Origin of the sequence: Desulfosporosinus fructosivorans (assembly GCF_004766045.1) — a bacterium.
Taxonomy (GTDB): Bacteria; Bacillota; Desulfitobacteriia; order Desulfitobacteriales; family Desulfitobacteriaceae; genus Desulfosporosinus; species Desulfosporosinus fructosivorans.
Genome location: NZ_SPQQ01000007.1, coordinates 230,686 through 288,356 on the forward strand (window position 1 = coordinate 230,686; position 57,671 = coordinate 288,356).

At 44.6% G+C, this 57,671-nt stretch carries 48 protein-coding genes and 1 other RNA gene (2 of these 49 only partly in view); 47 read left to right on the forward strand and 2 right to left on the reverse strand.

Annotation, left to right across the window (positions count from 1 at the left end; translation table 11 throughout):
* From E4K67_RS19625 to E4K67_RS19705, 17 genes are all read left to right on the forward strand, one after another.
* Window positions 1-1,025 carry the 3' portion of a helicase-related protein gene (locus E4K67_RS19625; RefSeq protein WP_135549809.1) on the forward strand. Its footprint begins 682 nt before the window's first position, so 1,025 of the gene's 1,707 nt are visible here — the last part of the coding sequence; its start codon lies beyond the left edge, outside the window; it ends in the stop codon at window positions 1,023-1,025.
* Between the two features lie 68 nt (window positions 1,026-1,093).
* Entirely contained in the window at window positions 1,094-1,834 is a 741-nt protein-coding gene (locus tag E4K67_RS19630; protein ID WP_135549810.1) for a ComF family protein, read from the forward strand.
* Between the two features lie 64 nt (window positions 1,835-1,898).
* On the forward strand, window positions 1,899-2,201 hold the full coding sequence (locus tag E4K67_RS19635; protein WP_135549813.1) for a zinc-ribbon domain containing protein: 303 nt from the start codon (window positions 1,899-1,901) through the stop codon (window positions 2,199-2,201).
* 477 nt (window positions 2,202-2,678) lie between these two features.
* Window positions 2,679-3,476: a basic amino acid ABC transporter substrate-binding protein gene (locus E4K67_RS19640; protein WP_135549814.1), complete on the forward strand. Its 798-nt coding sequence runs from the start codon at window positions 2,679-2,681 to the stop codon at window positions 3,474-3,476.
* Window positions 3,477-3,787: 311 nt separating this feature from the next.
* On the forward strand, window positions 3,788-4,459 hold the full coding sequence (locus E4K67_RS19645; RefSeq protein WP_420841568.1) for an amino acid ABC transporter permease: 672 nt from the start codon (window positions 3,788-3,790) through the stop codon (window positions 4,457-4,459).
* Window positions 4,446-5,165 (forward strand): amino acid ABC transporter ATP-binding protein, encoded by a 720-nt coding sequence (locus E4K67_RS19650; RefSeq protein WP_135549817.1) that lies wholly within the window; start codon window positions 4,446-4,448, stop codon window positions 5,163-5,165. The genes E4K67_RS19645 and E4K67_RS19650 overlap by 14 nt, the downstream gene beginning before the upstream one ends.
* Before the next feature lie 506 nt (window positions 5,166-5,671).
* Window positions 5,672-5,869, forward strand: a complete 198-nt coding sequence (locus E4K67_RS19655; RefSeq protein WP_135549819.1) for a cold-shock protein — start codon at window positions 5,672-5,674, stop codon at window positions 5,867-5,869.
* Between the two features lie 172 nt (window positions 5,870-6,041).
* Window positions 6,042-6,572 carry a ribosome hibernation-promoting factor, HPF/YfiA family gene (gene hpf / locus E4K67_RS19660; protein ID WP_135549821.1) on the forward strand — a complete coding sequence of 177 codons (531 nt, stop codon included), beginning with the start codon at window positions 6,042-6,044 and terminating at the stop codon, window positions 6,570-6,572.
* A 219-nt stretch (window positions 6,573-6,791) separates the two neighbouring features.
* Window positions 6,792-9,299, forward strand: a complete 2,508-nt coding sequence (gene secA, locus E4K67_RS19665) for a preprotein translocase subunit SecA (protein ID WP_135549823.1) — start codon at window positions 6,792-6,794, stop codon at window positions 9,297-9,299.
* Window positions 9,300-9,373: 74 nt separating this feature from the next.
* Window positions 9,374-10,475, forward strand: a protein-coding gene (prfB, locus tag E4K67_RS19670) for a peptide chain release factor 2 (protein WP_135549825.1) whose coding sequence is annotated in 2 segments (ribosomal slippage) — window positions 9,374-9,442 and window positions 9,444-10,475 — 1,101 coding nt in all. Because the reading frame shifts where the segments join, the coding sequence is not laid out codon by codon here.
* Between the two features lie 124 nt (window positions 10,476-10,599).
* The gene (locus tag E4K67_RS19675; protein ID WP_135549827.1) at window positions 10,600-11,430 is read left to right on the forward strand and encodes a transketolase; all 831 of its coding nucleotides are present in this window, start codon (window positions 10,600-10,602) and stop codon (window positions 11,428-11,430) included.
* On the forward strand, window positions 11,423-12,367 hold the full coding sequence (locus tag E4K67_RS19680) for a transketolase family protein (protein WP_135549829.1): 945 nt from the start codon (window positions 11,423-11,425) through the stop codon (window positions 12,365-12,367). The genes E4K67_RS19675 and E4K67_RS19680 overlap by 8 nt, the downstream gene beginning before the upstream one ends.
* Window positions 12,368-12,622: 255 nt before the next feature.
* Window positions 12,623-13,309, forward strand: coding sequence for a cell division ATP-binding protein FtsE (ftsE, locus tag E4K67_RS19685; RefSeq protein ID WP_135549831.1), 687 nt, complete (start codon window positions 12,623-12,625; stop codon window positions 13,307-13,309).
* Entirely contained in the window at window positions 13,299-14,189 is an 891-nt protein-coding gene (gene ftsX, locus E4K67_RS19690; protein ID WP_199242597.1) for a permease-like cell division protein FtsX, read from the forward strand. The genes ftsE and ftsX overlap by 11 nt, the downstream gene beginning before the upstream one ends.
* A gap of 404 nt (window positions 14,190-14,593) precedes the next feature.
* A complete protein-coding gene (locus tag E4K67_RS19695; protein ID WP_135549833.1) occupies window positions 14,594-15,742 on the forward strand; it encodes a murein hydrolase activator EnvC family protein in 1,149 nt (382 codons plus the stop codon).
* Between the two features lie 73 nt (window positions 15,743-15,815).
* A complete protein-coding gene (locus E4K67_RS19700; RefSeq protein ID WP_135549835.1) occupies window positions 15,816-16,997 on the forward strand; it encodes a S41 family peptidase in 1,182 nt (393 codons plus the stop codon).
* Between the two features lie 268 nt (window positions 16,998-17,265).
* Window positions 17,266-18,294: a hypothetical protein gene (locus E4K67_RS19705; protein WP_135549837.1), complete on the forward strand. Its 1,029-nt coding sequence runs from the start codon at window positions 17,266-17,268 to the stop codon at window positions 18,292-18,294.
* Between the two features lie 78 nt (window positions 18,295-18,372).
* Here E4K67_RS19705 and E4K67_RS19710 read toward each other — a convergent pair whose 3' ends face one another.
* Window positions 18,373-19,215 carry an HDOD domain-containing protein gene (locus tag E4K67_RS19710; RefSeq protein ID WP_135549839.1) on the reverse strand — a complete coding sequence of 281 codons (843 nt, stop codon included), beginning with the start codon at window positions 19,213-19,215 and terminating at the stop codon, window positions 18,373-18,375.
* A gap of 136 nt (window positions 19,216-19,351) precedes the next feature.
* On the opposite strand from E4K67_RS19710, the gene E4K67_RS19715 reads away from it, so the two are divergent.
* From E4K67_RS19715 to E4K67_RS19750, 8 genes are all read left to right on the forward strand, one after another.
* Window positions 19,352-20,713, forward strand: a complete 1,362-nt coding sequence (locus E4K67_RS19715) for a sugar ABC transporter substrate-binding protein (RefSeq protein ID WP_135549841.1) — start codon at window positions 19,352-19,354, stop codon at window positions 20,711-20,713.
* Window positions 20,714-21,055: 342 nt separating this feature from the next.
* Complete coding sequence (uvrB, locus tag E4K67_RS19720; RefSeq protein WP_135549843.1) at window positions 21,056-23,113, forward strand: excinuclease ABC subunit UvrB; 2,058 nt, start codon at window positions 21,056-21,058, stop codon at window positions 23,111-23,113.
* Between the two features lie 88 nt (window positions 23,114-23,201).
* Window positions 23,202-26,018 carry an excinuclease ABC subunit UvrA gene (uvrA, locus tag E4K67_RS19725; RefSeq protein WP_135549845.1) on the forward strand — a complete coding sequence of 939 codons (2,817 nt, stop codon included), beginning with the start codon at window positions 23,202-23,204 and terminating at the stop codon, window positions 26,016-26,018.
* Window positions 26,019-26,194: 176 nt separating this feature from the next.
* A complete protein-coding gene (locus E4K67_RS19730) occupies window positions 26,195-27,007 on the forward strand; it encodes a Cof-type HAD-IIB family hydrolase (RefSeq protein WP_135549847.1) in 813 nt (270 codons plus the stop codon).
* 117 nt (window positions 27,008-27,124) lie between these two features.
* Entirely contained in the window at window positions 27,125-28,123 is a 999-nt protein-coding gene (locus E4K67_RS19735) for an alpha-hydroxy-acid oxidizing protein (protein WP_135549849.1), read from the forward strand.
* Window positions 28,124-28,339: 216 nt separating this feature from the next.
* Window positions 28,340-29,425 carry a polysaccharide deacetylase family protein gene (locus E4K67_RS19740; RefSeq protein ID WP_135549851.1) on the forward strand — a complete coding sequence of 362 codons (1,086 nt, stop codon included), beginning with the start codon at window positions 28,340-28,342 and terminating at the stop codon, window positions 29,423-29,425.
* 171 nt (window positions 29,426-29,596) lie between these two features.
* Complete coding sequence (locus E4K67_RS19745) at window positions 29,597-30,859, forward strand: MFS transporter (protein ID WP_158408524.1); 1,263 nt, start codon at window positions 29,597-29,599, stop codon at window positions 30,857-30,859.
* 228 nt (window positions 30,860-31,087) lie between these two features.
* Complete coding sequence (locus E4K67_RS19750; protein WP_135549855.1) at window positions 31,088-32,836, forward strand: B12-binding domain-containing radical SAM protein; 1,749 nt, start codon at window positions 31,088-31,090, stop codon at window positions 32,834-32,836.
* A gap of 29 nt (window positions 32,837-32,865) precedes the next feature.
* Here E4K67_RS19750 and E4K67_RS29850 read toward each other — a convergent pair whose 3' ends face one another.
* A complete protein-coding gene (locus E4K67_RS29850; RefSeq protein WP_158408525.1) occupies window positions 32,866-33,033 on the reverse strand; it encodes a hypothetical protein in 168 nt (55 codons plus the stop codon).
* Window positions 33,034-33,080: 47 nt separating this feature from the next.
* Between E4K67_RS29850 and E4K67_RS19755 the strand changes: the two genes are divergently transcribed.
* The 22 genes from E4K67_RS19755 to E4K67_RS19865 form a co-directional block, all read left to right on the forward strand.
* The gene (locus tag E4K67_RS19755; RefSeq protein ID WP_135549856.1) at window positions 33,081-34,271 is read left to right on the forward strand and encodes an extracellular solute-binding protein; all 1,191 of its coding nucleotides are present in this window, start codon (window positions 33,081-33,083) and stop codon (window positions 34,269-34,271) included.
* Between the two features lie 34 nt (window positions 34,272-34,305).
* Window positions 34,306-35,229: an RNase adapter RapZ gene (rapZ, locus tag E4K67_RS19760; protein ID WP_135549858.1), complete on the forward strand. Its 924-nt coding sequence runs from the start codon at window positions 34,306-34,308 to the stop codon at window positions 35,227-35,229.
* Window positions 35,226-36,599 carry a gluconeogenesis factor YvcK family protein gene (locus tag E4K67_RS19765; protein WP_135549860.1) on the forward strand — a complete coding sequence of 458 codons (1,374 nt, stop codon included), beginning with the start codon at window positions 35,226-35,228 and terminating at the stop codon, window positions 36,597-36,599. The genes rapZ and E4K67_RS19765 overlap by 4 nt, the downstream gene beginning before the upstream one ends.
* 95 nt (window positions 36,600-36,694) lie before the next feature.
* Complete coding sequence (gene whiA / locus E4K67_RS19770) at window positions 36,695-37,642, forward strand: DNA-binding protein WhiA (protein ID WP_135549862.1); 948 nt, start codon at window positions 36,695-36,697, stop codon at window positions 37,640-37,642.
* Window positions 37,643-37,764: 122 nt separating this feature from the next.
* Window positions 37,765-39,165: an RNA polymerase factor sigma-54 gene (gene rpoN / locus E4K67_RS19775; protein ID WP_135549955.1), complete on the forward strand. Its 1,401-nt coding sequence runs from the start codon at window positions 37,765-37,767 to the stop codon at window positions 39,163-39,165.
* Window positions 39,166-39,926: 761 nt separating this feature from the next.
* Complete coding sequence (locus tag E4K67_RS19780; RefSeq protein WP_135549864.1) at window positions 39,927-40,646, forward strand: MIP/aquaporin family protein; 720 nt, start codon at window positions 39,927-39,929, stop codon at window positions 40,644-40,646.
* A 61-nt stretch (window positions 40,647-40,707) separates the two neighbouring features.
* A complete protein-coding gene (gene glpK, locus E4K67_RS19785) occupies window positions 40,708-42,204 on the forward strand; it encodes a glycerol kinase GlpK (RefSeq protein WP_135549866.1) in 1,497 nt (498 codons plus the stop codon).
* 234 nt (window positions 42,205-42,438) lie between these two features.
* Window positions 42,439-44,058 (forward strand): anaerobic glycerol-3-phosphate dehydrogenase subunit GlpA, encoded by a 1,620-nt coding sequence (gene glpA, locus E4K67_RS19790; RefSeq protein WP_135549868.1) that lies wholly within the window; start codon window positions 42,439-42,441, stop codon window positions 44,056-44,058.
* A complete protein-coding gene (locus E4K67_RS19795) occupies window positions 44,055-45,302 on the forward strand; it encodes an FAD-binding protein (protein ID WP_243454547.1) in 1,248 nt (415 codons plus the stop codon). The genes glpA and E4K67_RS19795 overlap by 4 nt, the downstream gene beginning before the upstream one ends.
* A 38-nt stretch (window positions 45,303-45,340) precedes the next feature.
* The gene (locus E4K67_RS19800) at window positions 45,341-46,585 is read left to right on the forward strand and encodes an anaerobic glycerol-3-phosphate dehydrogenase subunit C (protein WP_135549870.1); all 1,245 of its coding nucleotides are present in this window, start codon (window positions 45,341-45,343) and stop codon (window positions 46,583-46,585) included.
* Window positions 46,586-46,959: 374 nt separating this feature from the next.
* Window positions 46,960-47,550, forward strand: a complete 591-nt coding sequence (locus tag E4K67_RS19810; RefSeq protein ID WP_135549872.1) for a glycerol-3-phosphate responsive antiterminator — start codon at window positions 46,960-46,962, stop codon at window positions 47,548-47,550.
* 305 nt (window positions 47,551-47,855) lie between these two features.
* Window positions 47,856-49,040 (forward strand): phosphoglycerate kinase, encoded by a 1,185-nt coding sequence (locus tag E4K67_RS19815; RefSeq protein WP_135549874.1) that lies wholly within the window; start codon window positions 47,856-47,858, stop codon window positions 49,038-49,040.
* Between the two features lie 227 nt (window positions 49,041-49,267).
* A complete protein-coding gene (gene tpiA, locus E4K67_RS19820) occupies window positions 49,268-50,053 on the forward strand; it encodes a triose-phosphate isomerase (protein WP_135549876.1) in 786 nt (261 codons plus the stop codon).
* A 2-nt stretch (window positions 50,054-50,055) separates the two neighbouring features.
* Window positions 50,056-51,597 carry a 2,3-bisphosphoglycerate-independent phosphoglycerate mutase gene (gene gpmI, locus E4K67_RS19825; protein WP_199242598.1) on the forward strand — a complete coding sequence of 514 codons (1,542 nt, stop codon included), beginning with the start codon at window positions 50,056-50,058 and terminating at the stop codon, window positions 51,595-51,597.
* Between the two features lie 104 nt (window positions 51,598-51,701).
* Entirely contained in the window at window positions 51,702-52,979 is a 1,278-nt protein-coding gene (gene eno, locus E4K67_RS19830) for a phosphopyruvate hydratase (RefSeq protein WP_135549878.1), read from the forward strand.
* Between the two features lie 182 nt (window positions 52,980-53,161).
* Window positions 53,162-53,389, forward strand: coding sequence for a preprotein translocase subunit SecG (gene secG, locus E4K67_RS19835; protein WP_135549880.1), 228 nt, complete (start codon window positions 53,162-53,164; stop codon window positions 53,387-53,389).
* 118 nt (window positions 53,390-53,507) lie between these two features.
* The gene (locus tag E4K67_RS19840) at window positions 53,508-54,275 is read left to right on the forward strand and encodes an alpha/beta hydrolase (protein WP_135549882.1); all 768 of its coding nucleotides are present in this window, start codon (window positions 53,508-53,510) and stop codon (window positions 54,273-54,275) included.
* Between the two features lie 43 nt (window positions 54,276-54,318).
* The gene (locus E4K67_RS19845) at window positions 54,319-54,870 is read left to right on the forward strand and encodes an HDIG domain-containing metalloprotein (RefSeq protein ID WP_199242604.1); all 552 of its coding nucleotides are present in this window, start codon (window positions 54,319-54,321) and stop codon (window positions 54,868-54,870) included.
* A gap of 83 nt (window positions 54,871-54,953) precedes the next feature.
* Entirely contained in the window at window positions 54,954-55,424 is a 471-nt protein-coding gene (smpB, locus tag E4K67_RS19850) for an SsrA-binding protein SmpB (RefSeq protein WP_135549886.1), read from the forward strand.
* A 93-nt stretch (window positions 55,425-55,517) separates the two neighbouring features.
* Window positions 55,518-55,868: a transfer-messenger RNA gene (gene ssrA, locus E4K67_RS19855) on the forward strand.
* 633 nt (window positions 55,869-56,501) lie between these two features.
* Window positions 56,502-57,023 (forward strand): ATP-binding protein, encoded by a 522-nt coding sequence (locus E4K67_RS19860; RefSeq protein ID WP_135549888.1) that lies wholly within the window; start codon window positions 56,502-56,504, stop codon window positions 57,021-57,023.
* Window positions 57,024-57,128: 105 nt separating this feature from the next.
* Window positions 57,129-57,671, forward strand: the 5' portion of a protein-coding gene (locus E4K67_RS19865; RefSeq protein ID WP_206752216.1) for a hypothetical protein. 534 nt of this gene lie beyond the right edge of the window; only the first 543 of its 1,077 coding nucleotides appear in the window; the start codon lies at window positions 57,129-57,131; the stop codon falls past the right edge of the window.

Consider the following 57,671-nt stretch of genomic DNA (forward strand, 5'->3'; position numbering starts at 1 on the left):
CCCAACGTATTGCCAGTGAACAAGTGTTTGAATTTATCAATGACCACTGTGAAGACTCAGCACTTCTCTGGGCAGCATGTGGTGCAGGGAAAACTGAGGTCTGTTTTCCGTCGGCAGCATGGGCATTGAAACAAGGGAAATCCGTGCTTTTTGCCGCGCCGCGTCAAGATGTTATTAATGACATCGCGCCAAGGCTTCAACGAGACTTTCCAGATTATCCATTTCAAGTGTTAACTGGGACATCTACGGCTAAATTCCAGCGAGGAGGCATGGTTCTAGCGACCACGCACCAAGTACTAAGATTTTGGCGAGCTTTTGATCTGATATTTATGGATGAGATCGATGCCTTCCCATATCAGGGAAACCGTGCTTTGGAATGGGGATTGAACCACGCTCTGCGCCAAGGGGGTAAAATACTCTATTTGACGGCAACTCCTTCGTCGGAAAGTTTAAAGGCGGTGAGGCAAGGCAAGATGCGATTGATCAGGCTTCCGGCACGGCACCATCGCACTTCATTGCCGGTACCAATTTGGGAAAAATCCCGTCGCTCTATAAATCCCAACGAGTGGACAGGTGTAGGGGCATCTCTGATTAAGTCATTAAGGATACAGGGACCTGTGTTAGCCTTCGTTCCAAAGATTTCTTGGATTGAACCGTGGATTAAATGCTTCCGACAGAGTTTTCCTGATTGGAATGTTGACGGTAGCTACAGTGCAGACCCAAGTCGTGCCTCTAAAATTGAGCGTTTGCGTCAGGGGGAGGTTGACCTTTTCGTTAGTACTACGATCTTGGAGCGCGGGATCACCTTGCCGGGGATTCAAGTAGTGGTGCTAGAGGCCGATCACCCGGTATTTGATGAGCGCGCTTTAGTGCAAATGGCCGGAAGGGTGGGACGAACCCAAGAAAGCCCAGGGGGAAGGGTCGTATTTATGTCTGTACGCAGCACACCGGCGATGCAGACCGCAGGTCAGTGGATTGAGGCGCAAAATCGACTTGCCATGGAGCTAGGACTTATCGAGGCATAAAATAGATATTTGTGGTTCGTGATTCGAAAAATACGAACCACGAACTACGAGAGCGGGGGGAAGAAGCCTTGAAGGACTGTTGGCAGGGTGCCGTCAAGATCTCTCGAGCCTTGTGGTATGAAGAAGTTCAAGTATGTACGTTCTGTGGCGAAGTGGGCGATTTGGTCTGTCCAACTTGTTCCACAAACTATCTTCATCCAGAGTTGGGGCGCTGTAGGGGGTGTGGAAAGTTAATTCTGAAAGAAAAAACGTGCTGCTTAGATTGTGGCGCTGGTCGTGGTCCGCAACATCTTGATCAGGTTACAGCCTGGGGACATTATTCAGGCGCCTTGAGGGAATTTATCCAAAAGATTAAGTTCGAAGCACACCCGAGGCGTATAATGAAAATCGCTCGTCCCTTCGCCGATTGGGCCATTAGCCAACTTCCAGCGGTTGATGGGGTAGTGGCAGTGCCAATGCATGCATCCCGTCTGGCGGAACGAGGCTTTAATCAGGCCGAGGTGTTGGCATCCGCCATTCACTGGGAATTGGGATTGCCGATTATCGAGGGAGTTGAACGGATAAAACCAACACCGTCTCAAATTCTGCTCTCCCGTCGTGATCGTCTTCATAATCTGAAGGACGCGTTTCTGGTACGGGAACCGAGATTTTTTTCTGGGCGAAGTGTATGGATTGTGGATGATGTAACGACTACAGGAGCAACATTTGAAGCAGTGGCAGAAGTCCTTAGAAGCAGTGGTGTGCAAGAAATTTATGGCTTATGTTTAGCCGCTGGACTTGAAATAAAACTTGTGCCTTTAGGTAATTAGCGTTATAATAATTAGTGGATGGGCACAGCCTATTACATTTTTTTACGTAAGGGGAATATCTTTCATGGCCTTTGAAGACAAAGATCTAGTATGTAAAGACTGCGGAGCTACTTTTATTTTCACTGTTGGAGAACAAGAATTCTACGCTGAAAAGGGATTCGAGAACGAACCACAACGTTGCCGCGAATGCCGCAACATACGCAAAACGAATCGTAATTCCCAAGAGGGAAGATCACGTGAAATGTTTACTGTAGTTTGCGCAGACTGCGGAGTGGAAACACAAGTTCCTTTCCAACCAACTTCTGATCGCCCAGTATATTGCCGTGAGTGCTACCAACACCATCGTCCAGCTCGCGAACAATATTAATTCAAGTTTCTTGAATTAAATTTATTTGAACATCACAAGCATTAGTTGACGACATAGTCAGCTAATGCTTTTTTCTTACGACGAAAACACTTTTTCAACAAGTTTACCCACAGCTATTTCGTGAAAATAAGCGTGTTTTCAGTACTTATCCACATTATCCACAGCCTCCTGTGGGTAACTATTGGGGGATAAAGAATACTTCCTCAACGGATATTGACAAAGCAGCGCACCATATATCTTTGAAATTGAAGTAGCAGGAGGAGGGAAAGTCCGATGTACAGGACCACCGCCAACGGAGTAGGAATGAGCACATAGCGAAATAGTTCCTGGGATTTGCCTTCAAATTAAAAATTAAAGTATTGAATAAATATTTATATGTATGTATAATCTAAAACAATAAGGATGAGCGGACATACTATACTGTCCTATGTCAGATAAGTTGCTTGGCACATCCAAATAGAGAGGGGAAAAATAATTATGTTTAAACCAAAGTTTCGTCTTGTTTTGGCCGGAATGCTAAGCCTAAGCCTCTTAGCGCTTGCTGGATGCGGAAGTTCCAGCACACCAGCCCCTACAAATCCAACGCCCGCCGTTGAAAAGGTTCTGAAGGTTGGGTCTGATATCGCCTATGCGCCGTTTGAATTTATGGATGAAAAGCAACAAGCAACGGGGTTTGATATTGAGCTTATTCAGGCTCTCGGAGCAGATATGGGATATACAAAAGTAGATATTCAGACATCTGCTTTTGATGGATTAATTCTAGCCCTGCAAAATGGAAATTATGATGCAGTAATTTCTGCTATGACAATCACAGAGGAACGTGCCAAGGGTGTGTTATTTAGTGACAAGTATTTTCTAAGTGGTCAGTATATAGCCATGAAAAAAGGATCCAACATTAAATCCTTAGAAGATTTAAAAGGAAAGAAAATTGGCGTCCAACTCAATACAACAGGGCAATATGCAGTCGAGGGAAAAGGGATGGAAACAAAGAAATATGATACAACCCCAGACGCTATGAATTCTCTATTAACCGGTGGAGTGGATGCCGTTGTTGCCGATTCCCCAGTTGTACTTTGGTTCCAAGCGCAAAATCCTTCGGCTCAGATTGAATCGATCGATGCAAAATCTGGCGAAGAATTTTATGGAATAGCCATGAAACTTGGTAATACAGAATTAGCTAATAAAATGAATGCCTCGTTGAAAAAACTCATGGAAAATGGGAAGTACAATGAGATTTATAAGAAATGGTTTAAAGTGGATGCTCCTAAATTCTAATAATGATTATCCATTTTTAGTTACCTCTAAATACTAAAAATAAAAGATAAAGGAAGGCACTTGATGTTTGTGCCAACCTTTATCTTTTTTATATTAAACAACTAGAAACCGAAAATAAAATTAGGGCTTGAATTAACTATTTTCCATGTGTATAATTAATCCTTACTGTGTATGTTGATACATAAACAAAACAAGACAGGGATATACATTTTTCTTGTATAAACTTAAGTTAAATTATATAATTTATTCGGACAAATAGTAGTTCTGTTGGACATGCTAGTTATAATGAAAGAAGGAGGTTTACGGTGGATATAAACTGGAGCGTAGTTAAAGAAAGTTTGCCTATACTAACCAAAGGGGCAATACTCACGATAGAGCTAACCGCTGGCGCGGTGACTATAGGGTTACTCATTGGTCTGTTTATGGCCTTAGCTCGATTATCCAAGCACAAACTAGTTCGGGCAGGGGCGATTGCTTATGTAGATTTCTTTAGAGGGACTCCCTTATTGATACAAATATTTCTGGTGTTTTTCGGAATCCCAGCGCTCCTTCAATGGAAGACTATGCCCGATAACTATGAGTATATTGCAGGGGTATTAGCGATGGGTCTTAATTCGGGGGCTTATATCGCGGAAATATTTAGAGCAGGCATTCAGTCTATAGACCGGGGGCAATCGGAAGCAGCACGGTCCTTAGGGATGACTCAGGTCCAGGCAATGCGTTATGTTATCCTTCCACAAGCGTTTAAACGGGCGATTCCTCCGTTAGGCAACGAATTTATTGCCTTACTTAAAGATTCTTCGCTCTTATCCATCATTGCGATTCAAGAACTTTTTTATACGGGCAAGATTATAGTCGGACGGACGTTTCAGCCCGTTCCTATGTATTTGGCGGTAGCTTTTTACTATCTAGTAATGACCCAGTTGATTGCTCAATGGGTTTCCTATATGGAGAGGAGGCTAGGTAAGAATGATATTCGTTAAAAACTTGCATAAATCTTTCGGTAAACTTGAAGTCCTCAAAGGGATTGATTGCCACATTCGTGAAAAAGAAGTGGTGGTTGTCATCGGTCCGAGTGGTTCAGGAAAGAGTACATTCTTGCGTTGCCTTAATAAACTGGAAGAACCGACGAGTGGAGAAATAATTGTTGATGGAATTCCGCTAAACTCCGAGACGAATGTTAATGCGATACGTCGAGAAGTGGGCATGGTATTTCAACGCTTTAACCTCTTTCCCCATATGACAGCGATCCAAAATGTTGTACTTGCCCCAGAGATTGTCCGCAAAACGAATAAAGAGGAAGCTAGAAAAATTGCTCTAGAGCTTTTAGAAAAAGTTGGTCTTTCTGATAAAGCAAACGAATACCCTGATCGCCTTTCAGGAGGTCAACAACAACGGGTTGCAATCGCACGGGCCTTAGCCATGAGACCGAAGATCATGCTTTTTGACGAGACTACTTCTGCCTTAGATCCCGAAATGGTCGGGGAGGTTCTTGCGGTGATGAAAGACTTAGCGCGTGAAGGGATGACCATGGTTGTCGTGACTCATGAGATGGGATTTGCTCGCGAAGTGGGCGATCGAGTCATTTTCATGGATGAGGGAATAATTATGGAAGAGGGAGAGCCCAACGAAATGTTTGCTAATCCCAAGAACCCTAGGACACAGGCGTTTTTGAGTAAAATACTGTAGCTTTTTGTACACGCGCTCCTTGGGAATAGGCCCGAGGAGCGCTTTTCTGCACGCGTCTGCACGTTGCGCCGCTGACGAGCTGGACGGTTCGCGAGCGCGTCCGAAACCTCTGGGAAAACTGCATGTGAACCTGCGGCGCGCTACGAGGGCGCGAACCGTCGGCGCCCGTCTGGACCGCGGCTCCACTAAAGCAGCCGCTTAGCAGAAAAGCGCTCCTTTGGGGTCTGGGGCTATGGAGAGAACGGAGCTTGGTAGAAAGGCGCTCCTTGGGCTAAGATAGGCCCGAGGAGCGCTTCTCTGCACACGTCTGCACGTTGCGCTGCGGACGAGCTGGACGGTTCGCGAGCGCTATGTAACCAAGTCCCTCTCTGCGTCGTATGCACCGAGCACTGTGCCACCAAGTCTCTAGGTTTAGAGTCCGTTAATGTTGGGTATCCTTCTAAAAGTAGTGCGTAGTCTGGGGATTGATCTTCAGAATTTGAACAATTCAAGGAGGATGCATTTAGGTGCTAGGTAAAGTTAAATGGTTCAACAAACAAAAAGGATACGGATTCATTGAGCAGGTTAATGGAGAAGATGTGTTTGTGCATTTTCAATCTGTGGTCGGAGAGGGATTTCGTACTCTTGAAGAAGGACAAGATGTGGAATTCGATGTCATTCAAGGTCCACGTGGTGAGCAAGCTTCAAACGTAATTGTCCGGTAAGGTTAGCTTGGTATTTTGATAAAACCCCAAGAGAGATTCGTTAAAAATTAGACGATGATTCACTCTTGGGGTTTTAATTTAAAAAATCCAGAGTTAAAACCGTTCAAAAGCAGGATTTTTTATGTAAATCGGGAATATTATATATGTAGCATCTTAGAAGGGGGCTGAATTAATGAATATTATTATTCGTGGTAAACATATCGAACTAACAGACGCACTTAAAGAATATGTTATGAAACGGGTGGGAAAGTTAGCTAAATACTCAGATGAGTTCATGGACGTTCAAGTTACTTTGTTAGTTGAGCGAGATCGGCATCGGGTCGAGGTTACTGCTCCACTTCATGGTATGATCTTGCGTGGGGAAGAAGAAACCGAAGATATGTATTCTTCGATCGACATGGTCGTTGAGAAATTGGAACGCCAAATCGATAAGTATCGTACAAGAATTAATAAACGGATGCGCTCTAAGGTCTTAAAGGATCATGAACCAAAGCAACCTGTTGAAGTTAATGAGGAACCACGTGAGGAAGTCGTCCGGAATAAGAAATTCCCTGCGAAGCCTATGTCTGTAGAGGAAGCGATTATGCAGATGAATCTAGTGGGCCATAATTTCTTCGTATTTACAAATGCGGAAAGCCAAGAGATGAATGTGGTTTACCTTCGTAATAATGGAGACTATGGTCTGCTTCAACCTCAAACTTAAATAAGCGATAAACGTGGTAATTCGTGTGGTGTACCCTCAGATAAAAAATCGCTTAAATTAACCAAGCGAAAGGCCTGCATGTGCGGGCCTTTCGACGTTTTAGACAAAATTTAAACCTTTCGATAATATCTAAATTTCAACGAATCGTCCAGTTCAGTTGCAGTCGGTTCTCAAGGATGTTAAAATTAAAGAATATATGGATTGAGAAAGGTGGACATAATGGGTTTTTTAAATTTGTTCGATGATAATGCGCGGGAAATACGAAAATATCAAAAGCGCGTTGTACTAATTAATAGCTTTGAAACGACGATTCAAACGCTGGGCGATGACGAATTGCGTGGAAAAACTGCTGAATTCCGAGGACGTTTGGATCAGGGAGAAAGTCTAGATTCTCTGTTACCTGAAGCATTTGCTGTGGTTCGTGAAGCTGGCAAAAGGGTAATTAATCAGCGACACTATGATGTGCAGTTGATAGGCGGTATGGTGCTTCATGACGGCCGGATTGCAGAGATGCGCACAGGAGAAGGGAAAACCTTGGTATCCTCCTTGCCCGCATATTTAAATGCTCTAACAGGAAAAGGGGTTCATATCGTAACAGTCAATGATTACTTGGCTCGCCGCGACAGCGAATGGATGGGGAGAATTCATCAATTTCTTGGTCTTTCCGTTGGTTTGGTTGTGCATGGTTTAGACTTTGAAGAACGTAAGAGAAGCTATGGCGCAGATATTACGTATGGGACCAATAATGAATTTGGCTTTGACTATCTCCGGGATAACATGGTTACGCGTCCAGAAGCTGCGGTTCAGCGGGAACTGAATTATGCTGTAGTGGACGAAGTTGACTCTATCCTTATTGACGAAGCTAGGACTCCTCTGATTATTTCCGGTGAGGCAGACAAGCCGACGGAATTATATTTTCGAGTCGCTATGATTATTCCGCGTTTGAAACCCGAAGATGATTACAAAGTCATTGAAAAAGAGCGAGTTGTTACGCTTACGGAACAAGGAGTTCGCCGAGTTGAGAGCATGCTAGGGGTGGATAACCTTTATGAAGATATTCATACTGAGTTAGCCCATCATATTAATCAGGCATTAAAGGCACAAACCCTCTTCAGACGGGACCGCGATTACGTGGTTAAAGACGGAGAAGTTATTATTGTCGATGAATTTACTGGGCGTCTGATGGTAGGTCGTCGTTACAGTGAAGGATTGCACCAAGCGATCGAAGCTAAAGAGGGTGTGAAAATAGAAAAAGAATCACAAACCTTAGCTACTATTACCTTTCAGAATTACTTCCGAATGTACAAAAAGCTCTCAGGGATGACTGGAACGGCCATGACGGAAGAACCAGAATTTCGGAAAATTTATAAACTTGATGTCGTTGAAATCCCTACAAATAGGCCAATGATTCGCAGTGATAGCCCGGATGTGATTTACCGTACGGAAGAAGGCAAGTTCTTGGCAGCTGTAGAAAGCGTGATTGAACGCCATGCTAAAGGGCAACCACTACTTGTTGGAACGGTTTCGGTCGAGAAATCCGAGCATTTAAGTGACCTACTCAGGCAACGCGGTGTTCCACACCAAGTGCTCAATGCCAAATACCACGAAAAAGAAGCGGAAATTGTTGCCAATGCTGGACAGGCTGGTATGGTTACGATTGCCACCAACATGGCGGGGCGTGGAACGGATATTATTTTAGGAGAGGGGGTCTATGAACTAGGGGGGTTACATATCATCGGGACAGAACGACATGAATCCCGGCGAATTGATAACCAATTACGTGGACGTGCTGCACGTCAAGGTGACCCTGGATCAACCCAATTCTTCATTTCAATCGAAGATGACCTGATGCGTATGTTCGGTACCAACATCATGAACGTTATGGACAAGTTGGGGATGGATGACACCATGCCGATTGAGTCCAAGATGGTCTCTCGATCTATTGAAACTGCCCAACGACGGGTTGAGAGTCGCAACTTTGATATTCGTAAGCACGTCCTTGATTATGATGATGTTATGAATCAACAACGGGAAGTTATTTACGGTCAGCGACGCTCTGTACTCATGGGAGAAAATTTACGAGACAACATTATGGACATGTTGGAGAAAGCGGTCAAAGACAGTGTCAGTATGTTTAGTGGGGAAAGCACATTCTCAGAGGAATGGGATTTAGCTGGTTTAGCGGACTATGTTGAAAGCTTTTACCTGCCTGGGACCCATGTAAAGACTGAAGAGTTATCAGACCTCTCGGTAGGAGAAGTCGAAGAAATATTGCTAGAAAAAGCTAAAGCATTCTACGAGAATCGTGAAGAGCAGTTCGGCCCTGAACTGATGAGGGAAATTGAGCGCGCGGTTATGCTTCAGGTTGTGGACAGTAAATGGATGGATCATCTTGATGCTATGGATATGCTTCGTGAAGGGATTGGCCTACGTGCCTATGGCCAGAAAAATCCGTTAGTAGAATACAGGCGAGAAGGCTTTGAAATGTTTCAAGCAATGATTGACTCCATTCAGGACGATATTATTCGCTATGTTATGCGTGTGGCACCACAAGTGCGGAATGAAGTCGCTGAACAGCCACGGAACGTGACGGAGAACCGCTACGAGGGAGAACCCAGTAAACCTGTACACACAGAAGAACAGATTGGTCGTAACGATCCTTGCCCTTGTGGCAGCGGGCTGAAATATAAGAAGTGTTGTGGTGAAAAGGCAAAGAAGAAGTCGTAGATAGATGCGGAACACGCCCTGTGTTCCGCCCGCTTTGCGTATAAGGAAGTGAATTTTGAAAGGGTGATTAATAAGTGCTTTCTGATTGGAAAAAAGAACTGGAAACGTTAAAAATGTGCTTGGCAGATTTGAGGGTTTCCCTTTGACGTTGCTCAGCGTATAGAAAAGATCAGCTCCTTGGAGAGGGAGTTCCAACGCCCTGATTTGTGGGATAATCCTTCGTTGGCTCAAAAAACCATGCAAGAATTAGCTCTTCATCAGACTAAAGTCAAGATCTTCGATGAACTAGAGCTGGAGCTTGAAGAGACCACGACTCTTTGGCAGCTGGCGACTGAGGAAGATGACGTTAGCCTTGAATCCGAGGTTGAGCGAGAAATAAAGGCACTTCAGCAGCGTTTTGAGGCATTAGAATTAGAAATATTGCTGAGTGGGCCATATGATGGGAACAATGCAATACTTACCCTCCATGCAGGAGCTGGGGGGACGGAAGCTCAAGATTGGGTGCAAATGCTTTATCGGCTATATATTCGATGGGGAGAGCGCCATGGCTATAAAGTAGAGACCTTGGACTTTCTAAATGGGGAGGAGGCGGGCATTAAAAGTGCAACGCTGTCCTTCAGTGGAGAAAATGCATACGGGTATGCAAAGTCAGAAAAAGGTGTGCACCGGTTAGTACGGATTTCTCCATTTGACGCGTCAGGACGTCGCCACACTTCGTTCGCCTCTGTGGATGTTATACCGGAAGTATCGGAGGACAACGAGATAACCATTGATTCCGAAGATTTGAGAGTGGATACTTACCGGTCTGGAGGAGCAGGAGGTCAGCACGTTAATAAAACGGATTCCGCCATACGGATTACACACTTGCCATCAGGGGTCGTAGTCCAATGTCAGAGCGAACGCTCCCAGACTCAAAATAAAGCTGCTGCAATGCGTGTTCTGCAGGCGAAGTTACTGGAACTTAAGCGTAAGGAACAAGAAGCCGAAATTTCGGAAATTCGTGGTGAGCAACAAGAAATCGCATGGGGAAGTCAGATCCGTTCGTATGTTTTTCACCCCTATAACATGGTCAAAGACCACCGCACCAATGAAGAGACAGGTAATGTCTCGGCCGTAATGGATGGGGAAATCGATGCGTTCATCGCGGCCTATCTTCAGAAAACTAAAATTGTTTAATAGATTAAACCCTAGATAGGGTAGACAGGGGGACGGTTCTCCTGTCTAGGTAAGAGTTAGACAGGAGAACCGTCCCCTTGTCTAAATGAACCTTGATTAAGGCTGAACTAAAGGAGGAAATCTTTTGACAAACATTGCACTGAAGCGGATTGCGAACACTCTTCGCCAAGACATTATTTCCATGCTCGTAACTTCAAAATCAGGACATCCTGGTGGAAGTTTATCGGCCGCAGAAATCTTAGCCACGTTATTCTTTCGTGAAATGCGAATAAACCCAGAAGACCCTCGATGGGCAGATCGAGACCGTTTTGTTCTTTCTAAAGGACATGCAGCCCCTGTCCTTTACGCTGCTCTTGCAGAGAAGGGCTATTTTCCTAAGGAGGAGCTTCAAGGACTTCGCCAAACTGGTCGTATGCTCCAAGGACATCCCGATATGAAGAAGACTCCCGGCGTTGACATGTCCACGGGCTCCCTGGGGCAAGGTCTTTCTGCGGCCAATGGAATGGCTCTGGCTGGCAAGCTGGATGGCAAAGACTATCGGGTTTTTGCTTTGCTCGGTGACGGTGAGATGGCAGAAGGACAAATTTGGGAAGCCGCGATGGCTTCTGCCCACTATAACCTGGATAATGTTACTGCCGTCTTAGATTTTAACGGCTTACAAATTGACGGTACTACGGATAGTGTTATGTGTTCTAATCCGCTAGCCGAAAAGTGGCGGGCCTTTTGCTGGCACGTGATCGAAGTCGACGGACATGATGTTGATGCTTTGGTTGAAGCCTTCGCCGAAGCTAAGCAGGTCAAAGGAAAACCAACGATAATCATTGCCAAGACGGTGAAGGGTAAAGGAGTTTCCTTTATGGAAGATCAAGCTGGCTGGCATGGCAACGCTCCGAGTGTAGAACAAGGCGAGCAGGCACTGAAAGAATTACGAGAGGAGGCGTTAACCCTTGGCTGATAAAGTAGCGACGCGTGATGCATATGGTAATGCTCTTCTCATTTTAGGGGCTGAAAACCCCAATGTTGTTGTCTTAGATGCAGATCTCTCGAAGTCGACCAAGACTGCTGACTTTGGCAAAAAATATCCTGAACGTTTCTTTAACATGGGGATTGCTGAGGCGAATCTCATAGGGACCGCGGCAGGTTTGGCTGCAGCAGGCAAGATTCCTTTTGCCAGTACGTTTGCTATTTTTGCGGTTGGACGAGCATTTGAACAAATTCGCAACTCCGTTGCCTATCCGAAGTTAAATGTTAAAATTGCAGCCACCCATTCCGGAATTACGGTTGGGGAGGACGGTGGATCACATCAAGCTATTGAAGACGTAGCTATCATGCGGGCAGTGCCCAACATGGTGGTTTTAGTTCCTGCTGATGGGGAGGAAACCCGCCAAGTAATCTTGGCTGCAGCCAAATACATCGGCCCAGTTTATATTCGCATGGGGCGCTTAGCTGTTCCTCTTCTCTTTGGAGAAGATTATCACTTTGAAATCGGAAAGGCGAATGTCCTTAAAGAAGGGACAGACGTCGCCATTATGGCCAACGGCTTAATGGTGTCTATGGCTTTAGAGGCGGCCGTAGAGCTCGCCCTCGAAGGAATTAGCGTGAGTGTCGTCAATGTCGCGTCCGTTAAACCCTTAGATGAAGAAACGATTGTACGAGTGGCCAAGCAAACGAAAGCTGTCGTTACAGCCGAGGAACACAACATCATCGGCGGACTCGGAAGCGCGATTGCAGAGGTTTTGGGAGAAAAATTACCCACACCGATGGTTCGTGTAGGTCTCAAAGACACGTTCGGAGAGTCTGGGCGTCCGCAGGAACTCCTTGAAAAATATGGATTGACCAAGGCTGCCTTAATCGAAGCAGTCCATGAGGTCCTTGTTAAAAAGTTGGGATAATAGGTCTAGATAGAGGTGACAGGATTCGTCAGATTAAGTCGGACGAGCACTCTCGGAAGTGTTCGTCCTTCTTCGTTTTTCAATTAAATCGTCATCTTATTGTTAAACTGGCTGATCTTTAACATCAGAAGTGTGTTTAATTTATGAAGATTTTCGTATGTTTTAATATATTGACAGGAAATCTACAACGAATGTCGAATGCTTAAAAGGTTATGCAGAAAAAGGGCGAGGCGTGCGAAAATCAAGGAGGCCAGTATGATACAATTGACAAATGTGTCCAAGATTTATCAGAACGGTGCCAGAGCTCTTGTTGATGTCAATCTAAAAATTGGCAAAGGGGACTTCGTTTTTTTGGTGGGTCCAAGCGGAGCTGGTAAATCGACGCTGATTAAATTATTTTATCGTGATGAAACTCCAACGCGGGGACAGGTGATGATTAATAGTAAAAATCTAGTGCGCATGAAAGAAAGAGAAGTGCCTTATCTTAGGCGTAGTATTGGGGTAATCTTTCAAGACTTTAAGTTGTTGCCCAATAAAAAAGTACAAGAAAATGTAGCTTTCGCGCTTGAAGTGATTGGAGTGTCGAGAAAAGAGATTCAGACCCGTACGCGCACGACGTTAGAACTTGTCGGGCTTGCGGGTAAAGAAAATGCCTATCCGCATGAATTATCCGGTGGAGAGCAACAGCGTGTCTGTGTAGCACGGGCGATTATTAATAATCCTGCATTATTAGTAGCCGATGAACCTACGGGCAATCTTGATCCAGAAACAGCATGGGGGATCATGGACTTGCTTTACAACATCAACAAACGAGGAACGACGGTTGTCATGGCTACTCATGCCAGAGCAATTGTGGATAAAATGCAAAAACGGGTGATTGCCATAGAAAATGGACGGGTTGCGCGAGATGAAGAGAAGGGGGGATATGGCTATGACGAGTAATTCCACTCGCTATATTCTCCGCGAGACGGTCAACTCTATGAAACGCAATCCAGGACTTAGCATAGCATCGGTTTTAACCGTCATGGTTTCCCTTGTGATCTTAGGATTTTCAGTGTTTTTCCTAGCAAACGCTTCAAATATGGCGAAATCCTTTGAATCCCAGTTAGAGATTGCTGCGTTTGTGCAAATCAGCACAACTCCAAAAGAACTAGACGGGTTAAAAACTCAGATACAAGGTATGGATGGGGTAGCTTCCGTGACAGTGGTTAGCAAAGACCAAGCCCTTACTGATTTCGGAAAAACAATGGGAGGTTCTCAAAGTAATATCTTGGCTGACCTTGGGGGAACTAACCCATTCCCAGATAAATTGACAGTCAAAGCAACGGATCCTCAAAAGGTCATAGCCTTGGCGGACACGGTGTCCGCTCTACCTGGGGTAGATAAAGTGCGCTACGGACAGGGATTTGTGGACAAGCTTTTGAGCTTTACCCAATGGTTAAGATGGATTGGCCTTGGCGTAGTGGCAGCTTTTTCGATCGCAGCCATTGTGTTAATTTCGATAAACGTTAAGATGAATGTCTTTTCTCGTCGCCGAGAAATCCAGATTATGAAATTAGTAGGCGCAAGCAACAGTTTTGTCCGTTGGCCGTTTCTTATTGAGGGAATGGTATTAGGACTTGTAGGAGGAGCTATAGCGGCTGGTATTGTCGGTATGGGCTATAATTGGATAACTATATACGTCCAATCATCCTTAACATTTTTACCAGTTGTTCAAAATGGGATCCTCTTCCGCCAAGTTTGCGTGGGCCTTTTGCTCGCGGGCATGGCAATGGGAGCCATTGGAAGTGGGTTTTCCTTGCAAAAATTCCTTAAAACATAGAGGTGTGCGCTCATTGACGCAATTTCTCTCTATGTGCTCTCTTTGCTAAGACACCTCCTCTGGCTTAGTCCTACGGAGGTTTGGAAATGACCAGTAGCGTCTCTGCGTCATGACGCAGAGACGCTTTGTCGGCACACGTGTAAGTCGAGAACCAATTCTTTGACCTTGTTTGCATGTTCGTGCAAGGTCAAAGACGGTTTCTTTGACTTGCATCTCTGCGGAGAAACTTCCTCTGGCTTGGGTCCCACGGAGGTAGGGGGAAACAGAGAATCATGTAGCGTTGTCTGCGTCATTGAAGCAGAGCCGCTTGCCTCCTCTACATATTTTTGTCGATAATTAAATGAGTACTTTCGACTAAACATAGTTTGTTAAATTTTTAATTTAATACGAACGGAGGGGATCGTTTGTTCAAGCGGAAAGCGATAACGATCGTGATCATTAGTCTTAGTATACTAGGAACCTCGGTTTTACCTACTCGGGCTACCGAATTAGGCGATGCAGTAGGGCAACAGAAAGACCTTATAACTGAGAAAAATCAAGTCAAGGAACAGTTAAATAAATTAAGTTATTCGGCTGATAAACTTAAAACTCAAATGGCTGAGCTAGAGACGAAGATCGCCGCAGCTCAGAAGCTTTTAAGCCAGACGAAGGAGGCTTATTCCCAGGCCCAAAAACAAGTTCTAGCTGCTCAAGAAGAACTAGAACTAAAACAGAAAGAACTTGAAGCCCGTCGCGTGGCCCTTGGAAAACGGGCTAAAGTAATCTATGAGAGTGGGCAGGTTAATTATATGGAACTGCTCTTTCAATCTGCGGACCTCGGTGACCTTATTACGCGTTTTGAGTATTTCAATAAACTAGTCGCCAATGACCGACAGTTATTGTTGGACATTCAAACTCAGAAGGAACAAATCACCAAAAAGACACACGAGTTGCAGGGCAAACGAGACCAAGCCGCACAGCTTAAAACGAAGGCGGCTTCGGTGAGTGCGGACCTAGATCAGTCAAAAACCCAACAAAGTATTGCCTTGAACCAGAATCAGAAGGACCAACAAGCTGCTTTTGATAATATTGCTCGACTGGAAGCTGAGGCAAATGCTTGGAATGAAAAGATTCGAAAGTTGCAGGCGGCACAGGCAGCACGCGTTGGTGGCGTAAGCGGATCAATTACAACCTGGCCAGCGCCGGGTTATTATGAAATCAGTAGCCCCTTTGGCTGGAGGATTCACCCCATAACGAAAAAACGAAGTTTGCATACCGGAACTGATATCGTTGCTCCGTCGGGGACTAAAATTACCGCTGCAGGAACAGGGGTCGTCATAATGGCAGGGTGGAATACGGCTTACGGTAACATGATCATTATTGACCATGGCAAGGGGCTATCCACGCTTTATGGACATGCGTCGTCCTTGGCTGTCAAAGAAGGTCAATCAGTTGAAGCAAATGATGTAATTGGATATGTGGGTTCGACAGGGTGGAGCACAGGTGCACATCTGCATTTCGAAGTCAGGGAAGGCGGAAACCCTACAGATCCTTTGAGGTATTTTCCTAATTAAATGGATAAGCAGTATTTCTACGAATAAATAGGCATATAATAGAGCGAGATACGAGGGAAGGGGTTTGACTTGCTTGCAAGAGTGGAACTGGAAAAGAGTTGCCAAGAACATAGGAGTTGTCCTAGTGATTTTTTCCGTACTAGTGACTACGGCACTGGGAGGAATTGTTCTTGCCAACGTAAATAACGTAGGACGATTAGTCCACGTTATGCAACTAATTAGTAGCGATTACTTGGAAAAGGTCACGACAGATCAGCTTGTAGAAGGTGCAACCAAAGGAATTGTCGAGATATTGGGAGATCCCTATTCGACGTACATGAATGCCAAGGAGAACGAAGAACTTTTTCAAATGCTCGAAGGGAAGTTCGGCGGGGTAGGTATTGTTCTTAGTCTCAAGGATCCAAAGAAGCTCGTGGTATTGCGCCCTATTAAGAACTCTCCAGCTAGTAAGGCCGGCATCCAATCCGGCGACGTCGTCAGCAAGATTAATGATGCTGAGACTTCTGGCATGGAGCAAGAAAAAGCGGTGGGTATGATGCGAGGAGATCCTGGGACGAAAGTAAACTTGGCTCTCTATCGGGAGAGCACAAACAAGACCTTTACGGTTAGTTTGACGAGAGAAAACATCACCGTTCCTACAGTGGATGGAGAAGCATTGCCAGGGAACCCAGATATTGCCTACGTTAGTATTTCTCAGTTTGCTTCAGATACTGGCAAGGAACTTAAGGACACTCTGGACAATATGGACATCAAAAAATTCAAAGGACTTATTCTGGATATGAGGTATAACCACGGCGGAGAGCTCAATGCTGCCGTCCAGGTTGCCAGTTACTTTATCCCGGAGGGACCCGTTGTTTATATTGTAGATAAGCAAGGAAACACTGATATAAAAATGACTACAGGGACTTATTTAGGAATGCCCATGGTTGTTCTCGTCAACGAAGAAAGTGCTTCGGCTGCGGAAATTGTAGCGGGAGCAATTAAGGACAAAGGGACAGCGAGCCTTGTCGGTGTAAAAACGTTTGGCAAAGGGATTGTGCAAACGATATTCCCCTTAGGTGGGGGGACAAGTGTCAAATTAACAACTGCCAAATACTTGACCCCAAATAAAGTGGATATACACAAAAAAGGAATAGAACCAGATGTGAAGGTAGAACTAATCAAAGGGCAACCAGCCACCATTACCCCGACGGACACGAATTTTGACCCGCAACTTCAAAAAGCTCTCCAGACATTACAGGGGAAACTGAAGTGAACTCGACTGTATAAGAGCACGTAAATGATCTTACGCCTTGCTAATCCTGTAGGTCATGATTTTGTAGTTCGAATCACAAAATATCAACATACAGAAGCGAGAACCTTAAATTGGATAAGACATCTGAAAGACATACTCTAAGCAGAGTGTGTCTTTTTTTTCGATTATTCTTGGTTCGAATAACGAACAATGAATATCGAACTACGAACCACAAGCATCGTTGTTGCATAGACTACGCTGACCATAAAAAACGACGGAGGTTGCAAGCATGAGAAATAAGACCGGGGTTCGTCATTATTTCGCAGAGGGAATGACCACTAGGGGCTACATATCTCTTTTGCCCAACATGATGCCGAGTTGGCAACGGGTTTATGTCTTATTGGGAGGACCAGGAACAGGCAAATCGACGTTGATAAAGGTTATCGGTCTCGAATTGTTGGATCGGGGATATGACGTTGATTTTTTTCGTTCTGTGCGGGATCCAGATTCCATGGCCGGTTTTATCATGCCGAAGATGAAATTGGCAATGCTAGACGCCATGGAGGTTTCCCCACTACGTTGGCGGGCCCCAGGAGTTGTTGAAAAGTTTATTGATTTAAGTATTTTCTGTGACGAAATCAAGTTAGATAAGCAACGTTCACAGATCTATAAAATTGAAAATCGGCTGCAAGAGCTTCAAACGACCTTGGAGGAAGAACTTGCTGCAGAACTTGGATCGTTGATTGAGAATAGAGCACTAAAACATAAGATGGAAAAAGAAGACATCTCTTGGATCCTGGGAAATTCTGCTCGTGTAAAGGTTAAGAAAGAACATAGTGGCCCTTGGCCTCTCGCTGAAAATGCTCTCAAACTATTGCAAAAAAGTGTTATTATTCCATATTTCTTACACGGTTTAACAGTGGACGGATGGCTTAACCTTGCACCGCATTTTCTGACGGACTTCGATCAAATTCGACTTGAAGGAGATGAAACCCTGGATGCCTTGGATTGGGTTTTACGAGAAGCGCAACAGTTAGGACAAATGATTGAGATCATATTGCATCCACTCAATCCGGATGAGGTGATTGGGATTGTTTTCCCAGAAAGGCATTTGGCGATCTGGCAGGGAAATCCTGAAAATTTAGGAGATCAAGGATTAGATCGGCCTTTTAGTGAAACGTTAAAAGAGACCTTAATAGCTTGGCAAAAAAACAGGTCTCAGCTTAAAGGGATCTATATGGATGCAATTAATTTTGATCAATTGGATGCTTATAGAGAAACTGTGCTCAACAATATTTTGTGTGATTTAACAAAGTAAGAGCACGATGTGTCGTGCCCTTACTTTCCCTCGTATCGTAGAACTAGCACGACGATCATGCCCTTAAGAATTAGAGAATTAGTTAAATATGGTGGGATCCAAAAGAAACTCTCCGAGGTCTGACATGATAAGTTCCAGATCGGACTCTTTGAGGGATAGGCGGTCGAGAGCTTCTTTTTGAATAGGGTTTAAAAAGCTGTCCACACCTCCACCTATTCCAAGCATGCTAGCCAGTCCATTGGCAACATGGATTACGCTAGCCAGTTCTTCGTAAATTTGAGCATGAGTGGGGTCATGGTGATAAGAAATGGCCGCCACAAGATCGTCCGGTAAATTCCAACCTTTGGCCAGAAATCCTCCAACGGTTGCATGATTGTAGCCAATTACTTTCTGTTCAAGTTCAACATAAGAAAGTTTAGCAACGGCTACTTTTTCTATAAGGTAAGTGCCCACTTCCTGGACATATATAGCGATGACTAATTTCCCGATATCGTGAAGTAAGCCGGCGGTAAAGGCTACATCTCCATAGGGAAGCTTCAGTTTCTTACATAAATTCTGCGACGCCATGGCGGTGAGCATTGAGTGTTTCCAGAGCCCATCTTGTTCAATCTGATAACCCACTAATTGGGTTTTGAGTAACGGTGCGACAGCAGAGGCCATAGCTAATCCTTGTGCCGCCTGAAAGCCGAGTACTACTATAGCTTCCTGAAGAGAAGAGATGCGCCTCGCATATCCATAATAAGCAGAATTGGCTTGTCTAAGCATGCTAGCAGCCAGAGCTGGATCTTGTGCAATAACATTTTCAAGTTCACTTGCAGAGGTGGCAGGGTTTTTAGTTAACGCAATTACCCGAGTTGCAGAGGTAGGCAGAGGTGGAAGTGTTTGTATTCGTTTTAACACATGTTCTAATTTAACAGGCAAATGAAAAACCTCCTTATAACTATCCGGAAAACTATTAAATCATAAAGTTGATCTCGTAACTCACTGCATTTTTTTAGCCAACAAGGGAAAACTAACCTAAATAATTATGGATGGAGCTTCGAAAGGAGCGTGTCCCATGTCAAAAAGAGTACGTTCCCTTTTAGTAATTCTTTCTTTATGTCTTAGTTTAACAATAACTGGCTGTGGTCTACAAGCCCTTTTGGGAAACAAGAATAAAACTTCTTCAACAAAAGGGGGGACTGAGACAGTTATCGCGGTTTCTTTAGATGAGGAAGATCCCAATAAACTACTTATTACTAAAGGGATCGATGATCTGGCGAAGAAAGAAGACGTGCAAGTAAAGTATTTGGACAAAAGTGCAGCGGCAAAAGAATCTCCCTTGAAAGGGGCAAAGGTCCTTATTTATCAAGGGGGAGATGAGAAGCTTCTAAAGAGTGCAGAAACCGAAAAAATCCCCGTGTTAGCGTTAAGTCAGCTTCCTGTAGGCGCAAAGCTCGTAGGGATAATCACTCCAGATCAGGAAAAGGCTGGGGAACTTATGGCGCAAACGTTAGTAAGTAAGGTTGCCGAGGGTCAAGTGATAATTTTGCAGGGAGATCCTAGTGAGACTGGATTTCAAGAACGATTAGCGGGAAACAAAGCGGTACTAAGTAAATATCCTAAAATAATAGTTCAAAACATCGTGAGTTCTCCAGATTCTGAATCGGTCGCCAAACAGGGACTAGTGGATTTTCTTCAGAAGAATCCTGACAAGGTCCAAGGCATCTTAGCGCACACCGAAAAATTAGCAGTATTAGCAAACGAAGTTTTGAAACAGGCTCAATTAGATAAAAAAATAATTTTAGTTGGAGGACAAGCCAGTGTTTCCTCCTTGGAACGAATGTCAAAAGGAGCACAGGTCGGCGATGTTGATACTTCCCCATATCTGCAAGGTGTCAATGCCTATCAATGGGCTCAAAAAGTAATAAAGAAAGAATCGCTAGATGTCAATAATTCTATCACAAGTGAGCAAGGAGAAATACCCGCTAAAATCATTCAGGTTAAGGCGGTAACGTCAGATAATCTCGCGGTGATCCAGAAGAGTTACACTAAAACGTTGGAAAGTGCAGAACAAGAGAAAAAGCAGACAGAGGAAAAGGATAAGGGAAAAAAAGGAGACCAAGCTTCACAAGATCAAGGAGACTCGAAAAAGGAAGAGAGTCAAGCTGGAGATAAGCAAGGGTCAAGTAACGGAGGAGAAAAACAGGCCGAAGGTAAGAGCGGCGATATCCCTCCGGGTGTTCAAAAGGTAACGGAACGTATAAAGACCGAAACAACGCGGGAGTATTTTGATGAGCAAGGTAAAGTTATCGGCACTGAGAAAACGGAAAATGAACAAGTAAAAACAGTACCCCCAGAAATGTTAAAGCAACAGTCCGAGCAATCAAAACAATCGTCGTCAGATCAGGGGAGTGAGTCAGGGAAAGAAAAGAAATAATAGTAAGGAGAACTCAAATATACTGTGTAAGCCGAAGAATTTTCGGCTTTTTCTTTTTCCATTGCATAGCCAGAAGCCCCTTCTCTTGTGGAGAGTTTGAAGTGGGCTGGTCGTTCATAAAAAAAGAATAAAATAGAACACATGTACTATAAGACGTGATATAATGGGGTGAATCAAAAAGGTGTTGAAGTAGGCATAGTGTGTAAGCCACAACTTGTTTAAGTCTCGCCTTAGATGTACAATAAACTAAGAAGAATTACAAATTATCAAGTGAAAATTAATAGATTACAATGATCTATCGTAATATATGAATAATTTATTAAAAGAAAAGGAGACTGGAGTATGGAATTCCAGTTACATGCCCCCTATGAAGCAGCAGGGGATCAACCTCAAGCCATAGATGCTCTGGTCGCTGGGGTGAATGAAGGGAAGCGTCATCAGACATTATTGGGGGTCACAGGATCAGGAAAGACCTTTACGATGGCGAATATAATTACGAAGGTGCAGAGACCGACTCTTATACTTGCGCATAACAAAACTTTGGCGGCCCAACTTTATAGCGAGTTTAAGGAGTACTTTCCTGACAATGCAGTTGAGTATTTCGTGAGTTACTATGATTATTACCAACCCGAGGCTTACGTGCCCTCTAGTGATACGTTTATTGAAAAAGACGCCTCAATTAATGATGAAATTGAGAAATTGCGTCACTCAGCGACTGCTGCGCTGCTGGAGCGGCGTGATGTGATCGTCGTAGCTAGCGTCTCCTGTATCTACGGTTTAGGTTCTCCAGAAGATTACCGTGACCTCGTTCTTTCGCTACGGCAGGGACAAGTTGTGGATCGCAATGAGATTTTGCGTAAGCTGATTTCGATACAATACGATCGTAATGATATCGCCTTTGGCCGAGGTACTTTTCGTGTAAGAGGGGATGTCGTAGAGATCTATCCGGCTGCTGCCAGTGAACAAGTAATTAGGGTGGAGATGTTCGGGGACGAAATCGAGCATATGTACGAGATCAATGTATTGACGGGGGAAATCTTAGGGGAACGGCAACATGTCTCGATTTTCCCGAACTCTCACTATGTAACTGCCCGTGACAAAGTCATGGAGGCTGCGGAAAATATTGAAAAAGAGCTGGAGGAGCGAATTAAGGTCTTAGAAGCGGAGAACAAACTTATAGAAGTTCAGCGACTTGAGCAGCGGACACGCTATGATTTGGAAATGCTTAGGGAAATGGGCTTCTGTAATGGAATCGAAAATTATTCTCGCCATTTGACATTCCGCGAGGCAGGGGAGACTCCGTATACCCTGATCCATTATTTCCCCGAGGATTTTCTCCTTTTTGTGGACGAATCCCACGTTTCACTTCCTCAGGTGAGGGGGATGTATGAAGGAGACCGTTCAAGGAAAACTACCCTGGTAAACTATGGCTTTCGTCTTCCTTCTGCCTTAGATAATCGACCGCTGACGTTTGCCGAGTTTGAACGAACGATTAAACAAAGCGTCTATGTCACGGCAACACCTGGACCGTACGAATTGGCGCACTGTCCTACGCTTGTGGAGCAAATTATTCGCCCAACAGGGTTGTTGGATCCTGAGGTTATTGTTCGCCAGACTAAAGGGCAGATTGATGATTTACTTGGGGAAATCAGAGCACGGATCGCTAAGGATGAACGGGTCCTTGTTACAACGTTAACCAAGAAAATGGCTGAAGATCTCACAGATTACTTTAAAAACCTAGAAATTAAGGTAAAGTACCTTCATTCAGATATTAAGACACTTGAACGTGTGGAGATCCTTCGGGAGCTTCGCCTAGGAGCAATTGACGTAGTTGTTGGGATTAACCTCTTGAGGGAAGGACTGGATTTACCAGAAGTTTCCCTAGTCGCCATTCTCGACGCAGATAAAGAAGGGTTCCTTAGGTCAGACCGCTCTCTCATCCAGACCATAGGGCGTGCAGCACGCCATGCCCAAGGCAAGGTCATTATGTATGGAGATAAGATCACAAGATCGATGCAAATTGCCCTCGACGAAACAAATAGACGCCGGGCCATACAAATGGCTCATAACGAGAAACTGGGGATTACTCCTGAAACGATTCATAAAGCGGTCCATGCTGCTCCAGAGGCAACTAAAGTTGCGGAACTGAAAAAGGCTTATGGTTCAAAATTACCGCCTGAAGAGCTTGCCGCGCTCATTAAGAATCTGGAACAAGAAATGCGCCTAGCAGCTCGAGATCTCGACTTCGAACGAGCCGCTGAGCTTAGAGATGCTATGATTGAGTTAAAAGGGGAAAATAATAAATATAAAATGACGACTCAACAACGTGGGAGCAAAAGTAAAAAATATGACCATAAAGCACAGCAAAAAGAGGTGTCATACCGAAGAGGAAAGAAGTAAGGGAACGAAAAAAATTTAATGACGTTCACCAAAGCTCTCCCTTGTGTAGGTACGTCCCCAACTAAAGACTTAGGAGGCCATACCAATTATGACTCAGGACTACTTACGCGTGCGGGGCGCACGCGCTCATAATTTAAAGAACATCGACATTGACATTCCACGAGATAAACTAGTAGTAATCACCGGATTGTCTGGCTCGGGAAAATCATCTCTAGCTTTCGATACTATTTATGCTGAGGGACAGCGGCGTTACGTGGAATCTCTGTCTGCCTATGCACGCCAATTCTTAGGACAAATGGACAAGCCAGATGTCGATTCCATTGAGGGGCTTTCCCCAGCAATTTCTATTGATCAGAAGACAACTAATCGCAACCCTAGGTCTACCGTGGGCACAGCGACAGAGGTTTCAGATTACCTTCGCCTGCTTTTTGCTCGAATCGGGCACCCGCATTGTCCAAAGTGTGGTCGTGGAATTTCCCAACAAACTATTCAGCAAATGGTTGACCAGTTGATGAGTCTACCAGAGCGAACAAAACTACAAATATTGGCACCACTCGTTAAAGGGAAAAAGGGAGAACATCATAAGGTCTTTGAGGAAGCACGTAAGTCAGGCTATGTCAGGGTGCGCGTCGATGGGGAGGCAAGAGATCTCAGTGAGGATATAGATCTGGCCAAGAACAAAAAACACTCAGTTGAAGTTGTGATCGACCGCATTTCCCTAAAACCTGAGAGTGCTGAACGTTTGGCGGATTCTCTGGAGACAGCACTCAAACTCGGCGAAGGGAATGTCATCGTGGATGTCACCGACGGGAGTGAGTTGCGCTTTAGCGAAAATTTCGCATGTCCGGATTGTGGAATTGCTCTTGAAGAAATATCTCCGCGTCTTTTTTCCTTTAACAGTCCTTACGGAGCTTGCCCAGCGTGTACTGGGTTGGGAGCAAATCTCGTCGTCGATATCGACCTTCTCCTCCCTGACCGTTCCCTGTCTTTGGCGACAGGGGCGATTGCACCTTGGGCCAAATCATCTTCAAGTTATTATCCTAAGATGATGGAGGCTGTGGCTATAAACTTGGGGTTCGAGATGGATACCCCTTTGCAAGAACTCAATGAGAGTCAATGGATGGGGTTACTCTATGGAACAAAGACACCTATTTCTTTTCAATACCAAAATATATTTGATCAAGAAAAAACGTATAATACTAATTTTGAGGGGCTGGTTCCCTTCTTTGGACGTCGACACCGGGAGTCAACCTCGGACATGGTGCGTGTTGAAATAGAAGGGTATATGAGCGAACACCCTTGTCCAGAGTGTCAAGGGAAACGCCTTAAACCGGAAGCGCTAGCTGTTAAGGTCGGTGGAATCTCTATCGATGATTTGTCTCGTTTGCCAATAACAGAATCCTTAAGCTTTCTGGATTCTTTGCCCCTTACATTAAAAGAACAAACGATTGGCCACCAAATCCTTAAGGAAATCAAGGAAAGACTAGGATTTTTGCTAAATGTTGGACTGGATTACTTGACACTGGCCCGTGCGGCAGGCTCGCTCTCTGGTGGAGAGGCTCAGAGAATCCGGCTGGCGACTCAGATTGGATCAAGCCTGATGGGCGTACTATATGTTTTGGATGAGCCAAGCATTGGGCTTCACCAGCGGGATAATGCCCGTCTTCTTTCAACGTTACAACATTTACGCGACCTTGGTAATACTTTGATTGTGGTTGAACATGATGAGGATACGATGATTGTTGCAGACCATATCATCGATATTGGTCCTGGCGCAGGGGCACACGGAGGGCGAGTAGTTGCTGAGGGTACGATTGAGGAAATCAAGGCCAATAAGGAATCAATCACGGGGCAGTATTTGTGCGGTACCAAACAGATCGCAGTGCCTGAGAAACGCCGGCAGACGAACGGCAAATGGCTTGAGGTCGTTGGTGCTCGAGAAAACAACCTGAAGAATTTTACAGTGCGCGTTCCCTTAGGCTTGTTTACCTGTGTTACCGGGGTCTCGGGTTCTGGTAAGAGTACCTTGGTCAATGAGATCATATATAAAGGATTATCCGCCAAATTGAGTCGTGCGCGCCGCCGTGCTGGTGCACACGACCGCTTGGAAGGGTTAGAGCATCTAGACAAGGTTATTGATATTGACCAGTCCCCGATTGGACGCACTCCTCGTTCAAATCCAGCGACGTATACCGGAGTGTTTGATTTTATCCGCGAACTCTTTTCTATAACCCCAGAAGCAAAGATGAGGGGCTATAAGGCAGGACGATTTAGTTTTAATGTTAAAGGCGGACGGTGCGAGGCTTGCCGTGGAGATGGAATCATCAAGATTGAGATGCATTTCCTCCCGGACGTTTACGTTCCCTGTGAAATTTGCGAGGGTAAACGGTATAACCGAGAGACCTTGGAAGTACGTTACAAAGGGAAAAACATTGCTCAAGTGTTAGAGATGACGGTCGATGAAGCGGTGGAGTTCTTTCAAGTGGTCCAGAAAATTGCTAGAAAATTTCAGACGATGCAGGATGTGGGGCTTGGCTATATTCGATTAGGTCAACCCGCAACCACCTTATCCGGGGGAGAAGCACAGCGAATTAAGCTGGCCACGGAGTTGAGCCGAAGAAGTACCGGTAAAACTATTTATATCCTCGATGAACCAACCACTGGTTTGCACACAGCAGATATCGATAAACTTCTTGACGTGCTCCATCGTTTGGTAGAGGCAGGGGATACTGTGCTTGTCATTGAGCATAACCTTGATGTCATCAAAACGGCAGACTGGCTCATTGATCTTGGTCCTGAAGGGGGAAACCGGGGTGGAGAAGTAGTTATATCAGGGACACCTGAGGAGATTGCTGCTTGCCCAGCCTCTTATACTGGGCAGTATTTAAAGCGCTATTTAGAGTAGGAACATATTCGGTATTCGAATTACGAACTACAAAACTACCAAAGATGAACGAAGAACTACCAAAGAAGAACAAAGAACAAAGAACAAAGAACTGCAAAGCTGTCTCAAAGGGGAAGGAATGTCCTTTTCTCTGACGAATAGAGTTGAATAAACGAACTTAAGGGGTGGAAAAGATTTTGACAATTCGTTTAGTAGCTATGGATCTCGATGACACATTGCTAAGGGATGATTGGACGATGTCCCCGCGTGTTATAAAGGCGATACAAAAGGCCCAAGCACAAGGGGTTAAAATGACGATTGCAACTGGACGCATGACAATCTCTGCGCGTCCCTATGCAGAGCAACTAGGGTTAGATATCCCGGTGATCACATACCATGGGGCAATGATTCAACAGGTTTTAAGCGGGGACATTTTATTTCGGTGTGTTATCCCCAGCGCGTTGGCCACAGAGATCGTCGAGGATGTTGCGAGTCGAGGTGTTCATGCTCAAATCTATCTGAAAGACCGAGTCATTACTCCAAAACTCAATGATTGGTCAGCTGAATATGCGCGGATCGCGAGTGTCCGTATTGAGGAAGATGATCTGTCAATCGTACTTTCTCAGGAACCAGAAGGAGTAGAAAAAATTCTCCTCATGGGAGAGGAAGTTGACCTAGATCAATTGGCCCCCTTGTTAAGGCAATGCTATGGGGAAAAGATACACATTACAAAATCTAAGCCCTGTTTCCTTGAAATAACGGATGGCTCGGTAAATAAAGGAGTGGCTTTGGCCGCTCTGGCAGAGCACTTTGGAATTGACCAATCAGAAGTTATGGCAATCGGGGACAGCTTTAATGATTTAGAAATGATTAAATACGCAGGACTTGGTGTGGCTGTGGGAAATGCCCGCTTGGAAATTCAAGATCAAGCGGATATTATTACCGCCTCGAATGAGGAAGACGGGGTAGCAGAAGCCATAGAACGTTATGTGTTGAATGCAAATTTGTAAGTATAGACAGGAGAACCGTCCCCCTGTCTAACTTGCAGATACCCGTGTGTGGCTGCGATAAAAGATTTGTAGGTGCGCGATGTCTCGTGCTCGAAAGAAAGAGTGGAGGTAGATTTAATGAATATGAAAACAGTTCGCCAAACTGCGCGAGAAAAGCTCAAGGGCTTTTGCAGGGTTTGTCCCGAATGTAATGGTAAGGTCTGTGCTGGGGAAGTTCCAGGCATGGGAGGAGCGGGTACAGGGGCATCGTTTAAAAACAATGTAGTAGCCTTAGCCGCCTTTCGCCTAAATATGAGGACAATTCACGGAGCTAAACAACCTGATACAGAGTATGAACTATTTGGTCAAAAACTTTCGACCCCGATTCTAGGTGCACCAATTACGGGTAATAACTTTAATATGGGTGGAGCCCTAAATGAAGAAGAATGGGCAGAGGCCATAGTTCAGGGCTGCCTTACATCAGGGTCTCTAGGGTGTACAGGTGACGCCCCTGACCCCACAATGTATATTACTGGAGTAGATGTTGTCACCAAAGCAGGAGGCCGTGGCATTCCGGTAATGAAACCGCGGGAATTGGAAGAAGTCTTCAAATTCCTACGTCACGCTGAGGAGGCAGGAGCACTTGCGGTAGGCATGGACATAGATGCAGCGGGCCTAGTTTCCATGGCCGTTGGACCAAAAACCAAAGAAGAAATGAAAGCGATCATTTCCAACACGTCTTTACCGTTTATCATTAAAGGCGTCATGACGGTCGACGAAGCCGAAATAGCACTTGAAGTGGGCGCTGCAGCAATTGTGGTATCTAATCATGGTGGTCGAATGCTCGATCATACACCAGGGACAGCTGAAGTTCTTTCAAAAATTGCCAAGGCAGTAGATGGTCGAATTCCGGTGATTGTGGACGGCGGAATCCGAACTGGTGTAGACGTATTGAAAATGTTAGCCTTAGGCGCTGATGCAGTGATGATTGGCAGGCCGCTCATCACTGCCGCTTACGGCGGAGGTGCAGAGGGGGTCGCCTTAGCAATTAGGCGGATGACAAATGAACTGAAGCAAGCCATGACACTGACAGGATGTGCAACGCTAAACGATATTACCAGTAATGTATTGCTCTAAAGTATTGCAAGAAAAGTGGTACAGGCAATAATCGCCAATGATGGAATATAACTTATTAGGATACTTACTCAAAGGGGTTTGTCCGCATTTGAATTTGCTCCAATTAATTAGGACGTATTCATGAATGCGATATTCGATGTACGAAGTACGATGTTTTATTCCGGATTTCGGATATTGGATCACAAACCACTAACATCGAAATCGGGGGCAGACTTAATGTTGACAAAATATTGGCGAACATGGCGAGTAATCCTTGTAATACTGACACTTCTGACAAGTGTATATTTAAGTGGATGTCAAACGGTTACGCCAACCAAAGCGGTAGTATCTCCGCCGGAGACGAGTGGGTCTTCCCAAAAGCCTGAGTTAGCCAGTGACGGGAAAGATACTGAAATCCCGCCTTCTTCAGAGACGCCTCAGGAACCAACTGGTGAAAAGAAAGATGAAACCATACCTGAACAAAAGACTGAAACCGACTCTCAGCAAGAGACTGAAGCAGTACCTGAACAAAAAACTGAAACCATCCCTGTGGTTCCCGCAGATGAAAGTGATAAGAATCCTTCCCCTACTCCCCCACCTGCTCTGCCTCAAACACCAGTTCATCCTTATTATGGCTTAGATGGCACTCCGCCAAGTGCCCCTGGGCTGGCTATGCGTATAAGGGCTTTTAGCAAAGAGCCACAAAAAATTGCCTATTTAACGTTTGATGATGGACCCTATCCTAACACGACGCCGCGCATCCTTAAAGTTCTTCGGGATGAAGACGTGAGAGCGACATTCTTTGTATTAGGGAAGCAAGTGGAGCGCTACCCAGAACTCTTGAAAGCCGAATATGAACAAGGGGAGGGAATAGGAAATCACAGCTATTCCCATGACTATCTTTCGATTTATCGCAGTCCAGAGACCTTTTTAGCAGAAATAAAACAAACGGAGGACCTGATTTTTAAAGCAATCGGGACCCGTCCGCGAATTGTCCGAGCGCCCGGTGGAACTCAGGGGCATTTTCATATCAATTATTACAACGCCCTAGATGCTGCGAATTATTTAATTTATGATTGGAATGTCAGCGCCGGAGATGCCTCAGCCCCTCTCGTATCGGCGGACCTACTTGTTCATAATATTGAAAGTCAAGTATCAGGTAAGTCGAGAGTTATTATCCTGATGCATGACGCTGGGGATAAGGTCACGACGGTTGATGCGCTTCCACGGATTGTTAAGTATCTGAAACAACAAGGATACACCTTTGGGGTGATTACACCAAAGGTGGCTCCAGTACTTTTCCCAGGTGGCTTTAATAGCTGAATAGAATAAGGAGGCCTTAGCATTTATGCGGGGCCTCTTTCTTTTAGATCTTAATCGTTATTTTTTATTGTTAAATGCTGTATATTTTTGACTTAAAAACAAGGAGTTCCTATGTATCAGATAGAATATTACAATTTAAGTCTATATTAGAATATATCGGAGGAAGAGGACTTGGCAAGTGAAGAAGAAGTGATTAGACCCCTGACTCTATTGAAAGAGAAGGATTTTGCTCGCTTATTGACGGGACAGTTCCTTTCTGTTTTAGGGGATAAACTCCATTATGTCGCTTTAGGGGTTTTGATTTACCGACTGACAGGCAGTGCTTTAGAAGTAGGAAAGATGACGCTGGCGACATTTTTACCCTATTTGCTATTCGGACTTATCGCGGGAGCTTATGTCGATCGTTGGAACAAGAAAAAGACGATGATTACTGCCGATTTACTAAGGGCAGTTTTTGTGGGCTTAATTCCAATTTTAATTGGTTACTCCATCAACTTAATTTATTTATTAACGTTTTTCAGTACAACAGCGAACTTGTTCTTCAGCCCAGCAAAAATGGCAGTCATTCCAGCAATATTTACTAAAGAAAAAATTCTTACTGCAACTTCTTTATCAGAAACCGTGGAAAACATTACGGAAATTATGGGGTATGCTCTAGCGGGTGTGTTTATCATGTTTATCCCAATCCAAAAGATATTTTATTTCGACGCCTTGACCTTCTTGCTTTCGGCTGCCTTAATATTTTCTATGAAATTTAGCTTTGAATATCAAGACCAAGCTAAGTTGAACTTAGAGATGGAAGCCAAGTCACACATCTTTAAAGATATTCTGGAGGGATTAGACTACATAAGGAAAACGAAAATCCTAGCTCATACTCTAGTTACCTACTGTCTGGCGTTACTTGTCTTCAGTGGCTTTAATCCCCTGATCTTTGTGTATGCTCTAGATACATTGAAGACATCGAGCGTCGGACTGGGAATTCTCGAAGCGAGTTCGGCGGTTGGCATTACGGTAGGTTGTATAGCAATTAGCGTCTGGGGAAACTACATAAATAAACAAAAACTAATCCTCTGGGGATATTTTATATCTGGTCTAACAATCGGAATCCTAGGAATCTTTCCTGCATATATTTTCGCGCTTATAGGTTTTTTCATAGCAGGAGTATCTAATGCCATGTTTTTAATTCCGATCCAAAGCATTTTTCAGGAAGAAACAGCAGCTCCTATGCGAGGCAGAGTCTTCAGCGCTCGTTTTGCATCAACTCGCATTGCTTTTATGGGATCCGTTGCTTTGTTATCTTATGGTGCCACACAAATCGGAGTAGAAAAGGTTTACTTGTTATCAGGATCGACGTTACTACTTGGAACACTTTTGTTGTTCGGACTTGCTTCTGCAGATGCCAAGACTGCTTCCAAGAGCTCTGAGACAATTTGATAAAAGTTACGTCCTATGCCGCTGCACGAACTAGTAGATGAATGGTCATTGGGGGCAGTAAAAACTCTAGAATAACAAAGAACAGTAACTAAACTAGGAGAAACTATCCTATTTAGTTACTGTTCTTTGTTATTCTAAAATATAATTACGACTGCTCGTGCAATCTGGCACAACAATTGCAATAAAGAGTCTAAACCGCTATACTTAAGGCGAAGGGGGTTGTTAATTTTGCGTGTACTTTTGGTTGCTATTAATGCGAAATATGTTCACACAAATCTAGCCCTTCGCTATTTGCGTGGAGAGATCAACGCTATTTACCCTGACGTTCTGCTTCGGGAATTTAGCATTAACGACCGTCTTGATCGAATTGCTGGAGAGATTTATGAAGCCAAGGCGGATGTCATTGGCTTTTCGTGTTATATCTGGAACGTTAAAGAAATTAGGGCCTTGATCAGGCAACTTCATCCTGTCTGTCCGAATGTGAAATTTGTCATTGGGGGTCCGGAAGTTTCTTTCGAGTCCGAGGAGTTTCTACTCGAGCATCCGGAGGTGGATGTCCTTGTTATAGGTGAAGGGGAAAAAACATTTTTAGAGCTGCTCAACACGTGGGAGGGCGGGGAAGATCTCTCTCAGGTCTCAGGCATTGCTTGGAACAAGAACGGAAAAATTATCATGAATTCACCCCGACTTGAATCCTCAGATTTAAACGATCTCCCGGATCCCTATACAGAGGATGAGGACTTCACAGGCCGCCTTGTCTATTTTGAGACCACTAGAGGCTGTCCGTATAATTGTCAGTACTGCTTGTCCTCAACCTTCAAGGGGGTCCGTTTCTTAGAGCCTGAACGGTTTCGCCTCATGTTTCGTCAAATACTTAAAAAAGGTGCCACGACCATCAAGTTTGTAGATCGGACCTTTAATGCTAATAAGGCTCATGCTTTAAAGATTTTGGACATTGTAAGGGAAGAAAGCAAACTCTTTCCAGACGTTCAATCAATTCGAGTTCATTGCGAAATGGCAGGGGATCTCTTTGATGAAGAATGGATGGATTATTTCAGGGCTTATCCGCGTGGTTTAATACAGTTGGAAATCGGCGTACAGTCTACCCATAAACCGACACTTAGAATTGTTGCGCGCCCTCAAAACTTTGAGGAATGGAAAAAATACGTGCCAGTAATGAAGGCTTTAGAGATACCTCTCCATCTTGACCTGATTGTCGGGTTACCAGAGGAGAACTGGACAACTTTCCGGACTTCATTTAACGATGTATACCGAGTGAAACCGGATATGCTTCAGCTCGGATTTCTGAAAGTACTTAAAGGATCGGGACTTCGTCTGCAAAGCAATCGTTATGGCCTCGTGTATGCCCCTGATCCGCCCTATACTATTTTAGAAACCCCAGTATTGTCTCATGGTGAAATACTTCAACTATTACGCATGGAAGACCTACTTGATAAATATTATAACTCAGGGAAGTTTTCACACGCTTTGGCTGAAGTTCTAAAACTGTTTCCAACCCCGTTTGATTTTTACCATGGGTTTGCTGCGCTTTGGAACACTAATGGTTGGTTTCAGCGACAGTGGCAGGGTAAAGCCCTCTTTGACAAGTTGTGGGGATTTATTGAGGGGGTTCAGGAAGTCTCTATACGAGAGAAGATCTGTGACGCCTTGCGTTTTGATTATTACCTTTGGGAGCGTCCCAACACCATACCAGATTATCTTCGACTCGCTGATAGTTTGGAGACTGCGTCTAAAACTACAGAGGATGAAATCCGCCGAGATGGTTATTGGGAAACACTAATTCCGGAGATTAAAAAGATGGACCGTCGTCAGTGGAATCGCAATACTGCGGTCGCCTATTTCACCTCGGATGTATTACAGGTCGAGGGACTGCCAGTGCCGTGTTGGTATCTTTTCCACTATCAACAGGGGAAGGTAAAGGCTTACCGGTATGAGGATACTAGTCAGAAAGTATAAACTTACGTTTATTTTTCTGGAAGGGCCTTCTAGCCATCACGCGCCCAAACCATCTTTGGCGGTGTACTAACCTCAAACGCCCTGTTTGTCATGGCAAGGTAGACTTTTAACATCCTTGGCCTACTACGCATCAGTACAACTAAGGCGACAACCCAGGACTTGTCTAGTGTGGAATGCGCCATGGATGGCAGTGGCATTCGACTGGCCGCCAGCCAATTCTTCTTTATGATTGGAGTGCAGAGCAATGACGTCTCAATCTTTCTTGCGTAAAAACATCATCATTTGGGGGTGTATCTTCGCCTTATTCCTAGTTGTCACTGGGTGCACGAGAGCACCCCAGACTGGACAACCAGGTGGACCCGCCCCTGCGGTGGTAGATATCTGGCATTCCTTACAAGGGGCAGAAGAAGATGCCTTACAGAGACAGATTCAAACGATCATGAAGACCTACCCAGAGGCGATTATTAAACTCAGATATGTGCCAGAACAAAACTTTGTGGCTTTTTCTTACCAGGCGCAAGCAGGTGGGGAAGGCCCCGAGATTTTTATTGCTTCAAGAGAGATTATCCGCCAACTTTATGAACAGGGTACGCTGGCCAAAACTGCGTATATCGATCAAGATGCATTCCCAGCCACCCTATCTGCTTTTCAATTTGGGGGTGTGGGATATGCTTCACCTTGGTTGACAGATATTCCTTTACTCTATTTCCGTACGGATACGGCAAGTGTTCCGGTCAATTTGGGCGACCTTTTCTCTAAAGGGGGAGTTTCCATTGTCAAGCCAGATACTGCCACACTTTCAACATGGTGGAATGGGCAAGGCGGACGGTTGCTAGATGCAAGCAAGCCAGTCATGGATGATCCCAGTAATATCGCATTTCTTAAACAGCTCTTAGCCTGGCGAGGGGCCGAAAGCCTTCGTATTGATCCCTCTGCGCTCAATACCTTTGCGGCCGGAACAACACCCTTCATGATCGCTGGGGCCAGTCAGGCCAAATTCTTAACCCAACAAAATGTACCTTGGGGTTCCATGCCACTGGCCGAATTAGTTGGTGGGCAAGGACAAACACTTTTAGGCCCAACACTAGGGATTGCGAATTCCGCCGTTAAAACGAATGAAGCTATGATGCCTGTGATTCAGCTCGTTGAAAAGGCCCTGCTGACACCGGAAGTGGAAGAGGTAATGCTGCAAGCGGGACAACTTCTTCCAGCTAATAAGGGCTACTATCTACGCCCAGAAGCTCTGAAAGGCGTCTTTCCACAAGCAAATATTGCCCTTGCTAAGGCTTGGTCTCTAGACTCAATGGCCCCAGAGTGGAAGCTGATTCCCCTTCAAGATACGGCATGGAGCAATGTAGTTGTAGGCAATTTTACTCCAGAGGATGCCCTAGCTGGTGCGCAAGGAGAAGCAATCAAAGCCTTAGCACCCAAGTGACAAACTTGATCTAAATAAGAGGAGGGATGAAAGAATGGAGATAGAAGAAGTTAAACCGGTGGGGCTAGACAAAAAAGGAGTAGAGCTAATTGTCATCACGGGCTTATCGGGCGCTGGGAGGACCCAGGCCATGCAAAGTCTTGAAGACCAAGGATTTTTCTGTGTCGACAATTTACCGCCTAGCTTTCTTGTGAAATTCGCGGAACTATGTGCTCAGTCCAGGGGGAAAGTCTCTAAAGCTGCCATTGTTTGCGATTTGCGTGGTGGAGAGTTTTTTGAATCACTCAGTGAAGCCTTAGGAAATTTAGAGAAAGAAGGCTTTCATCTTGAAGTCCTCTTTCTAGACGCATCGGATGAAACGTTAATCCGCCGTTATAAAGAATCTCGACGACGGCACCCGCTTTCACCTCATGGTCGCGTTTTAGATGGAATTCAAGCAGAACGCCAGCAACTTGAGGAGTTAAGAATCCGGGCTGACAATATTATAGATACGTCTAACTTGTCCTCCCAAGAACTCCGTTGCAAAGTAGCAGAGCTGTTTTGTAAAGCGCAGGGACTGGGCCAAATGGCCGTTTCAGTGATCTCCTTTGGCTTCAAATATGGGAGTCCGATGGACGCCGACCTTGTCATGGATGTTCGTTTTCTACCGAATCCATTTTACATTCAAGAGTTACGTCCGCTTACCGGTGAACACGCGTTGGTTCAGGACTATGTCTTTGGAAATCCAATGGCCCAAGAGTTTATGGAGAAATACTTGGCCTTACTGGAATTCATTCTGCCCAATTACGTTCAAGAAGGAAAAAACCACTTGGTCATTGGGATTGGCTGTACGGGCGGCCAACATCGCTCGGTAGCTATCGCCGAACGAGTGGGGCAATTTTTAAAGGATCGCAATTATGACGTAAAGGTAAAACATCGCGACGCTGCTAAAAATCAAAAGGGTGGAACAGCGAGATGAAGTCTAAAAAGCATGAAGGGCTTTTACGATATTTGAAATGGCTCTACCCTAACCTGAATGTAAAAAGGTGGTTTCTTCTAGCCGTCTTTGGAATTTTTCTTTTTGCAACGGGATTTTCTGTTATGAATGATGGAGTAGCAATCGGATACGCGGAGTTACAGCTTCGGGAATTAATTTACCGGGTGACTGGAAGTACACAGCACATTGCCATACCAACGGGTGCAGTTATCAGCGTCTTGGGAATTGCTGCAATTATCATAGGGTTTAAACGCATGCTATACTCCATTATTTCCTCAGTACTCCCAGACAACGAAGGAAGAATAGTAGATGTGATTTACACTCGCAATCATTTGCTCAGAGGGCCAAAGATTGTCGTGGTTGGTGGGGGCACTGGACTTTCATCTCTCCTGCGCGGTCTTAAACAATACACTTGTAATCTCACCGCCATTGTAACGGTTTCCGATGATGGTGGCAGTTCGGGGAAATTACGTGATGAACTGGGTATACAACCACCAGGAGATGTTCGGAACTGTTTAGTGGCTTTAGCCGATACAGAGGACATTATGGAAACACTCTTCTCTTACCGTTTTGAAAGCGGAGCACTTAAGGGGCATAGCTTGGGAAACTTGCTTCTGGCAGGCCTGACTGATACCTTTGGGGATTTTCAAAAAGGCATCGAACAGGTCAGTAAAGTGTTTGCTATCCGTGGTAAGGTGTTTCCCTCCACCTTGGATCAGGTTGTCTTGATTGCGGACTTGGAGGATGGAAAGCGTGTCGAGGGAGAAACTTCGGTTCGGGTAACCGAAGGAAAGATTCATCGAGTTTACCTTGAACCCAGCGATTGTCAGCCAGTACCTGAAGCCTTGCAAGCTCTTGAAGAGGCAGATCTTATTGTTCTTGGTCCCGGAAGCCTCTATACTAGTGTTTTGCCGAATCTGTTGGTGGTAGGTCTCAGAGAAAAAATCCGAGAAGTAAAGGCTCCTTGTGTATATGTATGTAATGTTATGACGGAAAAGGGTGAGACGGACGGTTACCGGGTGTCTGACCACCTAAAAGCAGTTCTAGATCATTGCGGTCCAGGTTTTGTGGATGCAGTCCTTGCCACCAAGGGGAAAATTGATGCACCGCTTTTAAAACGGTACATAGCTGAAGAAGCTGTTCCAGTTATTACTGACCCCAAAGAGGTTGAGCAACTGGGTGCCAAGTATTATGAGGCTAATCTAGTCCAAGCTGGCAATGTCGTTCGCCACGATCCGGACCGCTTGGCCAAGGAACTAATTCGTTTGCTATTTCGTTTAAAACCGATGGGAGAGCGCATTGCCTTAGTCGATTCTTACTTGCTCACTCGAAAGTTAGGCAAAGATTCGTAGGAATGTGCGAAGCACGAGGAAAGAAACGAGAAGCATGATTTGCGTTATTCATACCTCGCGCATGCCTCGAGCATCGATAGAAGGGGGGGGCCGGATTGTCCTTTAGTGCTGACACCAAAGAAGAACTTGCGCGCTTAGGCGGTCAGAAATCATGTTGTGAGTTATCGGAACTGGCGGCGTTAGTCCGCATGGATGGAACCCTCCAAATTAGTGCTCATCAACAGTACACGCTGAATGTGACGACCGAGAGTGCTCCAGTGGCACGTAAGATTTTTCGCTTGGCTAAGGACGTGCTCAAGCGTCCAGTGGATATTGTGGTCAGGCGCAAGCTTAGGCTCCGAAAAAATAATTCCTACATGGTTAGAATCTACCTTCGCGGACTGGAAGACTTAAAAAACCTTGGTCTGGTTGATGAAGAAGGACAAATTCTTCATGAAATTGCTCCGAGTCTGATTAAAAAGCGCTGTGATCAAAAAGCATATTTACGAGGGGCCTTTTTGGCTGGAGGCTCAATTAATAATCCAGAAGGAACTTATCACCTGGAAATTGTCAGTAATGATGAGCAACATGCCGATGCGTTATGTCAGTTGGTCAATCGTTTTAAATTAGGTGCTAAAGTTAGTAGACGAAAGAACTGGTATGTGGTCTATATCAAAGAGAGTGAACATATTGTTGAGTTCATTGGCTTTATTGGAGCACATCATGCCTTGCTGGAATTTGAAAACGTTCGCGTGCTTAAAGATGTAAGGAACCAAGTCAATCGCCTAGTAAATTGTGAGACCGCCAATCTTGATAAAGTTGTGGATGCGGCAGTGCGTCAGATGGAAAACATCCAACTAATTGTCGATACAATGGGCTTACAGTCGTTACCACCCAACCTACGAGATATGGCGGAGCTTCGACTGGAGTATTCTGATGCCAGCCTAAAAGAACTTGGAGAAATGCTGCGGCCAAAAGTTGGTAAATCTGGCGTCAATCACCGAATGAGAAAAATCGATGAATTGGCTGAACGGATTCGAAGCCAAAAAGCGGGAAATATATAGACTAGGGACCAATCGTGGTTAAGGTTGGATAATTCATGGTTAGGATAGTGGTATTTCAGGTAGGGGTATTCAACATTAACCTACAGGATACGGATCAAACCGAGAATTTGGAGGGGAAAAAAGTGCGGTTAGGGTATGGCTTGAATTTAGAGCAAACTCAAAAACTCATCATGACTCCAGAACTACGCCAGGCAATTACTATTTTACAGTTGTCCGCACTCGAACTTTCCTCGTATGTTGAGGAGCAGCTGCTGGAAAATCCTTTGTTGGAGACCCAGGAAGAAAGTCCGGATATCAAAGAAGATGTAGAACCAACAGTAGAAGAGGAACGTCCAGCAGAAGAAAAGTGGGAAGTGGATTGGCAGGATTATTTTCATGACCAAGATGAAAATCGCGTTCGTCAGGAACGAGTGGTGGTGGATGAAAAACAACGTTTTGATCCCTTCATTGCTGCATCGCCTACGCTTCTAGAACACTTACTGGAACAACTTCATGTACAGAAAGTCTCGGCTTCGTTGCCCGTAGCAGAGTATATTGTGGGTAACTTGAATGATAATGGTTGTCTTGAATTAACGTTAGAAGAAATTGCTCATGAAACCCATGTTTCACTGCAAACGGCTGAAGAAGCGTTAGCTTTGGTTCAGACGCTTGATCCTTTGGGGGTGGGGGCTCGAAATTTAGAGGAATGTCTTCGCTTGCAGTTGCCGCTCCTTCCAAGCTATCCACCTGAATTACCAGAGTTATTGAAGTATCTTGAAGATTTGGCAGCAGGGCGTCTGCAACGCATTGCTCATGCCCTGAAGATATCCGTAAGTAAAGTACAAGAACTGGCGGATTTAGTGCGTAAACTAGATCCGAAGCCAGGCCTAAGCTATTCAGGCCCTGGAGATGTGCGCTATGTCGTCCCAGATGTTGTCATCGAAGAAATCGAAGGAGAATTTATTATTCTGGTTAATGACATAACCGTTCCCCGTTTAGGGATCAACAAAGCCTACCGTGAGGCACTAAGCCTTGAAGAGGGGACTGACACACGAAAATTCGTTGAACAGAAACTGAACGCTGCAGCTTGGCTTATTCGAAGTATTGAGCAACGGCGCCTGACACTATATAAAGTAGCTAATGCCATAGTGAAGTGGCAACGGGAATTTCTCCTCTCGGGGATTCGTTACCTAAAGCCGCTTACATTGAGAGATATTGCTGAGGAAATCGGAGTTCATGAGTCGACGGTTAGTCGGGCGACAGCCCATAAATACATCCAGACGCCTCGGGGTATTTTTGAATTTAAGTTTTTCTTTGCCAGTAGCATGGGTAGAGGGCATAATAATGAATCAAGTATCACTACCGAGGGGATCAAACTCGCTTTGCGCGATATCATTTCTACAGAAAACCCAAAAAGCCCTTATTCTGATCAGAAATTAGCTGACCTTCTCAAAGATAGAAATATGGAAATTTCAAGGAGGACAGTGGCTAAGTACCGTGACGAGTTGGGGATCGCGGCGACAACTGTTCGGAAGAGATACTAGGACTTGTGTGACACAGCGCTCGGTGCATACGACGCAGAGCAAACTAACCGTTCAAGCTCTTGTCTCTGAAGATCGGGGTTCATCCTTCGGCGGATAGTATTCTTTTAAAGAACACGCCTACGGCGATAATCTCCACTGGAGACTATCGTGCCAAATGCGCCGTCCTTGGCGCAATGAGGGCCGAACATCCTTGTTCGCTGCCCCGTTTCTGGGGTCGCTTTCGCGGAGTTTGCTAATCTGCTGACGTAAAGACGTCGCGCTGTGTGACACTGCGCCCCGGGCTTGGAACGATTGGAGAAATCGCGAGACACTCGGTCAGCCGCTACGGTCGTGGGCTAAAATTAAAAGATTAAACCTTAAAGGGTATTGAAATATTAGATAAAAAAGAATATACTGACATCAAGTCCCAACCCCCTCTCAAACTTGAGTTTGTGTTTCAAGAGTTTTTTAAAAAAAAATTATATAAGGCTAGAGTAAAAGAGAAGCCGAGATTCCGCTGTGATTCGAAATAACGAATTACTAGCAGAATTTGGGCTTCTCTTTTTGACTGAATAATATAATAGAATATTCTGACATTAACTACAACACATTTTTCTAGTTGTGTGTTTGTGCTTGAGATATTGGACTTGAGAACGGGGGTGAGCCCAATTATTTGAGGGATTTGATCATGTAAAGATAAAGAAAGGAGGAGTGGAGACTTTTATAAATTCACTTTGAACAGTAATGGATAAAGTAAATTTAAAATAAGGAGGAGTCTTGAGATGACAGCGAAATTCTTAGCTGAAATGATAGGAACGATGATTATTCTTTTATTTGGCTCTGGGGTAGTTGCTAACGTCCTATTAAGCAAGACCAAAGGGAATAATGGTGGCACATTTATGATTACTTTAGGATGGGCAGTTGGAGTTCTCTTAGCAATTTATGCCACAGGCCCAATCAGTGGAGCACACTTAAATCCAGCTGTAACGATTGGTTTGGCTTCAATTGGACAGTTTTCTTGGGCAGAGGTGCCATTCTATATCGTGGCTCAGTTCTTGGGTGCATTTATTGGAGCTGTGCTAGTTTACTTGGCTTATCTGCCGCATTGGGAGGCAACTGAAGATAAGGGATTGAAATTAGCCGTTTTTAGCACTGGCCCAGCCATTAGAAATTATCCACTTAACATGTTGACAGAAGTCATAGGTACCTTTATTCTGGTTTTTGTAGGACTTGCCATTGGAATTTCGAAAGGTGCTGTGACTAGTGGGCTTAATCCCCTTTTGTGGGGCTTCCTAGTTTGGGGACTTGGCGTATCCTTCGGGGGCCCTACCGGTTATGCGATTAACCCAGCGCGGGATTTAGGTCCTAGAATCGCCCACTTCTTATTGCCAATTCATGGTAAGGGTCCCTCGGATTGGGCGTACTCATGGGTGCCTGTTGTCGGTCCAATCATAGGCGGAGTTTTGGGTGCTATTATGTACAAAATGGTGTATGTGGGATAGTAATATTCGTGTTAATAAAGCTTTGACTAATTTGACTAAAAAGAAGGAGGGTGGATTCACTATGAAAAAGTACGTTATGGCCCTTGACCAAGGTACCACCAGTTGTCGAGCTATCCTTTTTGACAAGGATAGTAAAATTGTTGGTGTAGCTCAAAAGGAGTTTACTCAGATTTATCCTAAGGCAGGTTGGGTTGAACATAATCCTGATGAAATTTGGAGCACACAGTATGGAGTCATCGCAGAGCTCATTGCGAAAACAGATATTAAAGTCGATGAAATTGCATCCATCGGAATTACTAATCAGCGTGAAACGACGGTGGTCTGGGATAAAAATACGGGTAAACCTGTGTATAACGCAATTGTATGGCAGTGTCGCAGAACAACAGACATTTGTGACGATTTGAAGGCCAAGGGTTATGAAGATATGGTTCGAGAAAAAACAGGTCTCGTGGTAGATGCTTATTTTTCTGGAACGAAGGTAAAATGGATTTTAGATAATGTTGAAGGAGCTCGTGCTAAAGCTGAAAAGGGTGAGCTGCTGTTTGGAACGACGGATACCTGGTTAATCTGGAAACTTACCGGCGGTAGAGTACATGTCACAGATTATTCGAATGCCTCTCGAACTATGATGTTTAATATTCGCGAATTGTTTTGGGATAAAGAATTACTGAAGATGCTTGACGTGCCACAAGAAATGTTGCCCGAGGTGCACAATTCTAGCGAAGTTTATGGTAACACAGATGCAGGAGTATTCTTGGGTTATGAGATTCCCATTGCAGGTATAGCTGGTGACCAGCAAGCAGCCTTGTTTGGTCAAGCGTGCTATGAACCAGGTGATGCTAAAAATACCTATGGTACAGGTTGCTTTATGCTTATGAATACAGGAAGTAAAATACACACCTCGAAACATGGATTGTTGACCACCATTGCGTGGGGTATTGATGGCAAGGTGGAATATGCCTTAGAAGGCAGTATCTTTATTGCGGGGGCAGCAATTCAGTGGCTGCGGGATGGCATGAAATTAATTGATGGTGCTGCAGATTCTGAGTATTATGCCAAAAAGGTCAAGGATACGGATGGAGTTTATTTTGTTCCTGCTTTTGTTGGCTTGGGTGCTCCTTATTGGGATATGCGCGCTAGGGGAGCCATTTTTGGCTTAACTCGGGGAACAACAAAATATCATATTATTCGTGCGGCTTTGGATTCCCTCGCTTATCAAACTAAAGATGTTTTAGGTTCCATGGAGTCCGATTCTGGAATTTCCTTAAAGTCGTTGAGAGTTGATGGCGGTGCTGTAGCTAATGACTTGCTTATGCAGTTCCAAGCAGATATTCTAGGAACACGGGTTGATCGTCCTGAAATTATTGAGACGACAGCATTGGGAGCCGCCTACCTCGCAGGTTTAGCGGTTGGTTTCTGGACGAGCAAAGAAGAATTGGCAAATCGTTGGTTACTCAATCGGCGTTTTGAACCTGAGATGGATGAGGAAAAGAGAGCGAAACTCTATAAGGGATGGTTGAAAGCGGTCGATCGGACTAAAGACTGGGATGACGATTAAGACTAAGACTAAGACTAAGACTAAGGACTCTGTTGCAATTTATTCTATGAAGATGGCAAGATGAATATTAGGCAGTCGGCAAGCTCTTTGGAACCTGACTTAACTGGTTATTGATGGGCGTGAAATAATAATATAAAGGCGGCTCAGAGAATAAGTGAAGCCACCAAAGAAGCCATTGCGAATCAACGGTTTCTTTGGTGTTTTTTAATTTGGGCAAGCAAGGAGAAGATACGGATGCGTGAGATCGATACTAACGTTGTGGTAATTGGAGGAGGAGCGACAGGGGTCGGTATACTGAGAGACCTTAGTCTACGTGGAATACCAGCGCTCTTGTTAGAACAAGGAGATTTGGCACATGGGACAAGTTCACGCTTCCACGGCCTTTTGCACAGTGGCGGGCGTTACGTGGTCAAAGATGATAAAACAGCGCAAGAGTGTATTGCGGAAAATAAAATTTTGAAACACATTGCAGCAAATTGCATTGAAGATACTTCTGGCTGGTTTGTATATTTAGAAGGAGATGACCCAAATTATCTGCAGTCGTGGATCAAGGGGTGCTCACAAGTGGGAATACCCGTTAAAGAGATTCCACTTGAAGAGGCTTTTAGGCTCGAACCCCTGTTGACACGACAAGCAATACGCGTTTTTGAAGTGCCCGATGCTACTGTAGATGGCTTTAAATTGTTATGGGCGAACCTAAGATCCGCAGAAAAATACGGAGGAACCTACCGAACCTACTGTAAAGTTCAGTCGCTTTGGTTAGAAAATGGGCAAGTGATAGGAGTCTATGCACAAGACCTGATCACCGGTGAAACGCTACAAGTGCGTAGTAAAATTGTAGTGAATGCTGCAGGGACTTGGTCTGCTGAGATTGCTGCAATGTCTGGAGTTGATATACACATTCTAAAAAATAAAGGTTCTCTCCTTGTGTTCAACCAACGGATGTTTAACCGAGTGATCAACCGTTTGCGAATACCAGGCGATGGTGATATTTTTGTACCGCATGAAACAGTGACTATTTTCGGGACGACATCTCATACCGTAGAATTGCCGGATGATCATCAGGTTGATGAACAAGATGTAACGGCTTTGATCGAAATGGGTGAATACTTGGTGGAAGACATCGAACAACACCGTATTATTCGAGCCTTCGCCGGCATTCGCCCTTTGTATGAAAGTGCAGACGCCTCAGACCATGAAGGGAGAGGGGTTAGTCGAAATTTTTCAATCCTAGATCATGAAAAAATGGACGGGGTTCGCGGGCTTGTTAGTATTGTGGGTGGTAAATTAACGACGTATCGACTGATGGCAGAGAAAGTTACAGATTGGGTTGCCGCTAAATTAGAGGTGCATACTCCATGCCGTACCGCGGAAGAACCCTTGAAAAATGAACTGGCAACAGAAGTTTGGGATAAAGCACGTCAATTATTAGGAGCAACTGCTGCGGACAAGATGATGGAACGTTTAAACGAACAAGCAGGATCAGTCGTTGAAGCGATAGCTCGTCAACCCCTGCTTGGTCAGTTTGTCTGCGAATGTGAAATGGTCACTCAAGCGGAAGTTATTCATACCCTTAAAGATCCCGCGGTCCACTCACTTGATGATCTTCGTCGTCAGACCCGACTGGGAATGGGGACGTGTCAAGGTGCTTATTGTACGTATCGAGCAACCCCTATGATTCAGGAGGCCTTCGGAGGGTGGGAGAGAACCGTAAAAGAATATCAAATTCTATTGAGCGAACGTTGGCGAGGGATAACCCCAGTTCTTTGGGGTGAACAACTTCGTGAGAGTGAGTTGGCACGAGCTTTATATTTGAACGTTCTGGATTTCAAGGCAGAAGAAAGCGGGGAATGAACGAGATGTGGGATGCAGTAGTGGTGGGGGGAGGTTTAGCTGGCTTGATAGCTGGAATTCGAGCCACCCAACGAGGCAAAAGGGTGCTTTTGGTCACGGAAGGAGTCGGAACGCTCTTTCATTTCTCGGGAATTTTTGATTATGGAGATGTCGAAGGTTTGCGTCATTTGCCGAAACACCCCTATACTTTATTTGATTCACAGGCTATAACTCAGGGCAAACACTTCGTCCAAGAAATCTGTCCAGAGTATGTTGTGAATGACAGACCACAATCTGCCTTCAATGTCTTAGGTACAGTGCGTCAAGGAGACCTAATGCCGCGCAGCATGGTTCTTCCGGATCCACAGGAGCAAGGAGTGTTCGTACTTTTAGTGCCCGAAGGATTGAAAGATTTCTTTCCAGAGATTGTGGCCGACAACATGGCTCGAGAATTTCCAGGTTGGCAGGTGAGTGTGAAAAGGATGCAAGTGGATGCTCTTCAGGAATGGACCCGACTGGGTAAGAGTGTGACGAGTATTGATTATGCAGATATATGGAGGTCAGAAGAGGGTTATAGAGCTCTCGCTCATGAAATTGATGAGATTAAAAGACAGTTTCAGGACGCAGGCCGGTCGCAAGGGAAGATTGTCGTAGTTCTTCCCAGTCTGGTAAGGGAGTACTTTGATGCTTCACGCACAAAATTCTATAGGAATGAATTTTCTTTACCGGTCTTAGAAATGAGTTCATTTGTGCCCAGCCCACATGGCCGATATTTCGCTGAATATCTAAAGCATATATTTACCGATTTAGGCGGTGAATTGATGATCGGGGCTCGTGCGGTATCTTTAAAAGGAGAGTTAAATTCCGAAGGTCACGCTAAGATATGCCAAGAACTTGTAGTTCGTAGTATGGGTAAATTGATGCGTTTAAAAGGCAAAAAGTTTATCTTAGCGACAGGCGGGCTCTTAGGTGGAGGAATCAAAGTGGGTATGGCGAGAAGGTCAATACGTGAAAGTGTTTTTGATCTTCCTCTATTTATTCCGCAGGAGTGGAGTGTGCCCCAGTTCCTAGCTCCTCAGCCGTATGCCCAGATCGGCGTAGAAACGGATCAATTTATGCGTCCCCTTGATCCTGTAAGTGGACAAGTGGTTTGGGATAATGTTCATGTCGTGGGAAGAATGCTTGCCCATTGGGATCCTTGGACTCAAAGGTGCGGCGGAGGGGTATCGGTCACATCCGGTTACGCCGCAGCTGAATTAATATAGTAGATAGAACATTTTATAGGAAAGGGGGATCCTTGACTGTGGATTCAAGAGATGAATTGGCAGCTCGATTGGATGCTTGTCAAAAATGCAATGTATGTACAGCCCAGTGTCCGGTGGCTAAAGTTAACCCTCATTTTATTGGCCCAAAAGGTTTAGGTCCGGATATGGAACGTTTTCGTTTGGGTCAAACTATTCCACGGGAAACAACTTTGGATGATTGTTCTAATTGTAAGACGTGTGAAGTGACGTGTCCATCCGGTGTCAAAATAACGGAGATGATTATCGAAGCCCGAAGAGCCGCAAGTAAAGCACCACACAAAAACACACTGGGCTTGAAATTGCGCCTGAGAGGTTATGTTTTGGGTCGAGCGGAATATCTCGGTAAGCTCGGGGTTATCTGGCCAACTATGACAAACCAAATCTTAAAAATTAAACCTGTGCGCTTAGCTCTCGATAAAGTACTGTCAATCAGCAAGAGTGGCCCCTTACCAGCCTATGGAAAACCTCTGGAGGTGCTAGTTGGCAAAAGGCCAAAAATCAAAGCAAGTGATAGCAAGCAGGTTGTATATTTCCCGGGTTGTTATACGCGATATAACGAAGCGGATACGGGGCAGATTCTGATCAAAGTGTTAGAGCATGTTGGGTATAAAGTCATAATGCCTGATTTTCACTGTTGCGGCTTACCCTTGGATGCGAATGGTCAGTTTGAGAAGGCACATAAGAATGGCCTTTATAACTTAGAGTTAATGCGCCCTTATTTGGAAGCGGATATGCCGATTATTACATCCTGCACGAGCTGCGGTTTAACGCTGAAAGAAGAATATCCAAAGTTTCAGACGACTTCTGCCCAGCTCATCGGAGCCCATTCGTATGATTTATTCGAATTCCTGTGGCAGCTCTATGAAAAAGGGGAATTACCTCTTGATTTTCAAGAAGTTAAGGCGTCATACGGTTACCATCCCCCCTGCCATTTAAAGGCCCAAAGAATCGGAACACCAGTGGTGCGTATTTTGGGATTAATTTCTGGTGTAAAGATTCGCAATCTTGATGCTGGTTGTTGTGGCTTATCAGGTAGTTATGGCTTTAAAGCTGAGAAATACGACAACGCGATGAAAATTGGGAGTACACTCTTTGAAGCTATTAATGTGGGTGCAGGACGAGGAGACTTCCAAGAAATTACAACGGAATGTGGCGTGTGTAAAGTGCAAATTCAGCATGGCACGGGTATTCCTACCGACCATCCTGTGCGAATTTTAGCCAAAGCATATGGCCTTATAAACTGATAATGAATTCCTGATGCTAAAACATCGGTGCTATAGTTCAGAAATAGAAGTACTTAAATATTAAATTGAGGTATTATTCTGAAAATAATCGCAAAATAAAGGCTGATAAATTGATTTGCCTCTGAAATCTGATAAACTAAGAAACAAAATAGTAGTTTTAGTGAAACGATGATTATAGAGAGCATGGTCAAGGTGCAGGATTGGTACAATAATGAATGGGGTTATTCCAGGCGCATTTTGAATTTCATCAAGCTGATTGTCATAAAAGGCTTACAGCATAATAAATGATGCTGATATGAGAATATAGGAAGCTTACTTTAGATGGTCGACCATAAAGTAAGCTTCCTATATCCGATGGATAAGGGGATGGCAAAATGGACTTTTTGAAAACCGTTATGTTAGACAAGAAAATTGGTGCAACAATTCGTAGGGTGGAGGATCTGAATCAAGCAATCCACCATCCCAATATTGGTACTATCTTTCTTTTAGGTGCAAACATTAATATACTACCTTCCATTGTGAAAAAGGTTCACTCTGATAATAAAGTCTTACTAGTACATCTCGATATGATGGAAGGCGCTGGTAAGGATAGGGCGGGGATACACCTACTAGCGAGAATGGGCCTGCGTGGTATTGTAACGACCAAACCAAATTTAGTTAAATATGCTAAGGAAGAAGGGATGGTGGTTATTCAACGCTTGTTTGTATTAGATTCTGAGTCGGTTAAAACAGGCATAAAGATGGCATCTAGTGTAAAACCGGATGCGGTTGAAATCTTACCAGCGACCGTTCCTCACTTTGTAATTCAGGATATGAAGGGTGCTCTGGGCATACCGGTTCTCGGAGGAGGCCTATTGAGAACTGAAGAGGACGTAAGGCTTGCCTTAGCAAACGGTATAGACGCTGTATCTACAAGCTTGCGTCATTTGTGGGATATGGACTTTATTAATTGTGATCTTACATAAAAATTATTTGTACGATTGGTCCAGCCAGAATGCCCTTGCTGGAGTTATTTAGGAAAGAATGGTAAGCATTTTGTAATATAGACCGAAACGCGCCTTATTTGGCAGGAAACTGTAGCTTTAATGGAGAATTAGTAAATAAAGCGTTCTCAACTGAGAAACCACAAATGATCAATCTTTAAAAGTTCGGGGGAGTAAAAAGTTCCTTTTCTCGATATACTAAGGTATATTATAAGGTATATTATAGAAATAATGGAATGAATCGAGTGCAATCTGAACCCTAGCTCAAAGAGAAAGGGGATTTTGGTATGAACAAAAAGAGTGTAAAAGATGTCAAGGTTCGAGGAAGACGCGTACTGGTAAGAGCAGATTTTAACGTACCTTTGGATGAGCAAGGAAAAATAACGGATGATACTCGGATCCGTGCCTCCCTTCCCACGATTGAATATCTCATCCAAGAAGGGGCTCGTGTCATTCTAACGTCCCACCTTGGGCGTCCCAAAGGAAAGGTCAATCTTAAATATTCCCTAGCTCCTGTTGCTAAGCGTTTGAGCGAGAAGTTGGCTCAAGATGTCCAACTAGCTGCGGACTGCGTAGGGGATGTAGCCATGGAAGCTGTAAGCAAGTTGCAAGATGGACAGGTTTTATTATTAGAAAATGTCCGTTTCCATGCAGAAGAAGAGAAAAACGATCCGACGTTTGCTCGCGATCTGGCAACGCTTGCCGAACTTTTTGTCAACGATGCGTTTGGAACTGCGCATCGTGCTCATGCCTCCACAGAAGGGGTAACCCACTATATTCCTGCTTTTGCGGGGTTACTTATGCAAAAGGAAGTCGAATTCATGGGCAATGCCTTGGAAAGGCCGGATCGCCCCTTTGTGGCCATTATCGGAGGTGCCAAGGTCAGCGATAAGATAGGCGTGATTGAAAACCTTCTCGAAAAGGTCGATGCCTTGATTATTGGGGGAGGAATGGCAAATACCTTCCTGAAAGCCCAAGGGTTTAAAGTAGGAAAATCCCTGCTCGAAGAGGAAAAATTAGACCTGGCAAAGCAACTCATCGAGAAAGCCAAAGCGAAAGGCGTGGAATTGGAACTACCCATTGACGTGGTAGTAGCCAAAGCTTTCGAAGCCAATGCTCCTCACCGTACGGTGAGGGTGTCTGAGATTCAGGAAGATGAAATGGCTTTAGATATTGGCTCGGCAAGCGCTGAGCGGTTCGCTGCTCGTATTTCAACCGCTAAGACAGTAATATGGAACGGCCCAATGGGTGTTTTTGAAATGGACGCTTTTGCCAAAGGAACTGAGCGAGTTGCCCAAGCTGTTGCCTCCTGTGGGGGGATCACGATTGTTGGAGGCGGAGATTCTGTGGCAGCGGTGGAAAAGATGGGCGTTGCAGATCAGATGACCCATATTTCAACAGGGGGGGGCGCTTCACTTGAGTTCCTCGAAGGGAAAGTACTGCCAGGTGTTGCCGCGTTAAACGAGGCGTGAAGTCCGAAGAGCACTTTTCTGCATGCGTTCGCAGGTTACGCCACTGAAGAGCTGGACGTTCGTGAGTACGTCCGAACTTCAGGGATGGATGCAGGTCAACCTGCGGCACGCTACGGGGGAACGAACTTTTGGGCCCTCGTCTGGACAAGCGGCTTCAGCTAATGCGCTTGCTTTGCAAAAAAGGCTCCTTTGGTATTATGGGTTATGGAGAAGTGGAGGAATAATTAATGGCAAATCGACGGTCGGTTATCGCCGGCAATTGGAAAATGTTCAAAACTGTCAACGAAGCAGAAGATTATGCTGTGAAATTCTTAGAAGAGGTTAAGGATGTTACTGACCTCGACATTGTTCTTTGTGCTCCATTTACTGCGCTTAATCCGTTAAAGAATGAACTGGAAGAAAGTGTTGTGCACTTGGGTGCCCAAAACATGTCTTGGGCAGACCAAGGAGCCTATACTGGTGAAATTTCCGCTCAGATGCTTCTCGATGTCGCCTGCACGTATGTGATACTCGGTCACTCCGAACGGCGAGAAATGTTCGGGGAAAAGGATGAGGAGATTAATAAGAAAGTGCAGAAAGCACTGGCTACAGGTTTGACGCCCATCCTTTGTGTCGGGGAAAATTTAAACGTCCGAGAAGAGGGAAAAGCAGCAGAGAGGGTCAGTTCTCAGGTAGTGCAAGCTCTTTCTAGTATATCGAAAGAGGATCTGAGTCGAATTGTCATTGCCTACGAGCCTATCTGGGCGATCGGCACTGGGAAAACAGCGTCTAGTAAAGATGCCCAAGACATGTGTGCCACAATCCGTGCCACTCTGAACGGTCTCATGGGACTTGGGGCGGAGCAAGTGCCCATTCTCTATGGCGGAAGTGTCAAGGCGGAGAACATTGCAGAACTATTGACGGAGCCTGACATTGACGGTGCCCTAGTCGGGGGAGCTAGCTTGGACCCCATAAGTTTTGCGAAACTTGTCCATAACGCTGCGTCTGTAGTTACACAAGTGGAAGGAAGATAGTAATGGGGATTAAACCTGTTCTCCTCATGATTTTAGATGGCTGGGGACATCGCGATGATATCGAAGGAAACGCCATAGCCCAAGCGAATTTGCCAAATTTTAGGCGGTTGGAAACAACATACCCCCACACATTCCTTCAGGCATCAGGAGAAGCAGTCGGCTTACCAGCCGGTCAAATGGGAAATTCCGAAGTCGGGCATCTGAACATGGGTGCTGGTCGAGTAGTCTATCAGGAATTAACCCGTATCAATAAAGCAATTAGGACGGGAACTTTCTCTGAAAATGCTGTCTTGATTGAAGCGATGGATAACGCGAAACTTCATAACAAAGCCTTCCACCTTTTAGGCTTACTCTCTGACGGAGGAGTTCATTCCCATATAGAGCACTTGTTTGCCCTTCTAGAGCTGGCCAAGGAACAAGGCTTAACAAAAGTGTATATCCACGTCATTCTCGATGGTCGCGACGTCTTGCCCCAGAGTGCCAAACTTTATATTACTCAACTGGAACAAAAAATCAGAGATCTCGGGATTGGCAAGATTGCCACTGTAAGTGGCCGTTACTATGTGATGGACCGAGATAATCGCTGGGACCGCTTAGAAATGGGATACCATGCCTTGGCTTTAGGCGAAGGAAAATACGCAGCCAGTGCCTTAGCAGCCTTGGAGAGTTCCTATGATGTACGTGTGACGGACGAATTCGTGCTTCCAACCGTTATTGTTGATCAAGAAGGAAAACCCGTGGGCGCTGTTCAAGAGGGCGACAGCGTGCTCTTCTTTAACTTCCGTTCAGATCGGGCGCGGGAAATCGCCCATACCTTCGCAGACGAAGAGGTCGCAGGCTTTGCCTGTCCTATTCACCCACGAGTTCACTTTGTGTGCATGACTCAGTATGAGGACACAATCTGCGCACCGATCGCGTTCCCCCAACAAAATTTAAAAAACACGTTGGGAGAAATCATTTCCCAACACGGATTAAAACAGTTGCGGATAGCAGAAACTGAGAAATATGCGCATGTGACCTTCTTTTTTAACGGCGGACTCGAAGAAGCTAATCCAGGAGAGGATCGAATTCTTATTCCTTCTCCTAAAGTAGCAACCTATAACCTTCAGCCTGAGATGAGTGCACCGCAATTAACCAAAGCCCTCCTATTGCAATTAAGGAAAAATACCCACGATGTGATCATTCTTAATTTTGCTAACCCAGATATGGTGGGTCATACGGGGGTGTTCGAGGCAACTATCAAGGCGGTAGAGGCGGTAGACCGATGCATAGGTGAGATATACGATGAGTTAGAAAAACTGAATGGGACCCTCCTTATTACGGCTGACCATGGGAATGCAGAAGCCAAGGTAGATCTAGAGACGGATCTTCCTCTAACTGCCCACTCCACAAATTTGGTACCTTTTATTCTGGTCAATGATAAGTATAAAGGGCAGAAGCTACGCGAAGGCGGTGCTCTCTGCGACGTTGCGCCCACGCTTCTCGAAATACTCGATCTTCCAAAACCCGAAGAAATGACTGGTCAATCGTTACTTAAGTTTTAAACCCAGACCAGATCGAATAGATCAGTTTAAGTCTTGAATTTAATTTCAAGGCTTTTCAATAAGCATGGACTCAAAATGGGAGTTAAATAAAGGGGGAAATTATAATGAGTTACATTACAGATGTTTATGCTCGTGAGATTTTGGATTCTCGGGGGAATCCGACCGTAGAAGTAGATGTCGTACTTACAGACGGAATCATAGGGCGTGCGGCTGTCCCCTCGGGAGCTTCGACAGGAGCTTTTGAAGCGGTGGAACTTCGGGACGGAGATGCTACCCGCTTTATGGGTAAAGGGGTACTAAAAGCAGTCGAAAATGTCAACTTACTAATCAGCCCAGAGGTCGAGGGAATGAATCCGTTTGACCAACCAGGCTTGGATCGTCTATTGATTGATCTTGACGGAACCCCAAATAAGGGGAAACTGGGAGCGAACGCGATCCTAGGTGTATCCCTGGCCACAGCTAAAGCAGCTGCGGAATCGCTCGGATTACCCCTCTATCAATATTTGGGCGGCGTTAACGCTAAAGAACTACCAGTGCCAATGATGAATATTTTAAACGGTGGACAACATGCCGATAACAACGTGGATATTCAGGAATTTATGGTAATGCCGGTTGGAGCGTCGAGTTTTGCAGAGGGATTGCGCATGGGGACCGAAGTGTATCACAGTCTGAAAGCTGTGCTAAAGGAAAAAGCTCTTGCCACAGCAGTTGGAGATGAAGGCGGTTTTGCACCTAGCCTCGAATCCAACGAAGATGCGCTGCTTTGCATTGTTGACGCGATTCAAAGGGCAGGGTATATTCCTGGTGACGATGTGGCCTTAGCTCTTGATGTGGCAGCCACTGAAATGTATGAAGATGGAGTCTACAACTTAGTGGGGGAAGGGGTTAAGAAGACTTCGGATGAGATGATTGATTACTATGAAGGACTAATCGAGCGCTATCCGATTGTTTCCATTGAAGACGGGTTGCACGAAGATGACTGGGAAGGCTGGCGTAAACTGACCGAGCGCTTGGGAGATCGCATTCAGCTTGTCGGGGACGACTTATTTGTGACTAATCCTGAGCGGTTGGCCCGTGGAATTAAGGAGAAATGCGCTAATTCCATTCTAATAAAGCTCAATCAAATAGGCACCTTAACAGAAACCCTAGATGCCATCGAAATGGCCAAAAGAGCAGGCTATACCGCAGTCGTCTCTCATCGTTCTGGCGAGACAGAAGACGTTACCCTCGCCCATGTCGCTGTTGCTGTCAATGCAGGTATGATCAAAACTGGGGCTCCAGCACGTACCGAGCGGGTAGCCAAGTACAACGAATTACTCCGGATTGAAGAGGAACTTGGAGAGAGTGCAGTGTATCGTGGCCGAAAAGCATTAGCTAGATAGAGATGATGATGTGAAGTTGCACGTCGCACTACAGCGTGGGAACGACTGAGACTGAGTTGATCCGCGAAGATCAGCTTAACGCTGAAGCTTATTGAGTTTTTATGAGGCTTGTGTTAAACTAAATCTACTGATAAGTAGGTTTATTAATATGTGACATGGTTTGCATAGAGGGAGTGAGTTAATTGGTAATTGCTTTAGTTGTTCTGTTGATCCTTAGCTCTGTAGGACTCATCGCAACTGTATTATTTCAGTCTGGCAGAAGTGCTGGTTTATCAGGAGCTATTACAGGAGCTGGAGAGTCTGTCTTTGGAAAAAAGAAAGGCATGGATGAATTATTAGCGAAATTCACGGCTGCTTTGGCTGCCGTCTTTCTACTGAGTAGTTTGGGTCTTGCAATGCTTATGAAATAAACCTGATCATGGCTTCATTCTCAAGCGAATATGGCCAAACTAAGGAGGGGCACTTCATGAGAAGTGTCCCTTCGTGCAACTGTTAGGGTTGAATATGGATAGTTGGGAGGGCATGCAGGTGGAACTTCAAAAGCGCTTAGTAGAGCCCTTTCATTTTTCGGGAAACCATGTTGGGTGCTTACTCATTCATGGGTTTTCGGGTTCCCCTTCAGAAATGCGCTTGTTGGGCGAATGTCTGGCTAAGTTGGGGTGGACGGTCCATGGAATACGACTATCAGGACACGGGACAACTCCAGAAGAGATGGCAAAGACACGCTGGGAAGACTGGACTAAAGACGCTGTAGCTGGGGTAGCAGAACTACGGAAAACATGCGACACTGTAATTGGGGTCGGCCTTTCTATGGGGGGATTGCTTGCACTTCATTTAGCGACGCTTGGCTTGCTCGACGGGATTGTTACCTTGAATGCACCGATGGTACTTGCTGATCGGAGAACCCGTTACGCCAAGCTTATTAGGCCGTTTATAACGTTTATAGGAAAACCAAAGTCACATCGTGTAGCATCAGCTCCAGAGTCAATACCTGAGCGCTTTGTCTATGAACGGATTCCAGTGGATGGCCTAGTTTCCCTAAACAGAGGGATCCGTCAAGTGCGCAGCAAGCTTTCTTCTATTACATGCCCGGCCTTACTGATGCAAAGCAGGAAGGATTTTACGGTGAACCCAGTGAGCGTTCAAATCATTCATGAGCAAATCAAGCACGTGAATCCTATCGTCCACTATTGGGAAAAATCCGGGCACATCCTAACCCTTGGGCGGGAGCGAGAAGAAGTTGCGTTGAAAGTCCATGAATTTCTTCAAAAGTTCACTACAGAGACTAGCGTCTAATCGAGAAGAGTATATAATCATGTGAGAGGAAGCTGTGGATATGATGACACGGGAAGAAGCCTATTCAGAGTTAATCAAGTATGTAGATAATAAAAACTTATTGAAACATATGATTTCAACAGAAGTAGTACTTATCCGTTTAGCTAAGCATTTTGATCAGGATCCAGATTTATGGGGGATGACAGGCCTTCTGCATGACATCGATTATGAAGATACGAAGGAACAACCGGAAGTCCACTCTCTAAAGGGAGCAGAAATGCTAGAAAGCATGGGTTTCCCAGAAGAGCTTGTCTATGCCGTAAAAGTTCACAATCAGCGGCATGGATTGCCCTGTATCTCCTTATTAGATAAAGCACTTTATGCGACAGATCCAATGACAGGTCTTATCGTAGCAGGTGCCCTAGTCCGACCAGAAAAGAAAATTGCAGCGGTTGATGTCCAATATCTTAGGAAAAAGTTCGATCAAAAGGCGTTTGCCCGCGGAGCGGACCGCGACCAAATTCTCACTTGCAGTGAACTAGGACTTTCTTTAGAGGAGTTCCTGGGATACGGACTAGAAGCGATGCAAGGAATTTCTAATGAACTGGAGCTTTAAAAGCGGCAAATAAACGCGATGCGACTTGGTAAAAATAGGTAATTCGTGATATAATAAGATATTAGGTGAGAGGAGGATTCATTATGCCCTCTGAAGGAATAAAAATTGTCTCTGAAAATCGTAAAGCGTTCCACGATTATTTCATTGATGATAGGGTTGAGGCAGGGATCATTCTTACCGGAACAGAAATAAAATCCATTCGTAACGGGAAGGTGAACTTGAAAGACAGTTATGCTCGCATAACCAATGGAGAAATATGGGTTCATCAGATGCACATCAGTCCTTATGAACAGGGTAACCGTTACAATCATGAGCCACTTCGACCACGCAAGTTACTGCTACATCGTAACGAGATCAACAAGTTAGTCGGGAAAATCCAGTTACAAGGACTGACCCTTCTCCCAATTAAGATTTATCTTAAAAACGGTATGGCCAAAGTCGAATTAGCTGTTGGCCAAGGAAAGAAAAATTACGATAAGCGTCAGGTATTAGCTGAACGAGAAGGCAAACGTGATATTGAACGAGCTCTAAGAGATCGCAATAAAGCCTATTAAATAAGATTTACCATAAAAATGTAACAATACCATCGATATTCAGCTTTGTTTTTAGCACAAATATGTTATACTATGAATATAGAACACTCACATGGGGGCGTTTTAGACTCGCTCGGAGAAGTAGTGGCAAGAGTTGCGCGTCGAGATTCCACCTGGTCTCGTTAATCGGTGGACCTTTTTAATTGCAAACAACGAATACGCTCTAGCTGCTTAAGTGTCGCTAGCATCCTGCCTTCTGAACCTACGGTGAAGGGCCAGGGTGTCAATTAGTAGGTTGCTCTAACGTCAATGCTCGGAGACGTTAGCTAAGATTATCGAGCTAGCCTGAACCGAATCCTTTCCTTTAGGAGTTATGACTGGCGAAACTTAAATTAAAGGATACACGCGTAGACGCTTTTGTGGCAGCTCTTCGATACAGGGGTGCAAATCCCCTCGCCTCCGCCAAAACAGTATTACACAAACACTTATTACTTTATGACCCGACCCCATAAGTTAGCCGCTTTGGCAAACTTATATGTCCTCCATAAATTCTTCTGCTAGGCCAATTAAATATACTATTATGCGTTCATGCAAATTGAGGTTTGACGTTTAGCACGTTATTTTGTACAAAATAATATGACAACAAGAAAAGACTAGCCATTACATAATTAGGCTAGTCTTGCTTTTATATGGAAAAGGGAAAATTTGGCAACATGCCGAAACTGTATATATTATTGTTTATAGATAAGCAATAATATATGTTCCTGTGGACAGGACACGTGGAGTGCTTGATAGTGCTATATTTGCTTTGAGTGAAAGCATTGGTATAGCGGGTTTGAGAGGCGTATAGTCTTTTTGGAGTAAGAGGCGTACGGGGAACTATATTGGATTTCTATTGCCAGATCAGTTCAAAATTTGAACGGACTGGCTTTTTTGCATTTTATTGAGGAATTTCTCGATCTTAGGAGGAAAATCAGGAAAGATGTGGAAATATTAGAGGGAATTGTTTGGAGAGCTTTAAAGACACCCTATATGGGTTCTTAAACGCTATGAACGGTATACGTTTGTTTACGGATAGTGAATAGGAGTGTGATTTAAATGTTGTTTGTTGGAGGAGTGCATGGTGTAGGTAAATCTTATTTCTGTGGTCAGGTTGAAATTGAAACCGGTTTGAAAGTATATTCGGCTAGCAAGCTTATTTCGGAGCTTAGGAACGAAGAGTTTACAGTAAACAAGAAGGTAAATGAAATTAACGACAATCAGGGTTATCTATTGGAAGCAATGAGAAGATTATCGACATTAGAGGGCGAATTTTTGCTTGACGGGCATTTCTGTTTGCTCAATGGAAATGGAGTAGTTCAAAGAATTCCTATCGCAACATTTAAGCAACTTTCACCAAAAGCAATTATTGTTCTCTATGACACTGTTGAAACAATAATATCTAGGCTGAATAAGCGTGATAATGTTAACTACGAATTTCCAACGATAGAAGCGCTCCAAAAAGAAGAGCTTAATTATTCACAGGAAGTATCGATTGCTTTAGGTGTTCCGTATTTGGCTATTAACAATGCTTCGCTTACCGAAAGTGCTTGCACTTTTATAATTGAACACAAAATATAAAGAATCTCCTTTCTTTTAGGTAACCTTGCTGCATTTAGAAATTTATTTTTAATAAAACGATTACAGTGTTAATAAATCCCTATGATTGATGGAGGAGGAAAATATATGGCGGACAAATTTCATTGGTGTAAATTCTCAAACTGTAAGCTTAGTGATACTTTTTTTGATTCTCTAAGGAGCGATTACCCTGAATTCGATGCTTGGTTTATCAAGAAAAGCGAAGAAGGAAAAGAGGCTTTCGTATTTGAGGATGAACATGGAATAGGCGTATTTCTCTACTTAAAGCCGGAATGCGAGACAATCGAGCTTGTTGAACGAAGTTTACCTGCAGAGCAACGATTAAAAATTGGAACACTTAAAATTGCTGATAGATACCAGGGACAGCGCATCGGAGAAGGCGCTGTCGGTGTTGCTCTATGGCGTTGGCAGGCTGAAAAATGCGACGAAGTTTATGTCACTGTATTTGAAAAGCACAAAACGATGATCAGTCTCCTCGAATACTTTGGGTTTAAATGTATAGGTACAAAAAAAGATACTGGCGAATATTTGTTTAGAAAAAGCCGTCGGAATTTGGATTTTTCAGATGCATATAAAGCTTTTCCATTCATCAGTGGGGGCTTCGAAAAGGCAGGAATAATTCCTATTGAG

Coding starts and splice junctions, on each gene's coding strand:
- E4K67_RS19810 (WP_135549872.1), top strand. CDS start 46,960: ATGGACTTTTTGAAAACCGTTATGTTAGACAAGAAAATTGGTGCAACA.
- ftsE (WP_135549831.1), top strand. CDS start 12,623: ATGATACAATTGACAAATGTGTCCAAGATTTATCAGAACGGTGCCAGA.
- E4K67_RS19715 (WP_135549841.1), top strand. CDS start 19,352: ATGTCAAAAAGAGTACGTTCCCTTTTAGTAATTCTTTCTTTATGTCTT.
- eno (WP_135549878.1), top strand. CDS start 51,702: ATGAGTTACATTACAGATGTTTATGCTCGTGAGATTTTGGATTCTCGG.
- E4K67_RS29850 (WP_158408525.1), bottom strand. CDS start 33,033: ATGCCACTGCCATCCATGGCGCATTCCACACTAGACAAGTCCTGGGTT.
- E4K67_RS19845 (WP_199242604.1), top strand. CDS start 54,319: ATGACACGGGAAGAAGCCTATTCAGAGTTAATCAAGTATGTAGATAAT.
- E4K67_RS19650 (WP_135549817.1), top strand. CDS start 4,446: ATGATATTCGTTAAAAACTTGCATAAATCTTTCGGTAAACTTGAAGTC.
- uvrB (WP_135549843.1), top strand. CDS start 21,056: ATGGAATTCCAGTTACATGCCCCCTATGAAGCAGCAGGGGATCAACCT.
- tpiA (WP_135549876.1), top strand. CDS start 49,268: ATGGCAAATCGACGGTCGGTTATCGCCGGCAATTGGAAAATGTTCAAA.
- hpf (WP_135549821.1), top strand. CDS start 6,042: ATGAATATTATTATTCGTGGTAAACATATCGAACTAACAGACGCACTT.
- E4K67_RS19740 (WP_135549851.1), top strand. CDS start 28,340: ATGTTGACAAAATATTGGCGAACATGGCGAGTAATCCTTGTAATACTG.
- E4K67_RS19780 (WP_135549864.1), top strand. CDS start 39,927: ATGACAGCGAAATTCTTAGCTGAAATGATAGGAACGATGATTATTCTT.
- E4K67_RS19735 (WP_135549849.1), top strand. CDS start 27,125: ATGAATATGAAAACAGTTCGCCAAACTGCGCGAGAAAAGCTCAAGGGC.
- E4K67_RS19860 (WP_135549888.1), top strand. CDS start 56,502: ATGTTGTTTGTTGGAGGAGTGCATGGTGTAGGTAAATCTTATTTCTGT.
- ftsX (WP_199242597.1), top strand. CDS start 13,299: ATGACGAGTAATTCCACTCGCTATATTCTCCGCGAGACGGTCAACTCT.
- E4K67_RS19765 (WP_135549860.1), top strand. CDS start 35,226: ATGAAGTCTAAAAAGCATGAAGGGCTTTTACGATATTTGAAATGGCTC.
- E4K67_RS19635 (WP_135549813.1), top strand. CDS start 1,899: ATGGCCTTTGAAGACAAAGATCTAGTATGTAAAGACTGCGGAGCTACT.
- uvrA (WP_135549845.1), top strand. CDS start 23,202: ATGACTCAGGACTACTTACGCGTGCGGGGCGCACGCGCTCATAATTTA.
- E4K67_RS19705 (WP_135549837.1), top strand. CDS start 17,266: ATGAGAAATAAGACCGGGGTTCGTCATTATTTCGCAGAGGGAATGACC.
- secA (WP_135549823.1), top strand. CDS start 6,792: ATGGGTTTTTTAAATTTGTTCGATGATAATGCGCGGGAAATACGAAAA.
- E4K67_RS19755 (WP_135549856.1), top strand. CDS start 33,081: ATGACGTCTCAATCTTTCTTGCGTAAAAACATCATCATTTGGGGGTGT.
- glpA (WP_135549868.1), top strand. CDS start 42,439: ATGCGTGAGATCGATACTAACGTTGTGGTAATTGGAGGAGGAGCGACA.
- glpK (WP_135549866.1), top strand. CDS start 40,708: ATGAAAAAGTACGTTATGGCCCTTGACCAAGGTACCACCAGTTGTCGA.
- gpmI (WP_199242598.1), top strand. CDS start 50,056: ATGGGGATTAAACCTGTTCTCCTCATGATTTTAGATGGCTGGGGACAT.
- E4K67_RS19795 (WP_243454547.1), top strand. CDS start 44,055: ATGAACGAGATGTGGGATGCAGTAGTGGTGGGGGGAGGTTTAGCTGGC.
- smpB (WP_135549886.1), top strand. CDS start 54,954: ATGCCCTCTGAAGGAATAAAAATTGTCTCTGAAAATCGTAAAGCGTTC.
- E4K67_RS19640 (WP_135549814.1), top strand. CDS start 2,679: ATGTTTAAACCAAAGTTTCGTCTTGTTTTGGCCGGAATGCTAAGCCTA.
- rapZ (WP_135549858.1), top strand. CDS start 34,306: ATGGAGATAGAAGAAGTTAAACCGGTGGGGCTAGACAAAAAAGGAGTA.
- E4K67_RS19815 (WP_135549874.1), top strand. CDS start 47,856: ATGAACAAAAAGAGTGTAAAAGATGTCAAGGTTCGAGGAAGACGCGTA.